This window comes from Aquimarina sp., from assembly GCF_977115655.1.
Window position 1 is genome coordinate 1 of record NZ_CDSBKO010000019.1, and the last position, 57,671, is coordinate 57,671.

A 57,671-nucleotide genomic window follows, 5' to 3' on the forward strand; every position below is an offset into this window, starting at 1 on the left:
TATAGAAAATTATCAACCAAATATTTGTTTTTAAGCACAGTTCATCCCGTTAGAACGGGACTGGAATACACCATTAACAAGCTTTAAATCCATAGTTTAAATTCTTAGCTTAATGACATTACCCGGATTATACAATAGAATTTCATGATGATACTTTGAGATACTATAAATACAATGATTTTCTTAGTTTTAGCATAGCAGTTTACCCTGAGTTTATCGAAGGGCTATGGACAAATTTTAAAATCAAATGTAACGGCTGTATTTGCAGTAGATCAAGAGTATAATAGATTTTCTATTATATAATCCGGGTTTAAGTATTCATAATACCCCTATCGCATACCCGCATCACCCCGGTAAATACTTAAATATAGAAAGTTTGTCTCACTATAAAATACTTCCATGACTTACCAGGGATAAAGTTACTTTTAAACTATAATGCTGGTAACACCATTAATAATAACATCCTTAGCTTCTTTAATATAATTTCTTCCCATAGGAAGCAAATTATTATTTATCTCAATACTATTTTTCTCTATAGCTTCTACTTTATCGATAGCAATAGTATAAGATCTGTGGATTCTTATAAAAAGATGACCGGGTAACAATTTGGTTATTGCCGCAAGATTATAGTGTGTAACATAATCCTTGTACAAAGTTTTTATAATTACATAATCTTTTAAGCTCTCAATATAAAGAATATCATCATAATAGATTTTGATCATTTTTTTGTTCACCTTTATAAAAATATGATCTTCAGGTTCTATTTGATCCTTGGAGATGTTAGAGGAGTTTTTAGAAATATTAAATATTCGGGATACTTTATGCAAGGATTTTACTAATCGTTTTATGCAAATCGGTTTTACCAGGTAATCCAATACACCAAGTTCAAAACCTTCGACAGCGTAATCTTTGCATGAAGAAGTTATAATAATAAATGGAGGGGATGTCTGTAATCCTTTTATAAAGTCTATACCATTAACAATAGGCATTCGAATATCTACAAAAACCAAATCAATAGTGTTTTTTCTAATAAAATTGAACGCATCTACGGCATTATTACAAATAGAAATAATTTCAAAGCCTTCAAAATGATCTAATTGTTTTTTTAAAATAAGGATAGATAAAGGGTCATCATCAACTAGTAAACATTTTATTTTCATTATATAGCAATTTAAGAAGATGGCATGTAAGGATTAAGATTCCTTATATACCATTAATGTGTAGGTTAATTTTTGTTGTCGTTAATGTAACCTTTTTTTTGCTCTTTTATTGCCTTTTTTTTGAAAGACTATTTTCTTTTTTTACTTCCCTATAGAAATAATAGACTATTTGTAAGTGCTTTTTATTACAGTTTCTTGTCCGAAAATCTATAGTTTTAAGTCATTCAGCTAATTAGTTTTATATAAAGACTTATTATATATACTTTCACATTGAAGACTATATCGTTTTCGTAAAATATTAACACAAACCCATTTAAACTTAAGGTAGAAAATTATGAAAAAATTAACTCAAAATTTTGAAGTCTGGTGTTTTCAAAAACCACATTTGAAAACACTGTTACTTTTAACTTTAATGTGCATTTCAAGTATCTCTTTTGCACAGGTAAACACAGGAGGAAAAGCTACGACAGCCGATCATCAAAAACAGATTATAGGGTATATCACCAATTGGGATGCCTGGAAAGACAGTAAGGCGGGAGTGCCTGGAGCAGGAGCTTTGACTCATTTGAATATTGATTACTCAAAATATACCATATTAAATTATTCCTTTTTTGGAGTAGCCAATGATGGTTCCCTACATAGTGGCGATCACAGGAATAAGAAAATTCATGAGCAAGGAGTGACTCAAGCACCTGCAGATTTATTTTATACAGATATTTATAGTAGTTGGGATCTACATCTTTTATTTGGAGAGTTAGAATATGTAAACTATGTAAATGAAGATATAAAAACCCGTGCAGAAGCACAGGGGTTTCAAGTAGAAGTAGGTGCCAGCACCTGGACACACCCGGTTTGGGGATTGAGTGGTGGATTGCCTTTGCCTCTTAAAGTAGAAAACGGAGCGCCGGGATTATTAGAGCTTGCTCATCAAAAAGGAGTAAAAGTAATGGCGTCGATTGGTGGATGGAGTATGTGTAAGCATTTTCCTGAAATGGCAGCCGATCCAGTTAAGAAAGCAAAATTCATAGAAGATTGTAAGAAGTTAATTAATATTGGTTTTGACGGTATCGATTTGGATTGGGAATATCCGGGACCATATTCAGGAATGAATTTTACAGGAACACAGGCAGATTTCGTTAATTTTGAAAATTTGGTAGCAGAAATTCGTGCAGCAATAGGACCGGATAAGTTAATTACCTCTGCAATGTCTGCAGATCCAAGAAAACTAGAAGGATTTAACTGGTCAAAGTTAGCCAGTAATATGGATTACTTTAATATGATGACCTATGACTTTAACGGTGGTTGGTCTAATAAAGCAGGTCATAATGCACCTGTTTATCCATATACAGGAGCTGAAGTTGATTTCTTCAACTGGCAAACTACATTAAATAAATTAGTAGAATTAGGAGTTCCTAAAAAACAAATATGTTTTGGAGCACCATTTTACGGACGAGGAGTTATAACAGAAGGTACTGCTGATCTTAATGCAAAAACAGTAAAAAGAGCAGAAACTGTACAACCCGACGGACCTATACAAACAGCAGCAGATTATACAAACTGGCCAAAAGAAGTATATGATGGAACACCTAACTATTTTTTTATTAAACAAAAAGCATTATCTCCAAACAGTGGATGGACGAGAAAATGGGATGACGAAGCCAAAGTTCCTTATCTGGTAAATGGTAAATATTTTTTAAGTTATGATGATGAAGAGTCTATAGGGGTAAAAGCACAGTTTATTAATGATAATGGATTAGGGGGAACTATAGTTTGGACCGTATACGGAGATCTTGAATTTGGAGGTACAGCTACTTCTTTTGGTAGAAAACTAAAAAGATGGTCAGACGTAAAATCTCCTTTAATAAATAAAATCAATGAGGTATTTGCAAATGGTGGAAGCGGTGGAAATATACCACCAGTAGTTAGTATTACAGCACCGGCAAATAATGCTACTTTTGCAGAGGGAGCTACAATTGCTATTACTGCAAATGCATCAGATCCTGATGTTGATGGAAGTATCATTAAAGTTGAATTTTATAATGGTTCTACAAAATTAGGAGAGGATACCACAAAACCTTATGAATATTCTTGGGCAAATGTTGCAGCAGGAAGCTATAAATTAACAGCAAAAGCTACAGATAATAAAAATGGTTCTACCACTTCAGCAGCAGTTTCTATAACTGTTAAAGGAGACTCTAATATACCACCAGTAGTTAATATTACTGCACCGGCAAACAATGCTACTTTTGAGGCAGGAGCATCAGTTGTTATAACCGCAAACGCATCAGATGAAGATGGTACAATTGCCAAAGTCGAATTTTATAATGGTTCTACAAAATTAGGAGAAGATACCACAAAACCTTATGAATATTCTTGGGCAAATGTTGCTAAAGGAAATTATAAATTAACAGCAAAGGCTACAGATGATAAAGGTGTGGCAACGACTTCTGCAGAAATAGCCATTACTGTAGGAGGTACTGTTGTTGATAACTGTAGTGCTTTCCCAACCTGGTCTGCTACAGAAGTATATACAGGTGGTAAAGATGTAAAATATAACAATGTACATTATAGAGCTAAATGGTGGACACAAAACGAAAACCCTGAAAAAGGCGGAGTATGGGAAAAAATAGGACCTTGTGGTGGAACAGGAGGCGGAGACAGTACTCCTCCAACAGTTAGTATTACTGCACCAGCAAATAATGCTACTTTTACTGAAGGAACTACAGTAACTATCAAAGCAAATGCATCTCCTGGTAAAGACAGAAGTATTGCTAAAGTTGAATTTTACAATGGTACAGCATTATTAGGAGAAGATACTACAGCACCTTACGAATATTCTTGGGCAAATGTAGTGGTAGGAAACTATACAATTACTGCTAAAGCTACAGATAATCAAGCAGCAAGTGCAACTTCTGCAGCAATTACAGTTAAAATCACTAAAAAAGATGGTGGCGGAGACGGAAATGGAAACTGTAATGGAATACCACAGTATGTTGCAGGAACTTCTTATGGGTTAAATGCAGAAGTACAAAACGAAGGAGATAAGTTTAAATGTAATGTTCCGGGATGGTGTTCGTCTAATGCCGCATGGGCTTACGCACCAGGTACAGGAGCTCATTGGCAAGATGCATGGTCAAAAACAGGAAAATGTGGTAGTGGAACAGGAGGAACCTCTCCAAAAGTTTCTATAACTTCTCCTTCAAACGGATCTACATATACAGCAGGAAGCTCGATTGTAATAAATGCAACAGCTACAGATGATGGAACGGTTTCTAAAGTTGAATTTTATAATGGAAGTTCAAAGCTAGGAGAAGATACAACAAGCCCATATTCATACACTATCTCTAACGCACAATCAGCAAGCTATTCTTTAACAGCAGTAGCTACAGATAATGATAACAATCAAACTACTTCTGAAGTTGTTACTGTAAGAAAGAAAGTAGATGGAGGAAACAATAACTTACCAAGTAAAATACTGGTAGGGTACTGGCATAATTTTGATAATGGTTCTACCACACCAAAACTTAGCGAAGTATCCAGAGATTGGGATGTTATTTGTATTGCCTTTGCAGAACCTAAAGGAGGAAGTTCATCAGACATGCAATTTAGCCCTTATGAAATCTACGGAGGAAATACTCAGGCATTTATTGATGATGTTGCAACCGTAAGAAGCAGAGGACAAAAAGTATTGATCTCTATAGGAGGTGCCAATGCAAAAGTAGAATTGACTAATGAAAGTGAAAAGAATGAATTTATTAGTTCTATGACCAATATTATTAATACGTATGGTTTTGATGGATTGGATATAGATTTAGAAGGTAACTCTCTTGCTTTGTCAAGTGGGGATACAGATTTTAGAAATCCAACAACACCAAAAATCAAAAACCTTATTGCAGCAACAAAATCTATCAGAGCAAATGTAGGTGCAGATCGTTTTATCCTAAGTATGGCACCAGAAACTGCTTATGTACAAGGAGCTTATGGAAATTACTCTGGAATTTTTGGAGCATATTTACCAGTAGTTCATGCATTACGTGAAGAAATGAACTATATACATGTACAGCACTATAATACTGGATCTATGAATGGAAGTGATGGAAAAATCTACCAACCTGCAACAGCAGATTTTCATGTGGCAATGGCAGAAATGTTGATTACAGGTTTCCCTGTAGCACAAACAGGACATACATTCCCGGGGCTTAGAGCAGATCAGGTAGCTATAGGTTTACCAGCAAGTACAAAAGCAGCAGGTAGTGGATATACTTCTGAAGCAGTAGTACAACAAGCATTAGATTACCTAATGAAAGGTATTTCATATCCTAATAGAAAATATACAACCAGTGCAACGTATCCTAATTTTAGAGGATTAATGACTTGGTCTATCAATTGGGATTTGGACAGAAACTCTGGATTCTCTTCAAGCCACAGAGCATATTTGGATGGGGTTTCTAGCAGATCAGCATTAGCAGATAACTCTGATAGTGTAGCAAAAGTGTTTCCTAACCCACTTTCTGGAAATGTAATCAATGTTGCATATAATAATACGAATACCGCCTCTAAATCTGCAAGTTCTGATTATTTCAGATTCCAGATATTTAATACTAGCGGAGTAGAAGTTTATAACTTTCAGTCAGACAGTCTTCCAAAAGGAGACAATGCTCAAAGTTTTGATATAGGAGATTTACAATCAGGAATGTATTTCTATACTATTTCGGTTTCTAAAAACAAAACAACTGGTAAGTTTATTAAAAATTAGAGCATATTAAATACGTTAAATTTGATTTTAAAAGGTCGCATATCTTATATATGCGGCCTTTTTTTGTTCCTCTCTGTTAATAGAACCAGAAGTACAGAAAAATATCTTCAGAGTGTCGAGAAATATCCTCGGAGAAACAGGAAATATCCTCGGAGTGTTGAGAAATATTGTCAAGGTGTTGAGAAATATCCTCGTAGAAACAGGAAATATCCTCGGAGTGCTGGTAAACAAAAACGGAGTACTAAGAAATAACATATACATACTATAATAACTTATAGTAAAGCTTTGGATTTTGCCTTTGTGTATATCAATCCTAATAACCTTGAATTTCTATGTAAGAAAACCTTACTTCAGGCTGAGAGTGGTTTTTGATAAAAAATAGTGCTTCGACTGCCTTCTTCAGGACTATCAAAGACAAGTAAACTTTCATTCAAAAGCCTTGCTATCTTCAGCTCGGCCAAAAGGCGGTACAATTTTTTTCATGCCATTTTGAACAAAGCCGGGAGATCACTATAAAAAATCACCCCCTTTGACAGCTTTTTTAAACCAATTCCTTGCACCAAACAGAGATTTAAAAGGTAAGAACCTTTTGTTAAAATGGTATTATACTATTAAAAAAGGCTCTTCTTTACGAAGAACCTTAATTTTGCCGCTGAACTATTTGTTTTTTAACTTAGAGTTCAGCCTCTTTTTGTATATAATATATAGATGTATTATCCTTTAGAACCGTTTTTCATACTTTCTTTTACCAGCCCATAAAACTCATCAAATTTAGGGTCTATTATGATTCTGGTCGAAGTTTCAATACTTTCAGATCCGTATTCACTTTTACCAACAACGTCCATTCTTTTTGGCTCTACTTTGTACTCATTTTGCAATATTCTTACCACTGCTGCTGCTTGTCGGGCACTCAGATCCCAATTATCTACTATAGATTTGTCCTTAAAGTTAAGAGCATTGCTGTTTCCTTCAACAATAATTCTTAAATCTGATTTAGAGTTTAACGCATTAGCTAGTTTTCCTAAAAAACCTTTTGCTTTATCTTCAATAGTAACACTTTTGTCATTGTCTCCAAATAACAGGGTATTAGCTACAGTAATGATTACAGCTCCATTTTTTACAGCAATTTTACCTTCGCCGCCAACCACATTTTTAAAAACAGTTAAAGTAGCTAGTTTAACAGAATCACTTTTGCTTATAGCATCGTTTATGGTATTGATCTGTTTATCTTTTTCCTGAAGGCTTTTTAAAGACGTTTCCAGGTTTTTAGCCTTTTGATTAGATAGTTCTGTAAAACTGCTCATGTTGGTTAAAAGAGACGCGTTGGTTTCTTTTAAATCTTTGACTTGCATTTGCATAGTCTCTACCTGAGTTAGTGTAGCTTTTTCTTTTTTTCTGGAATCGTTAAGCTCACCTTTGGTAGTTGTTAATTCCTGACGTAGTTTATCTATCTCTTCGAGAAGATCCTTTTTTTTCTGCGCATGTATAGATGTAGTAGAAATAAAAAGAACAGAAGCTAATAAAATTATTTTTTTCATCGATTTTTAATATGATTTGTTGCAATTGCTAAAGTAAAACAATTTTATAAATAACAAAGCAACTGTATATTACGACTTTTGTAATAGTTGTCTTGCATTTTCAATACTAGAATTGATATGGTCTTTTAAAGTATTAACTTTATCTTTTTCTTTTTTAAGTAATTCTATTTGTTTGGCTATTTCTTTAGAGTCTTTTATAGCGTCTTTTTTTACAGAAGAAAAGGCATCACTAAAATTACTCATCCAGGTCATCATGTAGTCATGCGCATCTTTAATATCTTGCTGTGCTTTTGCATACGATTGTCCTTGGGCGGTAGTATCTGTTTTAGTTTCTAATTCTTTAATAAGACTACTCATTTCGCTCATTTTGGGCATAACTTCATCATGTACATCAATAATGTTTTGCATTAACAGATCAAATTCTTGTTCCTCTTTGGAGAGTTGGTTACAAGAAATAAACAATAATAAAAGGCAGGCAGATGATAAAAAATATAATTTCATTGTTTTGATATTTTAAAGTTTTTTTATTAATAATTTTTAATAGCTGTACACAATACCAGATAAACCCTAAAACCAGGCTAAAATGCTCGTTTGTTTTCTCTCATTTTTATTATAAAAAACTTTCTGCGGCTATACTTTGGTATAGCTCAGTACAAGTGCTTTATATAAGTTTTACTGTTTCAAATGAAAAAAAAGCAACTTCACTTTATAGCATACTTGTAGAGCTTATTTGTTGTCGGCTCTATTTCAAAGATATTGCTTTTCCTTTTTTTTTTCTTGTAGCAATTTGGTTTCTTTGTAATACTCTCCTATTTTATACATTTTGCGCATTTCTATTAGTATATAAACAAGGCAAAATGAAATTGCTGTAATTAAAATATACATTAACAACATAAGGGCTATATTTGATTAGGTTTGTTTTTTTTAACTAGATATTCAATTCCAATAATAAGCAGGAGGCTTGCTCCAAATAAAGGAAATATCAGGGCAAGAATTATAAGTGCAATAACAACCCCATATCCCACCGTAAAGGATGCAGGAACTATAGGGATTCCCCAATCTCCTTTACGTTTTCTCATTGTGTACGAGAGCAGGGCAGAAACAGACATTGCGGTTAATACAATTGCAGTACACAGCATTAACCACCAGCTCCATGCTCCAAATTCACCTTGATGAAATGCCATAACCCACATTCGCCCCCGCATTAATATTCCTACATCAGACCAGTCATTAGACAGGATTTGTTTGCCAGTATAAGCATCAAAATGAATCTTTTTTTGAGTATATAAATTTGATGGATTAGTATTGGAAACACTAAACACTCCTTCCGGGTCTTTTGGAAAATCAATGGTTACTACCCCGGGAAGTTGAAGAGCTTCGGCTTTGGTTATTATTTGATCTAATGTTAGGGCGTTTCCTGCTACTTGTGACTTCAAATGATGCCCTTGCCAGGTATCCGGATAACCGGTATTTGTGATTTTTTGAAGCTGTTTAAAACTCTCTCCAAAAACATCTGTCCAGGGTAGTCCGCCCGCAAGGATAAGAATCAAAAGCCCCGAAAACCAAAAGCCACTAATAGCATGTATATCCCTAAAAAATATTCTTTTCCCTTCTTTTTTCCTGGGTATAAAAAAACCATTTATTTTCCAGGTCCTAGCAGGCCACCATACATATAATCCGGTAAGGATAAGCACTACCATCCAACTGGCAATAAGTTCTATTATTTTTGTTCCAAACCTGCCGGTTAATAACTCCCCGTGTAGTTTTCGAATTTTAAACATATTGGTGTTTTTTGTAATAATCTCTCCAGAAACTTTGCCGGTATAAGGATTTACAAACAGACTGCTTTTATTTTCAAATCTGCCAGAGATAAACTCGGTAGCTTGATTGTCTGAAACAGGTATTACCATGGCAACAGGTTTTTTGATAGCATTTGCATTGGCAATTTCCCATTGTTTTTGAAAAGATACTTTAGTATCCTGTATAGCTACCTCTTTAATATGTTTTTGTCTGGGGTTTTCATAATCCTCTTTAAAAAGGTACACACCTCCTGATATAGAAAGTATAAGTATGAAAGGAAGGGAAATAAGCCCTGCAATAAAATGCCATTTCCATAGCCATGTGTTTAATTTTTCATTTTTTTTCATGATTCTATAAAATTAGCCTCACAGATAATACGCCTAATCAAGTATGGCAAAAGCCTGCGAGGGGCTGATTACTAAAAATTATATTTTACTCCAAGATGAAAAGCTCTTGGATTACCAATAGTAAAACTGTTTTCTCCTCTAAATGAATTGAAAGAGGCATTTGTGGCATACAATGTGTCAAAAATATTAAGCAGATGTCCCCAAATTTCAAAACCTTTTAGGGCAATAGCAGATCTTAGGTTAAAAACAGAGTACCCCCCATAAGTAGCAGTATCAAAAGTGCCATCTGTATTGTCTATTTGTTTTTCAAAACTGGTATTGTATTTTCCAACCAACTCATGTTCTGCCGTGATACTAAAACCAAAACTGTTTCTAAAATCCTTTTTATAGGCGATCAAAGATGTGCCAATTAAGTTAGGAGCGGTTTCTCTATCGGTATTGGAATAATCTGTTCCTTTATCAAAAAAATCAATATACCGGTGTAGTGCATAGCTGCCGTTATGCGTTATGGATATTTCTTTTATGATATACCAGGTTATCCCGTATTCTATACCATAAGATCTGGTTTTACCGGCATTGGTGCTAAAAAAATTATCATCATTATCTCTCATGGTTATTAACGTATTTTGCCCCTCTAAAAAATAAACAGCAGCATCTGCTTTTAATTTGGATGGTATAGTGAAATATCCCCCAATCTCGTAATTATGGTATCTGCTGGGTTTAATGCCTTGTAATCCGTTTTTATTTTGGTACAAAGTAGATACTTGTGGAGGTGTAAATCCTTGAGAATAATTTGTATATATTCCTGTTTTTGAATTAAAATTATAGTTAAACCCTAGTTTTGGGGCTAGGTTATTAAAATTATCTAAAGAGTCGCCCACTCCTGTAATACCATCACTTTGGTTATCATAATTATATTCAAAACCATCGTAGCGTAATGCTGCAGTAATTTTTAAGGGTTCTATCGGGGATATTTCATATTGAAAAAAACCAGCGTAATTAAATATATCCGCCTTATAATTAAGGATAAAATCGCCATTGTTTATCCTAAAATTTTGATTTCTGCCTGTTTTGAGGTCTACAAAAACATCTATGGTTTCTGCAACATAATCTTGTGGAGAATAATCTGCGGTAGCACCAAATATTAAAGAAGACTTAGCAAAATTAAAATCAAGCTTGTGTTGTAGCAACCCAACGAAACTTTTGAATCGGTTAGAGTTGATTTCTCCAGACCCAAAACCGGTTAATTGCCCTTGTTTTCTATATTGTTTTATTCGATACGATGGGATTTGATCCATTCGGTTATTTCTGAAAAGGATATGAAACGAAGTTTTATTTTGATCGTCCCAATAGGTATCCAGAGTAGTTCTAATTCTAAAATTAACCGCTTCTCTTTGGGTAAAAGTTTGTTCACTTTTATAGTTGCCACTATTAAAATCACGATCACTTAGGGAGCCGGTCATATCAGATCTATAATCGATAAGATCTAATACTGTTGTCCATTTTGTGGAGGGATCAAGGTCATAAACGGTTTTAAAAGTGATTGCCATTTTTTCATAATCACTATGTTCTATAGGTCCGTTAGATCGCTCCGCATAGTGGCTGCCCAAATAAAAACCAAAGTTTTTACTGGTTTGATCTGATACTTCAAAATCATAGCGCTGCAACCCTAAATCATTAACTTGAAAACCAATACTACCACCTAATTTTTTATAAGGATTTTTGGTAATAAAATTAAAACTTCCGCCAATAGCTTCGCTGCCATAAATGCTTGAAGCAGGGCCTTTTAATACTTCAATCCGGGCAAAAGATGTATTGTTCATTTCTAATAAGGCATTATGGTTAAATACCGATGTAGGTCTGATTTGTAATCCATCTTCAAGATATAAGAATAATGCTTTTGTAGATATAGGGGATCGTACTGCCATAAAATGTTGTTCATTACTGGCAGCTCTGGAGGTAGACATAAATACTCCGGGCACTTGATTTACTAATTGGTCTATTCCAAAAGCTTTTGTTTCTTGAATTGTTTTTGCGCTTATAGATGCAACAGATCCCGGTACTTCAGATCGTTTTTGCATTTCTCTGTTGGCAGAGGTAACTATAACTTCTTCTAAGTCCACATTATCTGTGGCCAACCGTATGGTGTTAAACGTGGTTGTTAAAGATAGTTTTTTGGTAATATACCCTAAAAAACTAATAGTTACTTCTGCAGGGTTTTTTAAGCTAATAGTAAAAAAACCATCTTTGTTGCTCATAACCCCATTTGTACTATCCCAAGAAGAAACAATAGTTGCGCCAGACAAAGGGTTGTTGGACTCGTCTATTATTTTTCCTTCATAAGATCCTTGTGCATAACTGTATGTGTCAATACATAGCGCAATAACTAAAATTATTATTTTTTTCATTTGCAGATATTCTATAAGTGCATTGCTTATACTATTTCAAAGTTAAAATGGTATTATACCAGTTACGCTTTTAATTTACTGTTTAAAAAAAGGAACTATTTTTTTGTTTATACGAAGAAAAAAAAATAAACACAGCACTTGTACAGAGTTAAACTGAAGTATTGTTACGGTTCATTTTTATTCTGAAGTAGAAATAAAAAAGAGTATTTTTATTATGATAAATTCAAAGTATAAAAGGTGTTATTTATTAATGCACCCTATCATTCGTTATTATTATTTACAAAGTGTATTGTAGCCCCGGATTTGGGGATTCTTTATTTTTTTAACTGAACGCTATATGCTGAAACAAAGGATACTATAACTTTGGTATCTTGCCGAAGGTTTTTTGGACTTCTTTAAAAAAGCAAACAGATTACAGCCAGTACCTGCGTTTGCATACGTCGTTCCAGAATTAGCAGTGACTACCATATATTAGTAGTAGGATTCCATTTTATAAGCTATCACGTCCTTTTGATATATTAAGGACAAAAGGGTATTGAAATACTTTTAAATTTACGTTTTCAAATATTTTTATAAACGCTGCTACAAGTATGTCAAACTATACGCTGCCAAAGGATAGAATTAACTAATGGTATTGCCAGTTCAGATAAAAAGATATGTAAGTGGTTAGGAGTTTTTATACTGGGGGGGGTGATCAATGTCTTTAGAAATTATTTGCGATAGGAGGTGTTTTAATTGCCAGTTTTTAGTGGTTTCTGTTACCAAGGGTTGGTTGTTCTCTATCTTTAGATTATTTTCTTGAAAAAAAAGAGGGATAAATGCTTCTGTTATTACAACAGAATTAGGGATATTAGACGAAGACTGTGTTTTAGCCTTCATTTGGTTCATTAAATAACATTTTCCATTACAATTAAGATTGGGACGCTCTTTATTGACACAATATTTTTCTACAATAGTATCGATATTAAGTTGATAGTATAACACTGTACTAATTTGCATTGCCGGGCGTATTGCAAAAGAGATAAATAGTAGTATAGAGAAGGATACTCTCATCGGGGTGTTTACTAAGTTTTGTACAAAAATACGAATAAGAATTATTTTGTTTAATAAATGCATACAATATTTGATGCTATAACGGTAATAAAACACTATAAATTCTACTTAAACCATTTTCATAAGAATTGATAGTTTGCAAAAGTTGTTTTAAATCCCGTGAGGATTTTGTGGTTTCTTGTATGCTGTTTCTTTTACTGGTATAATAAAGTGTTTGGTTTTGAGTGTTATAAAACGGGCAATAATCCATCTTGTCAGAGTTTATTTTGTTGCCTAAGTTTTTTGCTAGAGACCAATTTCCTTGGTTGTCTTTATAAGATATATACAGGTCACCACTACCTAATCCGTCTTTTCGCTTATACGCCCCAAAAATTAAAAAAGACTCATCTGGTGCTATATAAGAATTATATTCATATCCATCAGAGTTGATAGCCGTACTTAAAGATTGAGGATCCGTATATTGGTTGTTATTAAATTCACTTACAAAAATATCATCTTTACCTTTGGTTTTGGTAGCTGTAGTACTGGTAAAATACAGGTTGCCGTTTTTTGCTACAGATGGATAAAACTCATCATCACCTGTATTTATTGGACTCCCTATATTTTTTGGAGCAGACCAATCGGTAGTAGTACCAGATCTTTCTATATACCATATATCATAATCTTTTATTATAGTATCGGTATCTTTAAGAGGTCTGTTAGAAACAAAAAATAATTTTAATCCATCGGGAGAAAACATTGCTTCAAGATCTCTGAATTGGCCAGAAAAAGGAGCGACTTTTGGTGCAGACCACGCTCCGTTGTTTTTTACCACTTTTACTATAGTAGAAAGTTCTTCAAAGTGCCCTTGTACAGTAAAATATGCTTCATCTTGTACAGGTGATATTGTAAAATCCCTAACCATAGGAAATTGCTTAATAATATCCTGTAGTACAGGTTCTGCTTTAGTTTTTTCCTGACTGTAATTTGATAACGTTATAAATAACAACAAGAATGGAGTAATTTTTTTCATAACAGTTTAATAGATAACAACCGAAATGTAGATATTATTATTCAAATGAAATATTAATGTTTTGATAAAAGGTACGGTTGATGGATTTTTATAACCACATTTTGTTTCAAATAGACAACTATTATGAATTTAGAATTTGTTTTTTATTGAACCTGATGATTTTATCTTCTTCTTGTTATATTTTAAATCAAAAAGTTAATATAACAGCAGGTACATTGCAGCATAAATATAAGGGTTATGTACTATAACATATTTTTACCAAACATTTTACTCATTTTACTTTATTTGTGGTAGTAAACAAAGGTAAAGCAACTTTATATTTTACGACCAGTAATCGAATTATAATGATTAACAAAGCAGTAGAGATATAAGTAATATTTTGGTCTATATTGTATGAATACAGGATCATAAAACAAATCCCGCCAGCTATAGATGCTGTAGCATATATTTCTTTTCTGAAGAGAACAGGGATTTCATTACACAAAATATCGCGTATAACCCCTCCAAAACACCCGGTTGTGGCTCCCAATGCAACCGAAACAATAGGTTTTAACCCGGCATTTATTCCGGTTTCTACTCCTATAATAGTAAATACCCCTAAGCCAATAGTATCAAATAAGAAAATGGAACCTTTAAGATAATCCAGTTTGTTTCTAAAAATAACAGAAAATATAGTAACCCCACCTATTAAGTATATAGTGGTTGTGTTTTGCATCCAGGAAACCGGGGTATTGCCAATAAGAATATCCCGAATAGTACCTCCGCCAATAGAAGTAACAAATGCAATGATAAAAATACCGAAAAGATCCAATTTTCGGTTCATTGCACTTAGCGAACCCGATATTACAAAAGCAATGGTTCCCAGAATATCTAAGATATTAAAAATGTTCATTTTATTTATTTTGAGGTTTAACCCGGATTATCCGGGTTAAATGTAACATATCTAATTTGATTTTGAAATATTCAAACATTGTGTTCTGTATGTAAAGAAAAAATAAATATTTTTTAAGAAGTAATTAATTGCCCGAACTTATTCACAAACTCAAATTACTATTCACAAATCCTTTTCTTGTTCTGAAATCTTAACTATTACTTTTAGTAAATAATACATTAATATACACTAAAAATGAAAGAAAAATTACTTATTCTAGGCCTGTTTTTTATGGTTATAAATAGTTATGGTCAAACTTTCCATTTTCCTGACACTAATTTTAAAAATCATTGGATATATTATTCTCCTTTAAATGATGTAATTGTATATCCAAACTCATCAAATAACTTTGTTAATATTCGATCTGAAGAAAAAGTAAAGAAGCTCACTTTGTATACATTCGTTGGAGAAAATGTAGTAGGGAAACAGAATACTAATGAATTAAATATTTCAGAAATAAAGAGAGGGGTATATTGGCTTGTGATAGAGGCAAAAAGTAAAATAATAAGAAAAAAGATCTTAAAAAAACAACATATTTCGTAACCTGTCTAAATTGTATATTATCATGAAAAACTACTTACACATATTGGTTTTAATACTCAGCCTTTCTTTTTTTAACCAGCTCTGTGCACAAGATCAAATGGTTCATTTATTAGAACCTTCACGAGACGGAAAAAAACAACAAATTTTACAAATTGGAGAAAACAATGGTGTAAAATTATTAGCTATGGCCTCTTGTAAACAATGTATGCCAGCGGTATACACCTATAATCCAGATGCAAGTAAAGCATCAGGAAAATCAATTTATGGTACTTCGGGTATTTATGTGATTCCTTATGATGAAAACAGTTATGTATCTGTAGCTCCAAAAACACCGGCAGTAGCTATAGGAGAAGGGATTTGGGAGACTTTTTTATATGCTAACTTTTTTAGTGCAGATAAAGCCAAGATTGCTGGTATGAATAAAAAGAAAGTAGAAGATTGGGCGATAGACTTTTCAAAACAGATTATGACAGGAGGGGTTGGTGCACAGGCTGTTAATGTAGAAAGTAATCTTTATTATCCAGCAGCAAAAGAATTACATAATGGAGAGTCATTTAATTCTGTTACTATAGATATTATAAAAGGAAAAGAGATACATCTTAATTTTCCTAATGGGCATGGTGAACGCTATAGTTTTATGGCAGAATTGAGTAAAGTTTTAGAAATCGATGTTTATGATGTTGGAGGCAATAGACGAGAGTATATGTTTGTAGAAAGTCCGCTATCGATTATTTGGGCAAAATATAGTTCGGGAAATGATTTGGGAAAATCTACATGGGGAACTTATGAGACCTTTAACTATTTTCATAAAGATCAAAAAGTAATACGAAATTTACTGGTAAGTAAAGAAACTCAAAATAAAATAGAAGCAAAATTGACAGAATGGTCATTAAAAGCCAAAGAATATACAGAAAAAACCTATGCAGCCAAAGAAGCAGAAGGTATAAAAAACAGAAGATTGCCAGCAAAAGGATTTAGTAGTTCTGAATTAGAAAAACAAGCTACACTGGCAGCAAAATCCTGGGCAAGCCAATATCGTTGGGAAGAAACGATTACCAAAGCCTATTTTACAGGTAATGATTGGAGTATTTATAGAAATACACTAACAGGGGTACAGCTGGGCAGACGAATTTCTGGTGTTATTGTCATGAAACGCAAGGATGGTAAATGTAGTTTTCATGTAGCTACGTTTGCGCAACAATACAATGGTAGTAGTTATCAAAAGGTTTTTACAGAAGGTATTGTTCCGGGTCAGAATATTTTAGAATGCAAGTATGTTAACTAAATCACATAAGATTTATAAACTCAAATTACAATCCACAAACTGCATTATAATCCCTAATTTTAAACTCCCTATTTTTGTAGTATGAGCATAATCAAAGCAATATTGGTAGATGATGAGCAAAGGGCAAGAAATGTTTTGTCTAATTTAATAAAACGTTGTGATCTCAATATAGATATTCTTGCACAATGCAGTTGCCTGGAAGATGCTGTCGAAGAAATTAAAAAACTACAACCCGATGTTGTTTTTCTAGATGTACAAATGCCAAATTATGCGGGGTATGAGATCGCAAACTTTTTTGAAGAAATGAATTTTGATATCATTTTTGTAACCGCTTTTGATGAGTATGCCATAAAAGCTTTTGAGTTGTCTGCCATAGATTATCTGGTAAAACCTATTGATAGACAGCGATTGATAGAAGCCGTAGAAAAACTACAAAACAAAATAGAAAAGCAAAAAAAGATCGAAGATTATCAGGTTTTGCTAAATACCATAAAAGAAAAAGAATTAAAACAAATTATACTTCCAGAACTGGGCAATAGACGTATTATCGATATTAACAGCATTATAGCAATAGAAGCAGACGGATCGTATAGCAAGATGTATACAACAGAAAGTAAACCTGTAACGACAAGCAAAAACCTAAAATACTTTGAAAACTTATTGCCCGAAGAATCCACCTTTTTTCGCTCTCACAGAACCTGGATCATAAATTTAAAGTATATTGAAGTTATAAACAAAACCAGCCTAACCATACAGCTGGCACAAAATATAACCGCCAAAATATCAAGAACACGTTTTAGTGCTTTTGAGAATGTTATTGGGTAGATATTATATATTAGTCGCCCTAAGTTTATTAGTGCCAAAAGCAGTTATAAATACAAACCGATGACCATAATGAAAATAAAAAAACTCTATAAAAAAATTATAGATACAGGTATTTATTCGGATAATAAAATAGAACATAAAAGAATACGTTTATTAAATGCCTTTTGTTTAACATGGCTTTTATCTATTCTGGTATTTATTGCTACAGATACTTTTTTTTCTAGTATTTTGTTAAATGTGAGCTTGCCAATGCATGGCATAACAATTTTAGTAATTTTAGGGATATTTTTTCTTCAATACCATAAGCAATATTTGATTGCTCGTGTCGTATTTATTTTATCGATTATTATAGTGACATATATTTTTGCAAATTTTCTAGGGCCATCTGGTTTAATGGAAAATTACTACTTTATATATCCCTTGGTTGCACTTGTGTTAATTGATAAAAAATGGGTAACATTATCAACAATGGTCTTGTGCTGGTTATTGTATTGTATTCCTTTTGTAATACAAGGTAATTTATATGCAGGTATGCAGGTAAACCCAATATTGATCTTATCAATTTTTGTAGGTACCTATGTTATATTAAATTACTCACAATCATTAAACAGGAAAAAGGAAATCGAATTAAAAAAGAACAAACAAGATCTTGAAGCAGCCTATAAAGAATTAGAAGTAAGTAAAAAGAATGAATTAGCATTTTTACAATTAAAGTCGCTTAAGTCGCAAATGAACCCTCATTTTATATTCAATTCCCTTAACTCTATTCAGGATTTAATTCTTCAGCAAAATACCGACGCCTCTTATGATTATATTGTATTATTTGCCCAATTGGTTAGAAATACCCTAAACTACTCGAATAAAAACTTTATTGCTATAGAAAAAGAATTAGAGTTTTTAGAAATATATCTTCAGTTAGAAAAGTTGAGATTCGAAGATGATTTTATATATACTATCCAACATACCAATACAGAAGGTTTGTCTGTTCCTTCACTAATCGTACAACCTTTTATAGAAAATGCGCTGATTCATGGTTTACTGCATAAAGCAGGTAAAAAAGAACTTACTATAGATTTTACTTTTACAGATCATTTATTATGTACTATTACCGATAATGGTATTGGCAGAAAAAAAGCAAAAAAAATCCGGGAGCGACAAGGAGGGCACCATGAATCTTTTGCCTTAGAAGCCATACAACAACGATTAGAAATCTTAAAAGAACAATATGGTACAACGGTAGGTTACCATGTATTTGATTTATATGATGATAAAACTCCTGTAGGAACCAAAGTAGAAATCAGGATGCCTTTTCAGAAAAAATACTAAGAAGTTAGGAATATAGATTTTATAAGAGATTAAACATGAAAAAAAAATAGCAGCATGGTATAAAAAAATAGTGGCTACAGGTACCGGTAATCAACATTCTGATACACAAAATAAACACACAAAACTGGTTAATATTTATGTGCTTATCTCTTTACATACCGCATTGATATTTTATGTAGGAGACCTGTTTGTAATTCAAAAACATTGGATCTATCATTGCATTACCTACTTCTCTTTTGTGTATATGGCAGGTATATTTATCCTAAATAAAAAAAAAGAGTTTAGTTTCGCAAAAATAGCATGGATCGCCTATCTATTTATCTTTATCAATCTATCGGCATTACAAGCCAATCCAGGAATTTATACCGAATATTATTTTCTTTTGGTACCAGGAATTTGTTTATCGGTGCATCAAAAAAACATTATTCCGGTTATAGCTACTATATTAGGCTTCATCTGCTTTTTTATCCCCTATTATTTCTTTGCAATTTATCCCGAAGATCACCCCAATAGAGAACAGTTTATTGTTGTAGGAGCTTTGTTTTATAGTGTATATGCCATAGTTAACTATTTTAAAAAACTGAACATAAAAAATGAACTCTCTTTAAAAGAAAACAACAAAGAGCTTCAAAAGCAGAATAGTATTATAGAAACTCAAAAATTATTACTAGAAAAAGCATATGCAGAATTAGAAGTAAGTAAAAAGAACGAACTGGCATTTTTACAACTTAAGTCACTTAAGTCTCAGATGAATCCTCATTTTATATTCAACTCCCTTAACTCTATTCAGGATTTAATACTTCAGCAGAATACAGATGCCTCTTATGATTATATTGTATTATTTGCCCGATTGGTTCGAAATACATTAAACTACTCTAATAAAGATTTTATTGCTATTCATAAAGAATTGGAGTTTTTAGAGATATATCTTCAATTAGAAAAATTAAGATTTGAAGATGATTTTACATACACTATCCAACACACCAATACAGAAGAGCTATTTGTTCCTTCACTAATCGTACAACCTTTTATAGAAAATGCGCTGATCCATGGCTTAATGCATAAAGCAGGTAAAAAACAACTCACTATAGATTTTACCTTTACAGATTATTTATTATGTACTATTACCGATAATGGTATAGGCAGAAAAGAAGCAAAAAAAATTAGGGAACGACAAGGAGGACATCATGAATCTTTTGCTCTTGAAGCCATACAACAACGATTAGAAATCTTAAAAGAGCAATATGGTACAGCAGTAGGATACCAGGTATATGACCTATATGATGATAAGCTGGCTATAGGAACAAAAGTAGAAATCACAATGCCTTTTCAGAAAAAATACTAGTCTGCACTGTTGCAGTTTCTGTATTCTAAATTAATCCCAAGTCCTGTCAGGTATTCTATCCGTAAAAAAAATAATGAACCTCTCGCGGTTGGGAGGAGCATATAATTTTAAAATACTTACCTCTCGCGGCTGGCAGGAGCATATATTTTTAAAATGTTTATCTCTCGCGGCTGGCAGGAGCATATAATTTTAAAATATTTACCTCTCGCGGTTGGCAGGAGCGTATAATTTTAAAATATTTACCTCTCGCGGCTGGCAGGAGTATATAATTTTAAAATATTTATCTCTCGCGGTTGGCAGGAGCATATAATTTTAAAATATTTATCTCTCGCGGTTGGGAGGAGCATATAATTTTAAAATATTTATCTCTCGCGGTTGGCAGAAGCATATAATTTTAAAATGTTTATCTCTCGTGGTTGGGAGGAGCATATAATTTTAAAATATTTACCTCTCGCAGCTGGCAGGAGCATGTATTTTTAATAAAGAATTCAAATACGGGATAGTCAAACAAGAAAAATTAAAAAAAGAAGCATTACTGGGGTAATGTTTTATACAATAGAGACATATACTATAAATAACCATTGAAATTTGGACTATATGTTTACAGTGACCAATCTAAAAATGCTTCGCAAAGAAGAAATGGTAGAACTATTAAGAAGCACCGTTGATATTTGTGATAAAAAGGATACCAATACATTACACATAACCAGTCAGGTAGAGGCATTAAGAAGCATTGTGGAGCAACTGGATGATGCCCTTGTATATAAGCGGGAAGAGGAATTCACCAAAAAACTAAAACTATTGGATAGAGAAAGAGATGAAGCAATTACAGGTCTTAGGCATGGCTTTGTAATGAACACCTATCACTCACATCCTGAAACAAAAAAAGCAGCACAAAAACTGTTAGACCGGGTAGATAGTTATGGTAACAGAATTGCGCGTATGAATTATGAATCTGAAAGTGCAGTATTGCATAACCTTGTTAATGATCTGGAAACAGAACCGGATTTGCAATTGGCACTACAACTGGTTGGCTTGCAAGATTGGGTTAATCGTCTTAAAGTAGCCAATAAAAAATTCAGGAAGCTGTATTCCCGGCGTATTGCAGAAGAAAGCAAACAAGACAAAACCTCGTTTATAGCCATAAAACCCGAAGCCATAACAGTGTATATGCACTTGATAAACAGGATAAATGCATATATCGAACTGGATGAAGCAAAGCAATATCAATCCATAAAAGATGAGATAAATACTTTGGCAGAACGCTACAAGCAGATTATAGCCAATCGCAAAAAAAATACTGCACAAAACTAGATACACTATCTAGCTAAGCGGTATCGCTGCAATTTTTATAAAGCAAAGAAAGAGGGGGGATTTTTAAACCTTCAAGGTTTTTCGAAAACCTTGAAGGTTTAAATTGGTGCAATTCGTTAAATAGGTTAAATTCTAAAAGAACAATATATATTTTCGTAAGCATACCTCATCAGCTTGCTCCCAGGTTATTGATTCTTCAAATATAGTAAGCAGCCACTCTATTTAGATAAGGTATACTTCCTGTTATCAGTAGTATACCCTCCTTTTTATAACAGTTTTTTTCCATTCACAAACTCAAATAGCATTTCACAAACTCATTTGTGCTCTTCTACCGGGTTGTCTGTATTATTGTCGTCAATTATAAACTTTTAAAAGAAAACTATGGTGCAAAAAACTACGCTAATAAATATTTCAACTTGGGTATACACTGCATTTTTTATACCCGAAACAGAGACGACTCTTCTTTAGTAAATAATCATAAGAGAGAAGAATACATAAAAAAACAATAATCAGGGGTAACTTTTTACTTCGTTATTACTCCCTGTTACAAATCAAACCCAAAAATAAAAAAAGTAAATTATGAAGAGCAATTGTATTTGGAATGTAAGTAAACTATGTATGCTATGCATGACTATAGTAATCCTATCTTGTAGTAAAGATGATGATGCACCGGCACCTAATAATGCCCCGGTGATCAAAGACCAATCTTTTAATGCGTCTGAAGCTATAAAAGACGATGCGATATTTGGCACCGTTACAGCTACCGATGCCGATAAAGACGAGTTAAACTATAGCATAACTGCCAATAGTAATGACTTGTTCGAGATTGCCAAAACAGGAGATTTAAGCCTTGTCGCAGGCAAAACATTGGATTTTGAAACCAAAACCACACATGAAATTACTGTAGAGGTAACCGACGGTAAAGCCAAAGCGGCTGCAAAAATTACCATTACGGTTATTGATGCAGATGAGAATATGCCCCCTGTTATTGCTGCACAAAGTTTTAACATTGCAGAGAATAGCTCTTTAAACACTATTGTAGGAAAAGTAGTGGCTACCGATCCAGATAATGATAATCTTACCTATACCATTACAAATCTTGCCGGTGCTTTAGCCGAATTTGAGATAACAGGCAATGAAATCAAACTAAAATCCGGGTTTTTAGATTACGAAGTCCTTACTAATCATACGGTAACAGTTACTGTAAATGATGGTACACATACGGCATCAGCACAGGTTACTATTAATGTTACCAATGTTAATGAAGCACCAACATTCCCTGATCGTAATTATACCTTTAGTCAACCAGAAGATATCGGTGACACGGTTATTATTGCTACGGTAACGGCTACAGATCCTGATGGGGATAATCTAATTTATACGCTTAATAATAATCCTGGTAATCTTTTTGAAATCAACAGTGCCGGTGAAATTAGTTTATCAACAGGGAAATTTTTAGATTATGAAAACCAAACAAGTCATACTGTTACAGTACAAGCAAACGATGGAGACCTTATAGCCTTGCAACACGGAGTACGTATTAATGTAACCGATGTAAATGTACCAGCAGTAGATGCATCAGGAAACGTATATGTAGCCGATGAGCGCAATAAGCGTATCCGTAAGATCATCATTCAATAAATATAGTTATGCAACCCTCATCTCAGGTTTTAGGACTTGAGATGAGGTTGTTGTTTAATGAACAAGTGTATATGCAAAAATGTAAACAATGAACAAAATGAAAAAAACATCAAAAACCTTACTATTATTTGTAGTTGGTGCTGTTTTAGTTTTTACTAATTGTAGTAAAGATGATGATGCAACGACGACTCTACCGGTTAATAAAGCACCAGAGATTGCTGCACAATCCTTTAACGTATCAGAAACTGCAGCAGATACAGATGTATTTGGTACTGTAAAAGCTACCGATGCAGATAAAGACGAGTTAAACTATAGCATTACGGCAAACAGTGATGATTTGTTTGAGATCACCAAAGCAGGGGCACTAAGCCTGGTAGCAGGAAAAACATTGGATTTTGAAACCAAAACCACACATGAAATCACTGTTGAAGTAACCGATGGTAAAGCCAAAGCGGCTGCAAAAATTACCATTACAGTAACCGATGGTAATGATGCACCTGTAATAAACGCACAATCTTTTACCGCTATAGAAACTATAGACGATATTACAATAATTGGTTCTGTAATCGCAACAGACGAAAATGGAGACCCAATTACGTATAGCATTTCAACCAATAGTGATGCTTTATTCGAAATTACAACTACAGGCGAATTAAGTTTGGCTACAGGCAAAACATTGGATTTTGAAACCAAAGGTGTTCACGAGATCACTATAGAGGTTACAGACGGAAACTATAGTGTTTCAGAAGTTATTACAATTAATGTAACAGATATTACCACAGTAAGTACGTTGGCAGGAGATGGTTCTCTTACCGTGTTTCATGCTCCTCAAGGGTTAGTAGTAGACGCTTCTGGTAATGTATATATTGCAGATACTTATAATCACCGTATTAGTAAAGTTACACCTGCCGGGGTGGTTAGTACGTTTGCCGGGGGTGTTCTTGGTAACGTAAACGGAACTGGTACCGCAGCGCGATTTTATTTTCCTATGGAACTGGCAATGGATGACTCGGGTAATATATATGTAACAGATCAAGGGAATCATTGTATCCGAAAAATTACGCCAGCCGGAGTAGTTAGCACATATGCAGGGAGTGAATTTGGATTATCGGGTAATACAGATGGTATTGGTGGTGCAGCTAGATTTACTAGCCCAGTAGGAATAACAATAGATGCAAACAATATTATATATGTGACAGATGAAAGTAGTCATCGCATACGCAAAATAACACCAGCAAAAGAGGTAACAACTTTTGCAGGATCTAATTCTGGATATGCAGACGGTACAGGAACAGCAGCAATGTTTAGAGCTCCTACAGGAGTAGTAACAGATAGTTCTGGAAATATTTATGTAACCGATAATGGAAATCACCGTATTCGAAAAATTACCTCTTCTGGAGTAGTAACTACTCTTGCAGGAAGTAGCCGCGGTTATGCAGACGGTACAGGTAGTGCAGCTCAATTTAACTATCCTTCTTGTATTACTATAGATCCTTCTGGAAACTTGTATGTTACAGATACTAGGAATCACCGTATTCGTAAAATTACTTCTACAGCTGTGGTAAGTACTTTGGCAGGAATAAATAGTGGACATGTAGATGGGGATGCCAGTATAGCAAAGTTCAAAAGTCCACGAGGTATTGCAATAGATGTATCCTTAAATCTGTATGTTACCACCTCAGGTAATCTAGTTCGAAAAATCACACAATAATAATCCTAATCTTATAAACCATGAAGATAATAAAACGACTGTTGCTATGTACAACATAATTTTTAATACAGTAATTACTATAAAAAAAACTAAAATGAAAAAAATAGCACTCTTGGGATTATGCATATTATTTTTTGCTAATAACCTAAAAGCACAAAATGAAATAAAACATCAAACACAAGAACTAGAATCTATACAAGTAGGTAATTATACAGGCTATTTAACACACCAAAGTAGCGATGGTACTTATGAAGGAGGTTTGGATGTATTGGTGTATAAAATCACTCAATTTAAGGAGTATACCATTCAGCCAGGAGCACATAAAGAGGTTTATATGCTATTTGGAGAAGATCCTGATCGTCCTGATAATCATGAAGAAACTATGTTTTTGCCAGATAATGAAGCGTTTCCGATAACCTATGTTCAAAAAGTTTACGAAGGAAACCCGGCAATGCAAAAAGAGATTGGATATTCCCCCAGAATTAATAGACTGTCTGATGGAAATCGAATAGTTTTTATTGATGGTAAAATTTATATGATTAAAGATTGGGTGGATAAGGATAATTACAAATTGGAAGCTGTATTAGAATTTCAAGCTAAAAAAATGGGAGGTTTAAAAAAGATGAAAGAAGTGATGAAATCTCCTAAAAAAATGAAAGAGATGCAACCTCATAAAACCCTTCAGGAATATTTAGATAACGCGTATAGTAAACAGCAAGAGGTATATGCAAAATGGATAAAGAATCCCAAAAATGCAGCACTTATTGAAAATATAGATCAGATTAGAGAATTTATAATAGGAGCTATTAATAAGCAAAGAGATGACTGGTATAATTCTGCAGAGTATAAGCGTATTAAAGAAAGAAATGCAGATGCCAAGCAAAGCAGTCTCGAAAACGAAGTGACTATTAGAAATAATACAGGAAAAGATATTTATATATACCAAGAAGGCTCTAGCAATGGATCCAGGGTTTCTGCGAATGGAAGAGGTACTTTTAATTGTAAAAAAAACCTGTACTATAGCTTTAGCGGAAATTCATCTGCGAGTAAAGGAACTCTGGCTAATAGTGCAAATCAAAGCTGTGGTACAACCGTAAATGTAAATTAAAAGTATTTGTAGTTGACTTTACAAGTAATCCTACCTTGATTTGAATTTGTTTTTAGAAAATTAAAACTTTTTCTGGAACGATTGAAATGGATAACCAGAGGCAGACAATTATTACGTCTGCCTCTTTGTTATTTATAATATTTATACTTTTTATGTTGATTTACTATTGCGTAAGTAGTTGTTGTAATTGGTAGCTATAGTAAATTCAATATATATTGCTTAGATATAAGATATCTATATTGATATAACAATTCTTAATAACTTTACTGTAAGGTTTATGACCAAATTGCTACTTTTACACTATATAAAATGAAACAATCATGTCTGATACAATAGAAAGAATAAAATGTCTTATTATAGGTTCTGGGCCAGCAGGATATACAGCAGCAATATATGCAGCAAGAGCAGATCTTAAGCCAGTTATGTATACAGGAATGGAGCCGGGAGGACAACTAACAACGACTACAGAGGTAGATAATTTTCCCGGGTATCCAGAAGGAATAGATGGACCAACAATGATGGTACAATTACAACAACAAGCAGAACGTTTTGGTACAGAAGTACGTATTGGGATGGTAACTGCAGTTGATTTTAGTAAAAAAGTTGGAGGAATTCATAAAGTTACTGTGGATAATACAACACAGATTGAAGCAGAAACGGTTATTATTTCTACAGGAGCTACCGCAAAATATCTGGGATTACCCAGCGAACAAAAATTACGAGGGGGAGGTGTTTCTGCATGTGCCGTTTGTGATGGGTTTTTCTATAAAAATCAAGATGTAGCAATTGTTGGAGCAGGGGATACCGCGGCAGAAGAGGCTACATATCTTGCAAATATATGTTCTAGTGTAACCATGCTGGTACGTAAAGATCACATGAGAGCATCAAAAGCTATGCAGCACAGGGTAAACAATACCCCAAACCTTAAAGTATTATATAATACAGAGGTAGATGAGGTTTTAGGAGACCAGGTAGTAGAAGGATTGCGAATGGTAAATAACCAAACAGGCGATAAGACCGAAATAGAAATTACAGGGTTATTTATTGCTATTGGTCACAAACCTAATACCGATATCTTTAAAGGGCAATTAGATATGGATGAAACCGGATATCTGATTACCGAAGGTAAATCAACAAAAACCAATTTACCAGGAGTATTTGCCTCGGGAGATGTACAGGATAAAGAATACAGACAAGCAGTTACTGCTGCAGGAACAGGATGTATGGCTGCTCTGGATGCAGAACGATATCTGGCAACTGTAGAAACAGGAGAAGAAGTTTCGGCTTAAGAAAAATATCTGTTAAAAAAAATCCTGCTTGTTTAGCAGGATTTTTTTAGTTTAATTTAAACCGACTGGGAGAGTAGTCTATATCTTTTTTATATAAAATAGCTTCATTAGTAAAGCTTTTTATATGTATTTGAGGTTCGCCAAGTAAGTATATTTCGGTTTTATCTTTTGCCTCTATATTAATTTCTTTATTGGTAAGGATATAGCAATCACTATCTCCTTCTGCTAGTAAAGACGTAGTAGCAGCATTTAATTTTTCGCCATAAAAATCAGTATCACTATCTGTTCTTACTACCATTGATTTTACTTCTCCTTCTAATTTTGCAGAGGCTTTTTGATATAAGTCTACTTTAAGCGTATCTGCAGTGATTATTCCTTTTAGCTCTGCATTTTCATTAATTTGATAAATTGCTTCGTTTGCAGTTGCGTGTAATCCTATAGCAGATTTACCATTAGCAATGCAGCTAATTTTATCTGCATCTACAGTTAAAAAAACTTCGGTATTATTATTTGCATTAATTATAAGTTCTGAAGTGTTTATAGGGGATAATGACTTTATATTTACCTTGTCATATAATTCTATTTTTTTTAGTTTGGAAGCGTAATAAATATCAATATTCAAGGCTTTTGCCCGTCGCATATCCTTAGTAGATGTAATAGTTAATACACTATCGATAACTTCTACTTGTATTACCTCTTGTAGATTGCTGTCTGCTTCAATTTTAACTTGATTGTCATTACTTTCATCTAATGTTACTTCAAAACCTTCATGAATTTCGATAGTATGAAAACTCTCTAAGTCTATACGTTCTGTACTTACTATTTTATTGCCTTTAATCTTTTCTTTTTGTCCGTATACATTTCCTAATATCAGAAGTGTAAAAAGTAATCCCAGTAATGTTCTCATATTTGTGCGACATTTATTATTATAAAACAGAATTTTTTACGTTTAAGTATAGTTTTACTTAAAACTTACTGCAAATATAAACAGACTTATATATAAAGTTTACGTGACAAGGATAGATATTAAATTGCATGAGAGTACAACAAACTTCCTTTTTTTAGGGTTGTTTGGGCATGACCGCAAGGGCCAGCCTGTCAAACCTTCAAGGTTTGTGTAAAACCTTGAAGGTTTCTAGAACTTAGCCCAATCTAATCAATAATAGCGGGTAAAAGATATTCTTTCATTATTTTTTCTACCTCATTAGGTTTATTATATGCTATTGCAGTAATAACGATAACTAAAGGAAGGTCTTTGAAAATAAAAATTTTGTTTCCGCCGTTTCCACTACAATACGAAACTTCATAAGAGATATTGTTTATGGTATATTTTTTATTCCAAAATAAATACCCGTAAAATTCATCTTTTGTATGCGGTAATTCTATTTGTGGGGCAAGACTGGTTTGTGTCCATTCTTTAGTAAGTATTTTATTTTTATTCCATACCCCGTTATTTTTATATAGCTGCCCGTATTTGGCATAGTCTAAGGAAGACATTCGTAAACCACCTGCAGTATTAGCTATTTTTTGAGGAGTGTATTCCCATTGATAATTTTGAATCCCTAAAGGTGCAAACAATTTTTTATGCGCATATTTTTCGAGTCCATCAGGAACTTTTTTGTTTAAAATATCTCCTAAGATTATTGTGCCGGCGGTATAATAGGACCATTTTTTATCATTTGTACTTTCCTTGTACATAGGCTGGTCTAATGCAAATTGTAACCAATTGGGAGTAGGGTACATGTTTTCTTCATTTCCGGGAGAATCAGGATTACTATCGTCACCATCTATTCCCGAACGCATCATCAACAAATCTTTTATAGTTACAGTTTCCTTTTCTGGGCTATAATTTTTGAAGCTTTTAAGGGTGTAGAAGGTATGTAATGTTTGATTTTCGTCTTTAATATATTTGTCTTCTATGGCGATCCCAAGTAGTGTCGAAGCAAAAGATTTGCCCACAGATCTGGTATCATGTAGCGTTGTTCTATCTGCTCCGTTAAAATATTCTTCCAACAACAATTTATGATTTTTGATTACAACAATACTGGTAATATCTTTAAAATCTTCTTGTAATATTTTTTTGTTCAACTCTTTTATTTTTTGTGTATCGTACTTGTCTTCAGAAATATCCCATCCGCTATCTGGTGCTATAGATTGTACTTTTATTTGCTCTTCGGTTACTTTTGGTTTTATCACATTTACCGTTATTTCTCCTTTTGCAATTATGTTTCCTGTTATGATATCTTTTGTTTCTAGATATGGACGGATCTCAATTTTCAGAGAATGACTACCTTCGGTTAAAGACTCTTCTCCACCACCTCTTTTCATAAATCGCATCCATAAAAATCTACCCCAGGAGTCTTCGTTGGCAGAACTTATAAAAGGTTTTCTAAATACAGTAGCGGTACTTTTTTCAGCAGTAGTTCCTGCTCCTTTGTTTAAATTTTCTTTATATATAAGAGTATTATCTACATAAAATGAGAACTGAAAATTACCTTTTGCTAAAAGCTCTTCTGTAGATAAGTTAGTGTCTAGTTTTTGAAAATAATGTAATAAAGGTTTATCTAAAAAAAAGCGAATATTAAGGTCTTTGCAATCTTTTAGATCAAAAGAGGACAAAATATCTTTTTTGGAATAATCTTTTGGTGGGAGAACATTTTTTACAAAAGTAATTTCGCCAATTGTATTGTTTTCAATTTCTTGAAGTATACTTTTGTGTGCTGCTATACACGAATTGATAAAACAAATAGATAATAGAAGGATGTATGTTTTTTGTAGTTTCATATATATAATTTTAAGGTAAAGATGCACTCTTTGTTTTTCTTAAAATTGTATAGAATTAACATTAGATATTTGTTTTTTAAATTTTGAAGGAGTGCAATTATACATTCTTTTAAAGCTGGCTATAAAATGACTTTGATCGTAAAAACCACAGGCATAACCGATCTCTGTCATAGATAGGTTTTTATCTGTCATTAATAAAATAGCGTTATTAACTTTTACTTTTCTTATATAATCTCCCAAAGTGGTATGAAAGTATTTAGGGAACTCTCTTGATAAATGCATAGGATGAATATTCAGGATTTTACTTATATTGGATAGAGAAGAACATAGCTCGGGTTCTTTTTTTAGAATCTCTGTTAGTTTTTTTACCCATGTTGGGTTCTTGGATTGTTTTGTGTTTTCTACTTGGTCGATTCTATTAAAAACATCCAGTAGTAACGCATCTATACTTAATTGACTGTCGGGATCGTTTATTTTTGTTTCGAAGAAAATTTTATTCATGATTTCTTTGATAATCGGGCTTTGTAAGTTGATGCTTCCTTCAAAATGTAAGGAGTTTATATCGTATTTATCAAACCATTTTTTATTTAATTCTATATGAAACCCTCTGGTATATTCCGGGGGTTTAATATTGTAATGTGCATCCTGCCAATTATGAAATACTAGACTCCCTGGAGTTAAATACTGGCTTTCTTTTTTGTTTTCTTCATATAATTTACCTTCCAGGAGATAAGTGAAATATGGATTTTCATGGTAATGCCAATCTACTTTTTTATGGGTATATTCTGTATCTGTGGTTATAAAACCGTTGTATTGTGTTTTTTGTTTATGACTTCCAAAATACTCACCATTGCTTAATTTTTTCATAGGTGTAAAGGGGTATATGGTTTCTTTTAAATAAAACTGCCCGATAAACAAAAGGTTGGTTAGTTTTGTTTATCAAGCAGCTATTTTTGATTGATGAATTTTAAAATTTTTAATGTCTTCTCACATTTCCGCCAGAATTATCAGCTTCAGACACTTTTTCTGGGTCACCATAATATACGATATCTGCGCCGCTGGTAGCTTTACCTGTAAATTCGTTTTTTGCATAGATTCGTATCGAGGCGCCACTAGTAGCTTTTGCTTCAGAAACAAGACTTAACAGTTCTTCTGCACGAATATCTGCGCCACTGGTAGCATTTGCATTATGTTTGTTTACTTTTCCTTTTATTTTTATCATTGCTCCACTGGTAACAGAAGAAGTTACTGTTTCGGCTTTTATATCTAATCTAACATCTGCACCACTGGTAGCACTTAAGTCTAGGTTTTTTTGCACTATAGCCTCGTTAGAAGATATACTGGCACCACTATTTACAGACACTTTTTGAAGTTTATCGTAAGATACAAATACACTTTTTTCGTCTGCAGAAAATATATTGTCATCAGATGTAACGTATAGGGTTGTACCTTCTACATATACTTGTATGTGATCGTGCAGATTTTTGTTGGCATTTACAATTATCTTTTTATCAGAGCTGTTTACAAGGATTACATCTATGCCTTTACTAGCTTTTACAGCATCAAATTTTTGACTAATGGTTCTTTCTTTTTTGATTACTTCTCCCTGGCCTTTAATTCCATTAAAAACAAGATTGCAAGAGCAGCATAATAAGGTTAAGAATAAGGTTACTAAAATTTTGGCTAGTGTGGTCATGATTGTTTGTTTTTATGATTGAACTGTTGTTTTCTTCTCTCCTTTTTTTTGTAAGATATAAAAGGAGAGAAGAGTTTTTTGATGGATTTAATTTTCGGTTTTTATTTTTATTCCGTTCTCGTCTATTTTTAATTTTACGGGTTCGTTATTAAGTTCAACACCGTTTTCATCGATTTTTAGTTTAAAATCTTCCCCGTCAGAATTTATATTAATATTTACTCCACCTTCATTATCTTCAGATTCGTGATATTCCCATTCATTTTCATCATCAGAACAGGTATTACATTCCAGTTTTCCTTGTATTAATTTTGTGTATTCACCTTCTTTACCATCTATAGTTATATAATCATCAAATTTCCAGGAGTTATTGAATTTAGAGGTGTTATCATCTGCAAATATGGTTATCCCTTCTGGTAATGTTAGTGTAATTTTTACTTCTTGACCTCTGTATTTATTTACAAAATCGGTTATGGCGTAACTATCAAGTAAGAGGGTATTATTGTCCACCTCATAGTTATATTTAAGGTTTTCGGCTCTTTTAGAAGCTTCTTCGTATGATCTTCCTTCAGCTTTCTTTTCTATACTAATGCCTACCAATGAATCCCTTTTGGATGGTTTTAAAAATATTTCAATATCCTGAAATACTAATACTTTGTTTCCTTGAGGATCTCTCTTAATTTTATAATCATTTTTGTGTTGCAAATATTTAACATATCTATTGTTTCCTGTCATTTTTATGGTTAGAGTATCTTTTTTAGAAATTGGAAGCATTTTTTTCTCGGTAATTACTTCGGCATCGTAAGCTTCGAGAGTTGCTTGCCTGAAACCAACGATTGCCAATCCTATTATCGAGAGAATCCAAATTCCTAACAAGCCTAATTTAGCAGGGGTTCCTATAGATCTTAGATTTTTTATTAAAATTTTTAATCCTACAATAAATAAAAAGAAAAACGGTATTCCAACAACAAAAAAGGACAGTAAGGATATTAACCATAAAGGTACATCGGGATGGCTGCTTACTTCAAAGTATTCTACCCATGGCATGTCCATAAAACCAAATGTCCCCAGGGTAAACAGACCAATAAACAGACTAATTAAAGTAACTCCTGCTATTATAATAAGAAGCACTCCTGTAAATTTCATAAAAATCTTTAACAAAAATAGTAACACATCTCCCAGAGCTTCAAAAAAAGTAGTGGAACTGCTTTTTACTTTATTGCTATATTTTTGATAGTCTACATTTTTTACAGTATCAGCTACACCTTCAAAACCTTCTTTAATTTTTTTTTCTATATTGCTAATATTAACAGCTTCACCTTTCATTGCCAAAAAATCGGCTGTTGTTTTTGCTTCGGGAGCAAAAATCCAAAAGGCAATATAGATAAGTACAAATGCACCACTAGAAAAAATGGTGAATAACACCCATGCCAGTCTAACCCAAATTACTTCTATTCCTAAATAGTGCCCTAATCCGGAGCTTACCCCACCTATATAAGAGTTTGTGGTATCCCTAAACAATTGTCTGGATGTTTTTGGGGTATGGTAAGATGTTTTAGGTTCATCTTCAAAGATTTCTTCATCTAATCTGTAATCTTCAGGTTGTCCCATTATATCGATAATTTCTTCTACCTCTTTGGTACCAATAACCTGTCGTTCGTCTTTTATTTTTTCACTAAACAACTCTGCAATACGGGCTTCGATATCTGCTATGATTTCGTCTCTGCCTTGTGAGTCGGTAAAGGAACGTTTTATAGCACTTAGATAACGTTGCAGTTTTAGATAAGCGTTTTCGTCGATGTGAAAAAATATGCCTGCCAAATTTATATTAACTGTCTTGTTCATTTTACTTCTTTTTTTGTTTGGTTACCAGGTTTACAGCATCCTGTAATTCGTCCCAAGTGGTGTTTAATTCTTTAAGAAACAGTTTTCCTGTTTCTGTAAGTCCATAATATTTACGTGGTGGTCCAGATGTAGATTCTTCCCAACGATAGTTAAGTAATCCAGCATTCTTTAATCTGGTCAATAAAGGATATATAGTACCTTCTACCACAAGCATTTTGGCATCTTTAAGGGTTTCCAAAATTTCAGCTACATAAGCATCATCGTCCTTTAGGATAGAAAGTATGCAATATTCTAGAACACCTTTGCGCATTTGCGCTTTTGTGTTTTCTATCTTCATAAAACTAATTTTTAATTGTTAAACTGTTCATTTTTTGATTGATGTTTGATGGTTGTTTTAAAATATAGGTTAAAGAGTTTTTATAGGTTTTATATCTAAAAAAACATAATTGATAAGGTTATATTTTAATATAGTCCCCCTCTTTTTATTATTAGGCTACTTTATAAATCGTATAGTTAATGGATATTTATAGTTTTCTCCCTTATTAGCTTTTAAAGCTGCCGAAATCACAAAAATTATTTCAAGAAAAAATCCAATTAGTGCTATGATACCAATAAATGAGGCTCCTATAAGAGTTCTAAAACCTCCTGCGTCAGAAAAATTAATAGAGATGTCATTAAAATGAAATAAATCAGAAACACTGGCATCTCCAAGTACATTGAAAATAAAAAATGGAAACGAAAATATTCCTAAAATAACAGTATATAATAAAATACTTAATTGAAAATTAATAGCTTCTTTACCATGATCGTCTATAAAATTGGATTTATCTTTATTAGAAGACCATAAAAGTATGGGAACAATATAATTGCCAAAAGGAATAAAGTATTTTGAAAAAGCTCCTAAGTGCATGAATGTTGCGATATTTTTTTGATTTTTGATTGACATTTTTAAAAGTATATAATAGTTTCTTATGCAAATATATATCTAAAAAAAGGTATTATGCAAAACATAGTACCATAATTTAACATATTTTTAAGATTTAGAATTGTTTTATTGGCAATTTCTTTTACCTATATTGTGAGAATTAAAAATAGAACCGATGAATATTACTCCAGGAAAATTGAATGCATTTTTACTATTTAAACTACCTTCTGCATGGTTATGCGGGGTACGGGTAAAAAATATAAACAGCACCAGTTGTACTGTTGGTGTAAAACACCGATGGATAAATCAAAACCCTTTTAATTCTATGTTTTGGGCGGTACAAGGAATGGCTGCCGAATTGACTACAGGAGCATTAGTGACTGGATATATAAAAAACAGTGGAAAAAATATTTCTATGTTGGTAGCAAATAATAATGCGACTTTTACCAAAAAAGCTACTGGCAGGATCACTTTTGTTTGTAATGATGGTAATTTGGTAGAAAATGCAATTAAAAAAGCAATTGAAACAGGAGAAGGGCAAACAATATGGATGAAAGCGGTAGGAACTAATAAAGAAGGTATAGAAGTTTCTACATTTAATTTTGAGTGGGCAGTTAAAATAAAGAATAAGAAATAATTTTTTGTTTGATCTCTTGTCAAAGATATTTATTATCAGATACTTGCTTAAAAGCAATATATGCTTTTGTAAACATATCCACGAGTTTGTCCCCGGGGTTGTTAATTAAAAATAAACACCCAATATGTAACACTTTGTTAAAAGTGTTTACTTATTAATAGACTATTCATTACCCTATCATAAATGATACAGGTAAATAATTTTAAACATTAAAAAAATGACAGCACACGAAATTGACTATGAGATAATAGGAGAAGAAATGCAATATGTAGAAATAGAACTGGATCCGCAAGAAGGAGTAATTGCAGAGGCGGGAAGTTTTATGATGATGGAAGATGGTATAAAAATGGACACAATTTTTGGAGATGGCTCAGATAAGAATAAAGGGGTCATGGGCAAAATCTTTGGAGCGGGTAAACGATTATTAACAGGAGAGAGTTTGTTTATGACAGCTTTTTATAATCAAGTAAACGGTAAAAAGAAAGTAAGTTTTGCTTCTCCTTATCCGGGTAAAATTATTCCTATAGATTTAACTAATTATGGAGAGAAATTTATTTGTCAAAAAGATGCATTTTTATGTGCAGCCAAAGGGGTGTCCATCGGAATAGAGTTTTCCAGAAAGTTGGGCAGAGGGTTATTTGGAGGAGAAGGGTTTATTATGCAAAAGCTAGAAGGGGATGGTATGGCCTTTGTTCATGCCGGGGGTACTACCTGTAGAAAAGAACTACAACCAGGCGAGAAATTAAAAGTTGATACAGGTTGTATTATTGGTTTTTCTCAAGGTGTAAATTATGATATTGAGTTTGTAGGAGGTATAAAAAATACTATTTTTGGAGGAGAAGGTTTGTTTTTTGCAACCTTAACAGGCCCGGGAGTAGTATATATTCAATCCTTGCCCTTTAGCAGGTTAGCTAACAGGGTTTTGGCTTTAGCTCCAAGATCAGGAGGTAAAAGTAAAGGAGAAGGAAGTATTCTGGGAGGTATAGGAGATCTTTTGGATGGCGACAACAATTTTTAACAATGTTAAATAATCGCTAAAATACTATCTAATGGTTTTATTTGCATATATTAGCTATAGTAATTTTAAAAACTATAGGATTATTCCTACATTTTTTATTTAAACATAATGTTTTTTAACCCCTGTTAATTTATGGCTAGAGCAATGTTTGATTACACTAAAACTGTACTAAATAAAGTGAGTTTTGATGTTAATCTTTTTACAAAGGAAGTTCTAAAAGCACTAAACAGACTGCTTCCACACGAAATTGAAGAATTGAAAATCTGGATTAAATCTCTAACAGTAAAACAACCAGAATTAGAATCTTGTTTAATCTATCTAAAAACATAAAATAAAAAGCGGCTATTTAGTCGCTTTTTATTTTTGCTAAAGGGCTTATAATTTGCACATTTTGAAAAGTAATAGCCCCTTTTACAACTCCGGCTATAGTAGAATGCAAAGCTTCTATAATCTGCATTTTTAGCTCACTTTTATTAAAAATAAGGCTAACTTCTCTTGCAGGGGATGGATCATTAAAATAGTGCAGGTTATTTTTCTCGCTCTCTTTTATATCCAAAGTGTGTAAATATGGTAGAAGTGTCATACCCAACCCTTCGTTTGCTAATTTTATAAGGGTTTCAAAACTTCCACTCTCTAATTGAAAATGATCGTCTTCATAACTTTTTTTTGTTTTACACAAATTTATTACCCCATCTTTAAAGCAATGACCGTCTTCAAGTAGTAGCATGTCATCGATATCCAGATCTGAGGCATCAATTTTTTTGTTTTTATTAAGTCTGTGATTATAAGGAATATACCCCACAAAAGGTTCGTAATATAAAACCCTTTCTTTTATAAACTCGTTTTCTAGTGGAGTAGCTGCAATTGCAGCATCCAGATGACCATCCTTTAATCGTTCTATAATTACTTCGGTATTTAACTCTTCAATTTTTAATTTTACTTTTGGGTATTTTTTTATGAAATTATTTAAAAACATAGGCAGTAATGTTGGCATTACCGTAGGGATTACCCCCAATTTGAACTCTCCACCTATAAACCCTTTTTGTTGATCCACAATGTCCTGGATACGCTCACTTTCATTTACAATATTTCGCGCTTGTTGCACAAGTTTATTGCCAATTTCAGTTAGTTCAATTGGCTTTTTACTACGATCAAAAATGAGAATATCCAGTTCTTCCTCTAGTTTTTGAATTTGCATACTTAAGGTAGGTTGCGTAACAAAAGTTTTTTCTGCAGCTTTAGTAAAATTTTGATGCTCTGCTACTGCTAAAACATATTTTAATTGAGTAATAGTCATAGTTCATATTATTGGAGAACAAAAGTATAAAAGGTATTGATGTTATTTATTAAATAATTATTAAAAATTTGTTTTATCTATTGTAAAATTTCTTCACATTAATATTAATTGTTCAAGTGGCTTAAAAAAAACTACATAAATTTTTTTTATAAGAAGATAAATTATAAGAATCACACAAAAAAACAGATAGTATGTATTATTGATACATTAGCATTGCAAAACCAACAATAAATATACTATACTATGATAAAAATTAAAACTTAGTTACTTCAAGACTAATCACCTCTGCTTTTTAAAAACAGGATATAAGTGGATTAAAACTTTTAAAGTCATTACGATTTTAATCTATAATAACCCTGTCATCATATTATGTTTTCGACAAATTCAAATGATATTATGTTTATAATTCCATTTGTCTTTACTTGAAAATTTCCTCAAAGGCCAGAATAACACTATCGGTTGGATTTTGTTTTAATGGTTATAGTAGTAAACAAAAAATATCTTTTAATATAACCCCACATTATATATGATAAAAATATTTGATTTCATTAATAGTATAAAAAAGGAGTACGATATAACTCAGCTACCTTTTTTGAAAAAACAACTAGAAAGAGTTAGGGCAACACAACCTTATAAAGGTGTCAAAATCCTTCATAATATACCATTTACCAAAGAAACTGTTCTGAAACTGGAAATTTTATATGCAGGAGGAGCAGAGTTAACAATAACTTCTCCAAGTTTTATGCAAGTAGATCCTGATTTGCTTAATCAGTTTATAATATCCGGAGGGAATTGGGTAGAAAAAGTTATACCACAAAACCTCTCTTATGATATTTGTATGGATTGCGCAGGGGAACTTTTAGGACTGGCCACCCCTAAAATAGGAACAGTAGAAATTACAGGTACAGGCACAAATAAATATAGAGAAGCAAAAACCAATTACCCTGTTATTTCTGTAGATCAAAGTAAGATCAAAAACTTAGAAGCTGTATTGGGAACAGGTGAAGCGTTTGTAAGAGCTTTTATAGAATTATCTAATGAAAATATAAAGGATAAAAAGTTTATGGTTTTTGGATATGGAAAAGTAGGAAAAGGGATAGTACATTATTTAAAAAAATACACCAAGGATATTGTCGTTATAGACATATTAGAAGATAATCTAAAAAAAGCATTAGAAGAAGGACTTACTCCTGTATCTGCTAATAATAAAGAATATATAGAAAAGCTGGCATCAGAAACATTTGCAGTTGTTACAGCTACAGGGATAAAAAATGTAGTTTCCAAAAGCTATGACCCAAAAGCTTTTGCTTCATGTTATTTGGCAAATATGGGAGGTGAGGATGAATTTGGGGATGGTTTTGAAAATAAAGATGTTATGTGTGATAAAAAACCAATTAACTTCTTTATCGACCATCCAACTCTAATTCGATATTTAGACCCTGTATTTTATGCTCATAACATGGGGATAGATCTTTTATTATATGCAAATCTACAAAATGGGTTACATCCGTTTCCCGAATTTTTGTCAGAAGAAATAGTTACTGAATGGGAACATATTTTTAACGAAAAATTAAAATAGTAATGAAAAAATTAAAAAAAATAGTAAAATATTGCTATTTAAAAACACTGAAGGGAGGAAAATGTCCAATCTTTACAGCAATAGAAGCAGAGTATAAAAACGAATTTAAAATTCCGCATTACGGATTTCAATATACTCATAAAATGAATGAAGTTGTAGGAATGATGATTGCAGATTTATATGAATCTATAAACGCCAAACCAAATGATATTTTTGTAAGAGCAGCATACGAACAGTTGGCAAAGGAAGTTATATGGCAATTTGAGTTTCTGCAAAATAGTGATATGAAAATATACTTTGAACCTTATGAAGGAGAAGGAGAGCCTTATAAAAATAGCTTTGAAATGCTTAATGATTTGCATAACTATCACATGTATTTTTTTAAAACCGAATGTGGTTTTGGAGAGGAAGAATGTGATGAAAAAGATAACATTATGCTTAACAAAACAGGAATCGTAATCAATGGTTATGAATTATTGATTAATGATGTATTTAGAATTATCCACGATATTTTTGGGCATGCAGCTTATGGATATAGCTTTGGACCAATCGGAGAAGACTATGCATGGATAACGCACAGTCAGATGTTTACCCCTTTGGCCAGAGCAGCAATAACTACAGAAACCAGAGGGCAAAATTGTTGGGTAAATTATGGTCCGCACATGCGAAAAAGCAATTCAGAATTATATAATAAAAATGAAGAAGGGTGGTTGCACCCAGTTGAAAGACCATTTGCAAAACAAAAAATGATTCTGTTACCAGAAGCAGTTAGTGGTATTAGATTATTAGAACAAAACAATATTGTATATGGTACTTTATTAAAACACTGGAACCCCTTTTTAAATTTAATACATACACATGGGTATAGAAAAGCATCTCGAAGAAGCATATTTACAAACGACATATATAGTTTATACTAAAAACAAAGAATATAGTTTACATATTTCTGAGTTTAATGAAGAGTTTATGGATTTTTGTTCGATCAAAAAAATTACAAAATGGGCTATTATAACAGCATACAATCCATACTCTGAACTTTGTTCCTTAAACGATAATGAGGATAACAATAAAAAATTAAAGAAAATAATAGAAATAAAGAACTTTCTTTTTTTTGATGCCGAAGGGGTTCCTGAAGATGATAGTTGGAGTTCTGAAAAAAGTTTTTTTGTCTACAACATTAATAAAGAACAGGCTATAGAGATAGGTAACCTTTTTAAACAAAATGCAATAGTATATGGTAGTGCCAATTCAACTCCAGAGCTGCTTTTTTTGGTATAAAATATTAAGAAGCAATTTTGTTTGTTGCTCAATGCGTATAAAAACCGTTATACCCTTGTTTAGATATAGATACCTTTAAGACGCCTACTTAAAATTAAGGGTTATCCGGGATTGGTTGGCTATAGCTTAAATTTATACTATGTTATAGTCCAAAAATCATTTTGGTTATTTGGGTTTTGCTATAAAACAAGAGATAACACAAGTGTCTTTCGGGACCATTGATAAATAGTATTTTGTAGTTTTACTTTTTATAATAATCTGTTTTTATTACAGTATTTTCGTTGTACAACCCAAAAATAATTTCACTAGCAGAACTTGTTATATTTAGAAAAGTTACATTGGTCGTGATTTCCTCTTTTCTTTCTTGTGTTTGTATGAAAATAGAGAGTATTAAAAGTGTGGCTAAAGAAACCAGGGTTTTCATAAGATAAAAATTTTGGTTATTTGTTTTTGATGATTCAAAGATCTGTAAAGTTTTATAGGTATACGAATAATAATAACCGGGTTGTTGTTTTTTAAGGACGAAATGTACGTCTGTTTTTTATACCAATTATATTTTTTCCTCATTAAGCGTTTTATTCCCAAAAGCTCGTCAAAATGTATTAAAAATGTTGATTTTAATGGTTTTCGACCTCAGGCATAATACTATAAAAAATCTTAACTTAACGACATTGATAATTCGGGTTAAAAATATCTATCTCTTGGGCTTCTTGAAAAGATTTAAGGTTTTACAGGACTCTTTATTAAACAGAAAAAAGCATTTCGGTTATTTTGGAGAAACAATTTTTAACATGAAATTTACTCAATAATAAACTTTTCTTAACCAAATGGTATTTCGTCTGTTTTTACTTCAATGTAGATTTGTGATGGCAAAAGATCAATGCTTTAATCCCTTATTAAGGGTTTAATTTACCGGGGCTAGCCTCGAAAATGAAATATATTTTTTGGAAACATAATTTATGGTCATGTTTTAAGGTTGTTGATTTATTTGGATATACCATCTTGGTTTGGTTGTTAAAATAAATGAATGAAGATTTTTTTAACGATAGTACTAATATTAAGTAATTTTTATTAACACGATCAGGATGTGGTTTCCGAAAAATATATAAAAAAGATAATAAGAAAACCATGATTATAGTTATACACGATATTTTTAAAGATTTATCCTGTACATCCGGTACTTCTTTTATGAATAAGATTTTTTGATATATAATACAAGTTGAATAATTTTTAAAAAAATCTGTTTAGTAGTAAAAGAAATTTTTTATTTGATTTTAATGACATGATATTATAAGTAAAGATTTTTAATTCAGAAAAATTGATTCGTGATCAAACTGCTTTTATGCAGATAATAAGGTTTTTATGAAATTAGGTATATCAATTGAAACCTTATTAGAAATCAAGAACATTTCTGTTTTTTTTTACAGGATCAATTTTTTATAAAACCGGTTACGTGTTTTTCTGTTTTTGTTCGTCATAGAAGTGATTTGTGTTTTTTTTTGAATCCCACATTAAAGGGTTCATTATTCTGAGCTTGCCTCAAAAATAAAATATCCTTTTTAGAGGGCATACTTTTTGAGCTTATCGAGTGTTGATTGAAAACAAAAGTGTTTAAAATATTTATGCAATCAGGTAATGCAATAATATAACCAGTTTGAGCTTAATGTTGGATTGATTTTTTTTAAATAGTAAAAACAACATTAAGCAATTTTAGATAATTTTGATTCGCATTGTGGAGTTTAATTTTCTGGGGTTTGCCTCGGGGTAATTGACTTATGAATAAAAAAAATGCAGGGTGTAATAAATTTAACACTTTTGGGATAGGGTAATACATATATTAAATGTTGTGCATACAACATGCCAAAAAAAGAGATGGATATTTTATATATAAAGAAGAAACTTTTAAATAAATAATGGGTTTTAAAAATAAGAAGGTTTTGATAACTGGCGGACTTGGTTTTATAGGTTCTAATTTATCCATAAAACTAGTTGAGCTAGGGGCAAAAATTACAATTATCGATAGTCTGATTCCCGAATATGGCGGGAATTTGAAAAATATCGAATCAATTAAAGATAAGGTTGCTGTTAATTTCTCAGATGTTAGGGACGAATTTTCAATAAAATGGTTGATTAAAGATCAGGATTATCTTTTTAATCTGGCGGGGCAAACCAGCCATATAGATTCTATGACCAATCCTTTTCAGGATCTTGAAATAAATACAAAAGCACAATTATCTATTTTAGAAGCTTGCAGGAAACATAATCCGAATATAAAGATTGTATTTGCAAGTACCAGACAGTTATATGGCAAACCTCAATATTTACCTGTAGATGAAAACCATCCTATAATTCCGGTAGATATAAACGGAATTAATAAAATGTCCGGAGAAAGTTATCATATACTTTATAATAATGTATACGGAATTAATTCGAGCGTCCTTCGGTTAACAAATACTTATGGGCCAAGATTGAGAATTAAAGATGCACGACAGACTTTTTTGGGGATATGGATTCGAAATCTTTTAGAAGATAAACCCTTTTTGATTTTTGGTGACGGTAAACAGATCAGGGACTATAATTATGTAGATGATGTTGTAGATGCTTTTCTTCTGGTAGCTTTATCGGATAAAACAAGCGGAAAAATTTATAATCTAGGAAACGAAGCTCCGATTTCTTTAAATACTACCGCAGCTCTTATGGTAGAAGCCTATAAAAAAGGAGCTTATAAAAATATCCCTTTTCCTGAGGATAGAAAAAATATTGATATAGGTGATTTTTACGGGGATTATAATAAGATAAAAAAAGATTTGGGATGGTCTCCAAAAATTACATTTGAAGAAGGTATTGAAAGAACTTTAAAATATTATGAAAATAACTTAAACGATTATATTTAGATGATGATCCCTTTTAATGATTTCAAGAAACATTATCAAAACATGAAACCGCTTATAGACGAGGCAATTTCTAAAGTAATGAATAGTGGTTGGTATGTTTTGGGAGAAGAAGTTGCAAATTTTGAACGAGAATTTGCACACTACTTAAATGCAAATTTTTGTGTAGGAGTAGCATCTGGTACAGAAGCCCTGACCCTTTGTTTAATGGCAAACGAAATAGGGGCAGAGGATGAAGTAATTACTACAAGTGTTACCGCTTTTCCTACAATTACAGGAATTATACAATCTGGTGCAAAACCAGTTGTTGTAGATGTTTTTGAAAAAGATGGATTGATAGATTATACCAAGGTTACAGAAAAAATCAATGCAAAAACAAAAGCAATTATTCCAGTACATTTATATGGGCAAAGTTGCGATATGGATCCCATTATAAAAATTGCTAAAGATCATAACCTGATTGTTATAGAAGATTGTGCCCAGGCTGTGGGGGCTACTTATAAAAATAAAAAATGCGGGACAATAGGAAGTTGCGGGGCTTTTTCTTTTTACCCAACAAAAAATTTGGGGGCATACGGGGATGCAGGTGCGGTTATAACCAATGATGAAATAATCTATAAAAAATTATTGTCATTAAGAAATTATGGGCAAACAAAGAGGTATCATCATGAATACAACGGGATTAATAGCCGCCTAGACGAAATCCAGGCTGCCGTTTTAAGGGTAAAACTCTCTTTTTTGGATGAATGGAATGATAAAAGGGCAAATATTGCTGCTTATTATAAAAAATACATTAAAGGAGTCGAATTTTTGGAAGAACACAATTATGGGAGTTCTGCCAATCATTTATTTGTGATTAAAGTACCAGACAGAGATAAGTTGATCGGTTATTTGAACTCTAATGAAATTGAAGTATGGATACATTATCCAATACCAATCCATAAACAAAAAGCTTTTTTGGATCAAAAAGAAGAGAAATTAAAATATGCAGAGGATTTTACAAGCAAAATCCTGAGTTTGCCTATTTATCCGGAATTATCAGAAGAAAAATTGCATAAAATTGTTACGGTAATAAATAATTATGGCAGATAAAAATTTAGTATCCATTGTAATACCTGTTTATAACGGAGCAAAATCTATTGCAAATCTGGTATCCCTTCTTATAGACACATTACAGATAAAATATAAGTTGGAAATTGTATTAGTAAATGATTGTTCACCAGATAACTCTGAAGAAATTTGCATTGCAGTTTTTGAAAAATATAAAGAGATTGTAAAGTTTTTCAGCCTTTCCAAAAATGTAGGAGAACATAATGCTGTTATGGCGGGACTTAATCAAGTTACAGGAGATTATACTGTAATCATGGACGATGATTTTCAAAACCCCGTATCTGAGGTTATAAAATTAATTGAATATGCAATTGAAACCAATAATGATGTTGTGTATACTTTTTATGATAAAAAAGAACATTCGTATTTTAGAAACTTAGGGAGCAAGTTTAATGATATAGTGGCTAATGTATTACTTAAAAAGCCTAAAAAATTATATTTATCCAGTTTTAAAATTATAAATAAATTTTTGGTAGAAGAGATTATCAAATACAATTTACCATTTCCATATATAGATGGGCTAATTTTAAGAACAACAAATAATATTGGTAAAATTAGAGTAGAACATAGCAAAAGAGCAGAAGGTAAATCAAATTATACCTTAAAAAAACTAGTTTCTCTTTGGATGAATATGTTTACTAATTTTTCCATCTTACCATTGCGTTTTTCTTTGGGGATTGGTTTTTTCTTTTCATTATTTGGTTTTGGGTATGGTATTTTTGCAATTATCGAAAAATTTTTAAACCCTAATTTGCCCATGGGATATACTACCATAATTATTTTGGTGTCTTTATTTTCTGGGATACAATTAATGGCTTTAGGAATGGTTGGGGAGTATTTGGGAAGAATGTTTATGTCTCAAAATAAAAAGCCCCAGTATTCTATTCGAAAATCATTTGTAAAATAATCCTAATTAATGGAAAAGAAAGAATATAAAAACATGTTTCTGCATGAAAATGAATTTTGGTGGTATAAAACTTTGCACCGTTTAATTATTTCAATTATATCCGGAAAAAAAAATAAAGACCTTACCATTTTTGATGCTGGCTGCGGAACGGGAAGAATGATGGAGCTATTACAAGAGTTTGGTGATGTTTCTGGCATTGATTACTCTGAAGATGCAGTATATTATTCAAAAAGCAGAGGGCTTAAAAAAGTATATCAGGACAATTTGAATACATGGGGGGATTCTAAAAATGAAGGTTACGATATAATAACATCTATTGATGTTTTGTACCATAAAGCAATCAAAAATGAAGATGAGGTCTTACAAAAATTTTACAGAAACCTAAAAAAAGACGGGTTGTTAATTATCAATTTACCAGCTTTCAACCTTTTAAAAAGAGAACACGATGAAGTAGTGTTTACAAAACGAAGATTTTTAAAAAAATCTTTTGTGGCACAGATAAAAAAAGCTGGTTTTTCTGTTGAAAAAGCTACCTATAGAATGCCTCACCTGTTTTTTATTATTATTTTACAAAAAGGACTACGCAAGATATTAGGAGATAAACAAACAAACTCTGATGTTCAAAAAATACCAAAATATGTAAATGCTTTTTTTAGTCTTTTAGGAAGGATTGAAAATTATTATATATTAAATGTTGGGAATATTCCTTTAGGGAGTTCTTTGTTTATTGTTGCTAAAAAAAGATAAATGGCGAATACGATTTTTTCTTCTTCAAAGAACACAACTTTTTACTTATCCTGTATAAGTATGTTCTCTATATTAATTTTAGGATATTTATTTATAACTTTTAAGTACCCATCCATTGGAGATGATTCTGGCTATTATTTAAAAATAGCCTATGATTTGGCCGGGGGGATGTCTTTTTTTAAGGATCTTAATTGCAGTTACTCTCCTTTGGTAATGTATATATATTCTATACCTTTTTATTTCAATAAAGATACAGGGTTAAGTATGTTATTTGTATATGCTTATGTCATATACCCTTTGATTGGTTTTTTCTTTTATAAAGTATTGGCATATTTTGATGTAAAGAAGAATAGGCGTTTGTTTTTTACACTAGTACTCATAACCGCAAATTTTACTTTAGAAGGGTTCCATATTTTATTAGAACCTTATGTACTATTATTTCAGTTAATTGCTCTAAGCATACTACTTGTATATAAAACAAATAGATGGATGCTTTTACTAAGTGGGATATTTGTGTTTCTTGCCTTTTTTTCAAAACAATATGGTATTTTTATATTACCTGCATTTTTATATTTTTTGTATAACGAAGCAAATAACAGAAGAAACTTCCTTTTTTGTGCCCTTTTTCTTTGTATTGGTTTTTTGATCCCTTTGTTTTTATTGGGAATATATTTTGTAGCCTTTGAAGGACTTACTGCACAAAACTTTATCTGTCGGTTATTTGGCATATCTGCATTAAAGGGAGACGAATATATCACAGGAATTGGATATTCATTAAAAGGTTTGATGGAACGATTATGGCAATTTGTTTTAAAGTTTCCTTTTATCATCATGATCCCATTAGTATTTATCCGTAAAAAGGGGAAAATACCTTCCAAAAAGACCAGGTTTTCATTACTGTTGCTATTAGGCTCATTAAGCCAATTATATTTTGCCTATTACGATCATTATTTTCAATTGATAACTCCTTATGCTATTATTGTTGTAGTAAGGCTATATAAACGGAGGCACAAAAGCCAGTACAGGATTTTGCAAGTATTTAGCCTTTTTTTTATAGTAGTATCCTTTTTTAAATTATATAATAATTATAAATATAAAAAAGTAATACATGAAGAACAAAGCATAAACATACCAGTTCTTAAATCTGTTTTGCCAGAAAACGAAAAAGTTTATTTGTACTCAATATCTACGTCATATTATTTTTTGTGCAAATACGATTCACCAAATTTTGAAACTTTGGGATATAAATTTCCAAGTGAACTAACAATAAATAAAATACAGGAAAGCTTAAAAAAAGGAAGCTACATTGTTATAGGACCAAAATTTGCCCATCTTAAAGAGTTTAAAGATTATCAGGTAATATCGGGGCTTACTTTAAAAAGAGAAGTAAAGAGAGATTTAACAGACACATATATTAGTGTCCTGAAAAAATAAAAGCGTAATCATTGAGGTAATTATTGTTTTGTTTTAATAATAAATCATACGTTATAGTTAGTCAAGATAAATTATAGAAGCCCTCTTGCTTTAATTTCCAGATATTTGTTTAAGGTGTTTATGGTAAGGTTTTCCGGAGCAGTAAGGATAGAGTGTATACCATGCTTGTTTAGCTCGTTAACAATCATTTTCTTTTCATAAACGAATTTTTCGGCAATGGTTTTTTCAAAAATTTGTTGTGTAGAGCTAGCAGGAATCCCCAAAATAGATTTTAACTCAGTATTCTCAAAGAAAATCACTACCAGTAGATGTGTTTTGGCAATTGCTTGCAAATAGGGTAGTTGTCTGTGCAGTGCATCTAAAGTTTCAAAATTGGTGTATAGCAATAACAGGCTACGATGGGTGATATTCCTTTTTATATCGATATATAGCCTGGCAAAGTCAGATTCTGCAAAATCGGTAGTAATGTTATATAAAGTTTCCAGAACCAATTTCATTTGGCTTTTTCGTCGTTGTGCTACCACGGTATTTTCTACTTTGCGCGAAAAAGTAAACATACCTGCTTTATCTTGTTTTTTGATTGCAATATTAGAAATCACAAGTGTAGCATTAATAGCATAATCCAGTAAACTTAATTCATTAAAAGGCATTTTCATAACACGACCCGTATCGATAACAGAGTAGATAGGTTGTGATTTTTCGTCCTGATATTGATTCACCATTAAATGGTTCCTCTTTGCAGTAGCTTTCCAGTTAATGTTACGAATATCATCGCCAGATACGTATTCTTTAATTTGTTCAAACTCCAGAGTATTTCCTATCTTTCTTATTTTCTTAAGTCCGTATAATTTTAATCTATTGGTAAAAGCTACAAATTCATATTTTTTAAGTTGTAGAAACGAAGGGTAGTTAGGTACCATAGCTTCTGTAGAAAACTGTTGTTTTCTGGATACAAAACCAATAGGAGAGGAGGTAAAAATATTAAGGTTTCCAAAATGATATTCTCCTCGCTGTGTTGGTCGAACAGTATATGTAAATTTTCTTTCTTGAGAAGGTTTTAAGGAGGATGTTATATGAAAACTTCTATGTTGAAACTGTACTGGTAACTCATCAATAATAGTAATAGTACTTTTAAACTGATATCGATTGGTTATAGTAATCTCAATATCGTTTGAGTCTCCGTTAGATAACTTTTCGGGTAAAACCCTGTTGGCTTGGGTTCCTAATTTATTTTTATATAGCAGTAATATATCAAATACCAATGCTATGATAAGTATAAAAAAGAATAATCGGGCAATGCTAAATATATTCTCGAAAAAGTAAGAAATAATAAACAGTACCGCAATGCCAAAGAATGCGATAAAGAATAATTTTTTAAGATATATACTTTTTAAAAAAGTTCTCACTATCTGGGGATTTCTATAGTTTCTATAATTTGTAATACTGCTTTTTCTGTAGTAAAACCTTCCATTTCTCGTTCTGGAGTTAATATAATACGATGTCTAAGCACGGCAGGAGTTACTTTTTTAATATCGTCTGGGGTTACAAAATCCCGTCCGTTAATTGCAGCAAGTGCTTTAGAAGCGTTCATTATTGCTATAGAGGCTCTGGGAGAAGCACCAAGGTATAAATTACCATTGTTACGGGTATTATTTACAATCGATGCTATATATTTTAACAGATTATCTTCGATAATAATACTTTTAATAGTTTCTTGATATTCTGCAATCTGTGCAGCATCCAGAACAGGTTGAATTGCATCGGTAGCAACTACATTTTTTCTTTGGTGATGCCCTTCAAGAATTTTAACTTCTTCTTCCAGAGATGGGTATCCAACATTTATTTTAAATAAAAAACGGTCTAATTGTGCTTCTGGTAAGGCATACGTGCCTTCTTGCTCGATTGGATTTTGTGTGGCAAATACCAAAAATGGTGCTTGCATTTTATTTTCAATACCGTCGATTGTAATTTGGCGTTCTGCCATAACCTCAAACATTGCGGCTTGTGTTTTTGCAGGCGCACGGTTAATTTCATCGATTAATATGATATTAGAAAAAATAGGACCTTTTTTAAATTCAAATTCTGAGGTTTTTATATTAAATACAGAGGTTCCTAAAATATCACTAGGCATTAAATCCGGAGTAAACTGGATTCTGCTAAAACCTACATTCATTGTTTTGGCAAGTAGCTTTGCGGTTACTGTCTTAGCTACTCCTGGAACACCTTCAATAAGCGAATGGCCATCGGCTAGTATCGATAAGATTAATAATTCGATCATATCCTGCTGCCCAACAATAATTTTACCTAACTCATTTTTAATTTGCTGTACTGCTTCTTGTAAATTTTTTAGATCTATTCTGGTATTAAATTCTATAGGGTTTTCATTTGTTTCTTCCATAATCTATATCTATAGTGTAAATTTTTCTATTTTTTTATTTAGTGCAATTAGATCAGCTTCGGTATGTGCAATTCTTCCTTTTAGAGCATGAATATGATCTACCAATTCTTTGGTGTCGGTAACAGAATGACCGCTTTTTACTGCTAATTTATTGATGAACTTTGCGTCTAATTCGTTGGTGTTTAGATAGTATTGGCTTCTTAGTTTTTCTAGAAAGTATGTGATCTTTTTAGAAATAATATCGCTATAATCTTTATGCTGAAAGTAAAGATCCCCTATGGTTTTAGCAAATTCGATAGAGGTGTTTTGTAGTGGTTCTACAACAGGAATAATTCGTTGCTCTCTTTTTCCTTTAAAAAGGATAAAAATCAATAATCCGGTAATTAAAAGGTAATATGCCCATCGCAGGGGGACTTGGTTTAATACAAATCGCATAGGCGAATCTATAATTTTACGACCAGATTTTAGATAATCATCCCAATACAAAGTAGGATTGTTTTGTAAAAAGGATAGAGTGTTAGCAGCATATTTGCCATTATCTTTTAGCATATAATAATTAGAAAAAGCTTCGGGGATGGTGTTTAAATAGATCTCTCCTTTGCCTTCGGTAATTTTTATAAAATTTATCTGACTTAGTTTTTCTTCTTCATTTTTTAGATACCCAAGCACTTTAGTTTTAGTAGTATCAAAACTCTTAAAAACAGATTTGTAAACCCCTTTTTTAAACTTAGGTAAGGAGTCTTGTTGTAGATAGGACGAAAAAAATGTGGGTGTAATTTCTTCTTCGGTTATTTGATAATCAATATCGGTTTCGATACGTAATGAATCTTTTAGCACTTCTCCAAAATATCTTCCTGCCAGAAATACAGAGTTACCTTGCCTTACAAATGCTATTAATTTTTCGTAAGATCGTTTATCAAAATCAAGATTTGTATTGATAAACAGGTATGCAGAATTGGTATTGTATGTAGAATCGCTTAAGAACTCATAAGGGTTCTTAGAAACTAAGGTTACATTTTTGTCTTTATTAGTTTCGGTAAGCTCTTTATAAAGAATGTAGCTGCCAAACGGAATTTTATCTACAGAGGTATAACTAGGTTTCCAATTAACAGGTTTTGGTCTGGTTACCTCAATTATAATGATAGCAAGTAATGCAGCTCCAAACAGAATAAGTATGTTTCTAGATTTTTTATCCAAGGTTATTCATTTTTGTGTGTAACAGATCAAATGATTTTTTGGCATTTTGATACCCTTCTTCGTCTAAATCAAATTCACCATACCAGATATAGTCATATAAGTAGGATATTCTGTTAAAATTAGTTTTTAGCGAGGAGTCTGTTATTTCTTTATAATAATCGGTATTTGTTTTTTCAAAATGATACTGAATAATATTTTTTATGGATAAATCTTGTAGTGCCTTTAAATACATATATCGTATTGCGAGACGATAATTTTTTGTGGTAATCGCATTGGTAATTAATTCATTGAGATCTATATTTTCTATATGTTCTTCGGTTATTTGTATAGGGGCTACCAGATTATTTTTGTTCTTAAAAAAGGAGACAGCATCTTTACCGGTAAGTATTCGAATTACAAAATAAATGGCTACAATTATTAATAGTATATAAATAATATTTTCTATTAATTTAGCAAGCTCCGGGGGTATGTCAATCCCAAAAACATCTTTTAATCCACCAAAAAGCCAATCGATTGCACGTGCTAAAAGATTTTGTGTTTCTCCCTCAAGAGTATCATATTCAAATTCTTTACCATTATATTTTTGGCTAAGGTTTTCTGAAAAACCTTGGTGTATAATCTTACTGCTATCTATTTTGATAGTTATGTTTAACGAGTCTTTTTGTGCAGCCATAGGCAAGCTTAAAAAAGCAATAGACAAGTAGCAAAATATGTAGAAAATATTTTTATTCACTTGCTCCAATTTGATTGATTTTTTCGCGGGTATGTGTGTTATATTTTTCTTCGTGAAGAGAGAAATACAAAATACCATTCACAAATTGGGATAAGGATTGTGAATAGGCAGAAACTATAAGCAAGATACAAAGCCCAAGCGTATAAATAATTTTTGCTACTATAGAGTCCCCAACATTAAAACCACTATCCACGACATGAAATGTATAAATCCCAACAATAACCCCTGGTATCATTAAAAGAAGCAATAGAAGTATGCCAATAAGCATTCCTAAAATAAAATTGGTTCCTACACATTTCCAGAAATTATTTTTTACCAGATCCCAGCCTTCGCCTAATGCTTCTGTAGGGCTTTTGTTTTCATGAAACATAACCATAAATGAAACACCAAACCATGAAGAAACACCAAAACTCATTATTATACTGGCAAATAACCCCAGTATAGGTATAATACTTACTATAAAGTTTACAATGCTATACGCTATATATATAACTACTAATAAAAGGATAAATACAATTATATTACTAGAGTTATTTTTTACTATAGCCCATACCTCTTTTCTGTTTTTTATAATTTGTTGTTTTTTATCATATTGGATCATATAGGCAGATGCCAAGCTGTAGTTTAAGGCAGCTATAGTGATAAAAACACCAAAAAACAGAATTACCCCAAGACCAATATAGATAGTAGCTTCGCTCATATTAGAATTTTCAAAACCGGATTCGGCATTAAATATTCCTATAAAACCTGTAACCAGTAAATAACTTGCCCCAAGTAATAAGAATATAAAAATACCATTGTAGGATATAAAAATGTTGGTAATGCTTTTTATATTTTGTTTTAAAAAATCAAAATAAGTAGAGACTATTTCTCCTACATCTCTGCGTTGTTTGAGTTCAATGTAATTTTCGTTCATAATTTTTATTTAAAATAATGGGGTATATTATATAATAAAATATAATCAGAGCCAAAGAGCTAAAAATTATAGTCATTGCAAGCCATACGGGCATATTAGAATATCGCGTTATAAAACCTTCGATAAAACCAGCAATAATAAAGAAAGGGATGGTACTTACCACAATTTTTAACCCATTTTTAGCACCTTTCATAAAAGATACCCGTCTTGAAAATGTTTTTGGAAATAAAATACTATTACCCATAACCAATCCTGCGCATCCGGCAATAACAATTACAGAAATTTCTATAGTGCCATGTAGCCAAACAGATTTTGAAGCTTCAAACAATAATCCTTCGGTATAAAAAAACGTCATAAACGCTCCTAACATAACCCCATTGCTAAATAAAATGTATGCTGTTCCTACCGAAGTAATAACGCCAAAAGCATAAGCAATAAAGGCTACTCTAATATTGTTTATGGTAATCCCTAAAAAGGAACCTGCCATACTGCCACTTTTGTAAATGGCAGTAGGATCTCCTTTTTCGATGTTGTTCAAGGTTTCGTTTACATAGGCATCCCCAAGTATTAATCGTAAAAAAGAAGCATCATTAATTGCAGATAGTATTCCTATACAGCAAGCAACGCCAAATAGGATAAACGTATACAACAGCGTTTTTTGATGTGCATAAAAAAATAAAGGAAACTCTGTTTTCCAAAAAGATATAATCCTGTTTTTATTTTCTTTTTTGTTTCTGTATATTTTTTGATGAGCCTGTGAGGCAAGAGAGTTTAGATATAAAAGTGTCTTACTATCAGGGTAATAGGTTTGTGCATAGGACAGATCATTGGTTAATTGTATATAATAATCTGCAAGCTGATCTGGGCTGATCTTAAAATTTTCTGTGATAGCTTTTTCAAAAGCTATCCATTTTTCCTTATTTTGCTTCACAAAAGCTGCTTCCCGCATCTATCAATTTTTGAGATAAAGATAATCACTTACTTATAAATGGCAAATTTAGCAATTAATACTACACAAAACGTAAATCTGGCGTATAAGACCGTTGGCATTGGAGAACGAATACTGGCTTTTTTAATAGATGCTTTTATATTATGGCTGTATTTATTTATAGTTAATTTTATCACAGCTTTATTAGGAACTGCGTTTATAGATAACTGGACCGTTTTTGGTATACAATCCCTTTTGTTTTTACCAATATCTTTTTACTCTTTATTTATGCATATTGTTTTTAATGGAAGAACTGTAGGTAAAATGGTTTTAAAAACCAGGGTAGTACGGGTAGATGGGTTACCTGCTAATTGGAGTAATTATATGATACGTTGGTTGTTACGATTGGTAGATATCTGGATATTTTTAGGCTCTATAGGGATTTTAAGTATTTTGTTTTCTAATAAACACCAACGAATAGGGGATGCTGCTGCTGGCACAGTGGTTATTACTACAAAACAGAAAGTGAAAATTTCGCATACGATTCTTGAAGAAGTAGAAGAAGAGTATCAACCTAAATTTTTGAACGTTACCAAACTGTCTGATAAAGATGTTCGATTAATTAAAGAAACATATCATATTGCTTTAAGATCCAATGATTTTAAAACAATGACAGAGTTACGCAATCGGGTAGAGGAGGTTTTAGAAATTAAGTCTGATTTGTATGACAGACAGTTTTTGGACATTATTTTGAAGGATTATAATTATTATACGCAAAAGCTGTAAAATAGATTTTGGGTATTGCAGATGCATATTTGTTTAATGCAGATATGTATTTGGTTATTGTAGCGATGCAGATGTGTATCGCAGTGGTGTAGATGGAGCTTCGAGAGCCTCAGCCCCCAGAATCAGGACTTTAATCTTTAAGGATTCATATTGTAGACTAAAACACTCAAGAACTCACAAACTCAAATACTACTCCATTACTTCGGCTTTTATAAAAATATTTTCTTTAGGCCATTCGCTGGCATCTACAGGTACATTAGAGATTTTATCCACTACTTCCATACCTTTTACGACTTTTCCAAAAATAGTATGTTCTCCATCCAGATGGGCAGCTCCTTTTTTTGCAATTACAATAAAAAACTCAAATGGGGTAGAACGATTAGATGGGTTATCCACCCATTGTTTGGATAAAGCAACCGCACCTCTTACGTGTTTTAGTCCATTAACGGGCTCTTGTGGTATAGTATAATCCCCTATTTCAAAACGTTTATTTGCCATTTGCTGCCGGTCACTGTTACCGCCTTGTATAACAAACCCTTTTGCAACACGGTAAAAGAATGTTTCATCAAAATATTTTTGTTTTACCAAATAAATAAAATTAGCTCTGTGTACAGGTGTTTCTGTGTATAACTTGATATGTATATCCCCATAACGGGTATTTATTTTAACCAAGGTCTCTGGATTATCTTTTCCGTATTGTGTCATAAACTCTCTTAAATTATCATTGGTCAATTTAAAAGGCTCTTCTTCCAAAATTTTATCCTTTTGGATAGTACTACTCCCTTTAGTTTCTTTTTTATTTACAAAAACAGAGTCTATATTTGTCTTTGCATTCTGTTTATTTTTTTTAGAATGTGTATCTTCACAATTAGAGAATATGATAATAGCTATACAAAAACATAAAATAGATTTGGTCAATGACATTTGAAACGTTTAAAGATTTAATACCAAAAATAGAAAAAATGTCAGTACCAGGAGAATCCTCTCATTATATTATGGCTCCAGAGGTTCGTTTAAACGAATTAAACCGTTTAAAGATAGAGGAAAAAAATCCTCGTAATGCGGCAGTAATGATGCTTTTTTACCCCAAAAAGGCCATTTCTCATTTCGCATTGATTTTACGTCCGGAGTATGAAGGAGTGCATTCTGGGCAAGTAGCATTACCAGGAGGTAAAGTAGAAGCTTTTGATTTGAATTATACAGAGACTGCATTGCGCGAGACACAGGAAGAGGTGGGGGTTCCTACAGATGCCGTTACGGTTCTTAAATCGCTAACCAGAGTATATATACCTCCTTCTAATTTTTGGGTACATCCATTTTTGGGGTTTGCAGAACAAAGGCCCAATTTTATTATTCAAGAAGAAGAAGTTGCCAAAGTTATCGAGGTTCCTTTGTTTGAATTACTTAATGAGGCTAATGTGATTACTAAAAAAATGACTACTTCGTATGCTAAAAATATAGAGGTACCTTCCTTTGAATTAAATGGTTATGTTGTTTGGGGTGCAACAGCAATGATGCTTAGTGAGCTTAAAATGCTTTTAAAGACGTCTATGGAATTATGATTTTGTATATTTGGCGTTACTAAACACAACTGCTTTTTTACACATGGGATTATTTAAAAGAAATCCATTTGGACATATATTATTTTTAAAAAAATGGCTTATCCGTATTATGGGTGGGTTAACGCATAGCCGATACAGAGGTTTTAATGAATTACAGATAGAAGGAAGTGAAATATTTAAAGACCTTCCTGATAATGGTGTATTGTTTGTATCGAATCATCAAACTTATTTTGCGGATGTTGTTGCTATGTTTCATGTATTTAATGCTAGTTTAAGCGGACGTACAGATTCTATAAAAAATGTAGGGTATTTATGGCAACCTAAACTTAATTTATATTATGTAGCGGCAAAAGAAACCATGAGGGCTGGTCTTTTAGCAAGGATTTTGGCTTATGCAGGAGCAATAACTGTAGAGCGTACCTGGAGAGACAAGGGTAAAGATATTAATCGCCAGGTTAAGATGAGCGATATAACAAATATCTCCAGAGCTTTAGAGGACGGATGGGTAATTACGTTTCCGCAAGGAACCACAAAACCATTTAATCCTATTCGAAAAGGAACGGCTCATATTATACGAAAATACAGGCCAATCGTTATTCCTATTGTAATAGATGGTTTTAGAAGATCTTTTGATAAAAAAGGGATTCGAATAAAAAAACGAGGAATATTGCAATCTATGGTAATAAAAGAACCATTAGATATAGACTATGATAATGACTCTATTGATGATATTGTAAGTAAATTAGAGTTTGCTATTGAGCAACATCCTTCTTTTTTAAAAGTTATTCCTCAAGAAGAGTTAGATGCCGAACGAGAACTGGACAAGAAAAGAAAGTGGGAATATTAAAGATTCTCTCTTTATAGTTGAACTCATCTTGACTTTTTGTTTTTAACCGAAAATGAGTTGAAATTTGACCAGATGAGGCACTTTTTGAAAGCCATAGCAGCGCTACGGGTAAGAAAAGTAACGAAATATGGGTAAATTTCAGCCATTTTTTTAGGAAATAGAAAAAGTCAAGATGAGTTCGTTTATAAAAAAAAGCTATCTATATATTTTTTAGATAGCTTCTTTTTTTTTAGATTCTACTCTTTCTTGGATATAAACAGGGATATTTTTTTTATAACAAACAAATAAAAAACTATTCTAACCACATTTTAAAATCTTTTACCCGTTCTCTTGCTACGATGATTTCTTGATCCTTAAAATGATTAAGTTTTACTTGTAGTCTGGAGTTGGTATAAGAAATGATATCACTTATCGCATTTATATTGATATAAAATTTTCTACTGGTTCTAAAAAACTGTTGTGGGTTTAATTCTTCTTCCAAAGATTCTAATGTGGTGTCTATTAAGTAATTTCTGTTATCTGTAGTGTGTAGATAGGTGCCTTTGTTTTCAGAATAAAAACATTCGATTTCTTCTACAGAAAATATTTTTAAATGTTGACCAACTCTGGCAGTAAATCTTTTTTTGTAGATCCTGTCTATTGGATTTATTAATAGCTTTTTTATGTCTTCAAAATCTACTTGCAGGTGTTTTTTTTGAGGTACTTGTTCTTTGTATTTGGCTATAGCTGCTTCTAGCTCTTCGTCATCTATTGGTTTAAGAAGGTAA

50 protein-coding genes (1 of these 50 running past the window's edge) are annotated in these 57,671 nt (G+C 32.3%); 25 read left to right on the plus strand and 25 right to left on the minus strand.

The features are described 5' to 3' along the window. Window positions 1-425: 425 nt before the first annotated feature. A complete protein-coding gene (locus ACZIYX_RS09845) occupies window positions 426-1,160 on the minus strand; it encodes a LytR/AlgR family response regulator transcription factor (protein WP_462682057.1) in 735 nt (244 codons plus the stop codon). 334 nt (window positions 1,161-1,494) lie between these two features. On the opposite strand from ACZIYX_RS09845, the gene ACZIYX_RS09850 reads away from it, so the two are divergent. Further along, window positions 1,495-5,916, plus strand: a complete 4,422-nt coding sequence (locus ACZIYX_RS09850) for an Ig-like domain-containing protein (RefSeq protein WP_462682058.1) — start codon at window positions 1,495-1,497, stop codon at window positions 5,914-5,916. 713 nt (window positions 5,917-6,629) lie between these two features. On the opposite strand, the gene ACZIYX_RS09855 is transcribed toward ACZIYX_RS09850, so the two are convergent. From ACZIYX_RS09855 to ACZIYX_RS09885, 7 genes are all read right to left on the minus strand, one after another. After that, a complete protein-coding gene (locus ACZIYX_RS09855; protein WP_462682059.1) occupies window positions 6,630-7,454 on the minus strand; it encodes an OmpA/MotB family protein in 825 nt (274 codons plus the stop codon). Between the two features lie 69 nt (window positions 7,455-7,523). Beyond that, window positions 7,524-7,955 carry a hypothetical protein gene (locus tag ACZIYX_RS09860; RefSeq protein WP_462682060.1) on the minus strand — a complete coding sequence of 144 codons (432 nt, stop codon included), beginning with the start codon at window positions 7,953-7,955 and terminating at the stop codon, window positions 7,524-7,526. A gap of 398 nt (window positions 7,956-8,353) precedes the next feature. Then, window positions 8,354-9,601, minus strand: coding sequence for a PepSY-associated TM helix domain-containing protein (locus ACZIYX_RS09865; protein WP_462682061.1), 1,248 nt, complete (start codon window positions 9,599-9,601; stop codon window positions 8,354-8,356). A 71-nt stretch (window positions 9,602-9,672) separates the two neighbouring features. Further along, the gene (locus ACZIYX_RS09870; protein WP_462682062.1) at window positions 9,673-12,009 is read right to left on the minus strand and encodes a TonB-dependent receptor domain-containing protein; all 2,337 of its coding nucleotides are present in this window, start codon (window positions 12,007-12,009) and stop codon (window positions 9,673-9,675) included. A gap of 666 nt (window positions 12,010-12,675) precedes the next feature. Next, window positions 12,676-13,062, minus strand: a complete 387-nt coding sequence (locus ACZIYX_RS09875) for a hypothetical protein (protein WP_462682063.1) — start codon at window positions 13,060-13,062, stop codon at window positions 12,676-12,678. A 76-nt stretch (window positions 13,063-13,138) separates the two neighbouring features. Then, complete coding sequence (locus tag ACZIYX_RS09880) at window positions 13,139-14,074, minus strand: TolB-like translocation protein (protein WP_462682064.1); 936 nt, start codon at window positions 14,072-14,074, stop codon at window positions 13,139-13,141. Window positions 14,075-14,345: 271 nt separating this feature from the next. Further along, window positions 14,346-14,966: a trimeric intracellular cation channel family protein gene (locus ACZIYX_RS09885; protein WP_462682065.1), complete on the minus strand. Its 621-nt coding sequence runs from the start codon at window positions 14,964-14,966 to the stop codon at window positions 14,346-14,348. A 234-nt stretch (window positions 14,967-15,200) separates the two neighbouring features. Here ACZIYX_RS09885 and ACZIYX_RS09890 point away from each other — a divergent pair, with 234 nt between their 5' ends. The 10 genes from ACZIYX_RS09890 to trxB all read left to right on the plus strand — a co-directional run bounded on the left by ACZIYX_RS09890 (window position 15,201) and on the right by trxB (window position 27,392). Next, window positions 15,201-15,548: a T9SS type A sorting domain-containing protein gene (locus tag ACZIYX_RS09890; RefSeq protein WP_462682066.1), complete on the plus strand. Its 348-nt coding sequence runs from the start codon at window positions 15,201-15,203 to the stop codon at window positions 15,546-15,548. Between the two features lie 22 nt (window positions 15,549-15,570). After that, window positions 15,571-16,833: a hypothetical protein gene (locus tag ACZIYX_RS09895; RefSeq protein WP_462682067.1), complete on the plus strand. Its 1,263-nt coding sequence runs from the start codon at window positions 15,571-15,573 to the stop codon at window positions 16,831-16,833. Window positions 16,834-16,914: 81 nt separating this feature from the next. Continuing rightward, complete coding sequence (locus tag ACZIYX_RS09900) at window positions 16,915-17,658, plus strand: LytR/AlgR family response regulator transcription factor (protein WP_462682068.1); 744 nt, start codon at window positions 16,915-16,917, stop codon at window positions 17,656-17,658. A gap of 69 nt (window positions 17,659-17,727) precedes the next feature. Further along, window positions 17,728-18,984, plus strand: a complete 1,257-nt coding sequence (locus ACZIYX_RS09905; protein WP_462682069.1) for a sensor histidine kinase — start codon at window positions 17,728-17,730, stop codon at window positions 18,982-18,984. A gap of 70 nt (window positions 18,985-19,054) precedes the next feature. Beyond that, complete coding sequence (locus ACZIYX_RS09910) at window positions 19,055-20,329, plus strand: sensor histidine kinase (protein WP_462682070.1); 1,275 nt, start codon at window positions 19,055-19,057, stop codon at window positions 20,327-20,329. Window positions 20,330-20,926: 597 nt separating this feature from the next. After that, window positions 20,927-21,643, plus strand: coding sequence for a DUF6261 family protein (locus ACZIYX_RS09915; protein ID WP_462682071.1), 717 nt, complete (start codon window positions 20,927-20,929; stop codon window positions 21,641-21,643). A 579-nt stretch (window positions 21,644-22,222) separates the two neighbouring features. Further along, window positions 22,223-23,284 carry a cadherin repeat domain-containing protein gene (locus tag ACZIYX_RS09920; protein ID WP_462682072.1) on the plus strand — a complete coding sequence of 354 codons (1,062 nt, stop codon included), beginning with the start codon at window positions 22,223-22,225 and terminating at the stop codon, window positions 23,282-23,284. A gap of 97 nt (window positions 23,285-23,381) precedes the next feature. Continuing rightward, complete coding sequence (locus ACZIYX_RS09925; RefSeq protein ID WP_462682073.1) at window positions 23,382-24,995, plus strand: cadherin domain-containing protein; 1,614 nt, start codon at window positions 23,382-23,384, stop codon at window positions 24,993-24,995. A gap of 94 nt (window positions 24,996-25,089) precedes the next feature. Next, a complete protein-coding gene (locus ACZIYX_RS09930; RefSeq protein WP_462682074.1) occupies window positions 25,090-26,103 on the plus strand; it encodes a hypothetical protein in 1,014 nt (337 codons plus the stop codon). 320 nt (window positions 26,104-26,423) lie between these two features. Further along, entirely contained in the window at window positions 26,424-27,392 is a 969-nt protein-coding gene (gene trxB / locus ACZIYX_RS09935) for a thioredoxin-disulfide reductase (RefSeq protein WP_462682075.1), read from the plus strand. Between the two features lie 46 nt (window positions 27,393-27,438). On the opposite strand, the gene ACZIYX_RS09940 is transcribed toward trxB, so the two are convergent. The 7 genes from ACZIYX_RS09940 to ACZIYX_RS09970 all read right to left on the minus strand — a co-directional run bounded on the left by ACZIYX_RS09940 (window position 27,439) and on the right by ACZIYX_RS09970 (window position 34,660). Continuing rightward, window positions 27,439-28,299, minus strand: a complete 861-nt coding sequence (locus tag ACZIYX_RS09940) for a GIN domain-containing protein (protein ID WP_462682076.1) — start codon at window positions 28,297-28,299, stop codon at window positions 27,439-27,441. Window positions 28,300-28,544: 245 nt separating this feature from the next. Beyond that, window positions 28,545-30,176, minus strand: coding sequence for a serine hydrolase domain-containing protein (locus ACZIYX_RS09945; protein WP_462682077.1), 1,632 nt, complete (start codon window positions 30,174-30,176; stop codon window positions 28,545-28,547). A gap of 39 nt (window positions 30,177-30,215) precedes the next feature. Next, window positions 30,216-31,043: a helix-turn-helix domain-containing protein gene (locus tag ACZIYX_RS09950; RefSeq protein ID WP_462682078.1), complete on the minus strand. Its 828-nt coding sequence runs from the start codon at window positions 31,041-31,043 to the stop codon at window positions 30,216-30,218. Window positions 31,044-31,152: 109 nt separating this feature from the next. Further along, window positions 31,153-31,872 (minus strand): head GIN domain-containing protein, encoded by a 720-nt coding sequence (locus tag ACZIYX_RS09955; protein WP_462682079.1) that lies wholly within the window; start codon window positions 31,870-31,872, stop codon window positions 31,153-31,155. Window positions 31,873-31,959: 87 nt separating this feature from the next. Beyond that, window positions 31,960-33,714 carry a PspC domain-containing protein gene (locus ACZIYX_RS09960; RefSeq protein ID WP_462682080.1) on the minus strand — a complete coding sequence of 585 codons (1,755 nt, stop codon included), beginning with the start codon at window positions 33,712-33,714 and terminating at the stop codon, window positions 31,960-31,962. A 1-nt stretch (window position 33,715) separates the two neighbouring features. Then, entirely contained in the window at window positions 33,716-34,051 is a 336-nt protein-coding gene (locus ACZIYX_RS09965) for a PadR family transcriptional regulator (RefSeq protein ID WP_462682081.1), read from the minus strand. Between the two features lie 156 nt (window positions 34,052-34,207). Beyond that, a complete protein-coding gene (locus ACZIYX_RS09970) occupies window positions 34,208-34,660 on the minus strand; it encodes a DUF4870 domain-containing protein (protein WP_462682082.1) in 453 nt (150 codons plus the stop codon). A 154-nt stretch (window positions 34,661-34,814) separates the two neighbouring features. Between ACZIYX_RS09970 and ACZIYX_RS09975 the strand changes: the two genes are divergently transcribed. From ACZIYX_RS09975 to ACZIYX_RS09985, 3 genes are all read left to right on the plus strand, one after another. Next, entirely contained in the window at window positions 34,815-35,276 is a 462-nt protein-coding gene (locus tag ACZIYX_RS09975) for a DUF4442 domain-containing protein (RefSeq protein ID WP_462682083.1), read from the plus strand. A 217-nt stretch (window positions 35,277-35,493) separates the two neighbouring features. Beyond that, window positions 35,494-36,294 carry a TIGR00266 family protein gene (locus ACZIYX_RS09980; protein WP_462682084.1) on the plus strand — a complete coding sequence of 267 codons (801 nt, stop codon included), beginning with the start codon at window positions 35,494-35,496 and terminating at the stop codon, window positions 36,292-36,294. A gap of 132 nt (window positions 36,295-36,426) precedes the next feature. After that, complete coding sequence (locus ACZIYX_RS09985; protein ID WP_462682085.1) at window positions 36,427-36,624, plus strand: hypothetical protein; 198 nt, start codon at window positions 36,427-36,429, stop codon at window positions 36,622-36,624. Between the two features lie 16 nt (window positions 36,625-36,640). Here ACZIYX_RS09985 and ACZIYX_RS09990 read toward each other — a convergent pair whose 3' ends face one another. Further along, window positions 36,641-37,591: a LysR substrate-binding domain-containing protein gene (locus tag ACZIYX_RS09990; protein WP_462682086.1), complete on the minus strand. Its 951-nt coding sequence runs from the start codon at window positions 37,589-37,591 to the stop codon at window positions 36,641-36,643. 526 nt (window positions 37,592-38,117) lie between these two features. On the opposite strand from ACZIYX_RS09990, the gene ACZIYX_RS09995 reads away from it, so the two are divergent. Genes ACZIYX_RS09995 through ACZIYX_RS10005 form a run of 3 tightly spaced genes read left to right on the plus strand, consistent with a single transcriptional unit; the run spans window position 38,118 to window position 40,448 of the window. Next, on the plus strand, window positions 38,118-39,170 hold the full coding sequence (locus ACZIYX_RS09995) for an NAD-binding protein (protein ID WP_462682087.1): 1,053 nt from the start codon (window positions 38,118-38,120) through the stop codon (window positions 39,168-39,170). A 2-nt stretch (window positions 39,171-39,172) separates the two neighbouring features. After that, on the plus strand, window positions 39,173-40,090 hold the full coding sequence (locus ACZIYX_RS10000) for a hypothetical protein (protein ID WP_462682088.1): 918 nt from the start codon (window positions 39,173-39,175) through the stop codon (window positions 40,088-40,090). Next, window positions 40,029-40,448, plus strand: coding sequence for a DUF3293 domain-containing protein (locus ACZIYX_RS10005; protein ID WP_462682089.1), 420 nt, complete (start codon window positions 40,029-40,031; stop codon window positions 40,446-40,448). Before ACZIYX_RS10000 ends, ACZIYX_RS10005 begins: the two co-directional genes overlap by 62 nt. A gap of 241 nt (window positions 40,449-40,689) precedes the next feature. Here the strand turns inward: ACZIYX_RS10005 and ACZIYX_RS10010 are convergent, their stop codons facing one another. Then, a complete protein-coding gene (locus ACZIYX_RS10010; RefSeq protein ID WP_462682090.1) occupies window positions 40,690-40,872 on the minus strand; it encodes a hypothetical protein in 183 nt (60 codons plus the stop codon). A 1,489-nt stretch (window positions 40,873-42,361) separates the two neighbouring features. On the opposite strand from ACZIYX_RS10010, the gene ACZIYX_RS10015 reads away from it, so the two are divergent. The 5 genes from ACZIYX_RS10015 to ACZIYX_RS10035 are packed head-to-tail and all read left to right on the plus strand — an operon-like array spanning window position 42,362 to window position 47,537. Continuing rightward, the gene (locus tag ACZIYX_RS10015; protein WP_462682091.1) at window positions 42,362-43,342 is read left to right on the plus strand and encodes a GDP-mannose 4,6-dehydratase; all 981 of its coding nucleotides are present in this window, start codon (window positions 42,362-42,364) and stop codon (window positions 43,340-43,342) included. A 42-nt stretch (window positions 43,343-43,384) separates the two neighbouring features. Continuing rightward, the gene (locus ACZIYX_RS10020; RefSeq protein ID WP_462682092.1) at window positions 43,385-44,431 is read left to right on the plus strand and encodes a DegT/DnrJ/EryC1/StrS family aminotransferase; all 1,047 of its coding nucleotides are present in this window, start codon (window positions 43,385-43,387) and stop codon (window positions 44,429-44,431) included. Beyond that, complete coding sequence (locus ACZIYX_RS10025; RefSeq protein ID WP_462682093.1) at window positions 44,421-45,356, plus strand: glycosyltransferase family 2 protein; 936 nt, start codon at window positions 44,421-44,423, stop codon at window positions 45,354-45,356. The genes ACZIYX_RS10020 and ACZIYX_RS10025 overlap by 11 nt, the downstream gene beginning before the upstream one ends. A gap of 9 nt (window positions 45,357-45,365) precedes the next feature. Beyond that, the gene (locus ACZIYX_RS10030; protein ID WP_462682094.1) at window positions 45,366-46,103 is read left to right on the plus strand and encodes a class I SAM-dependent methyltransferase; all 738 of its coding nucleotides are present in this window, start codon (window positions 45,366-45,368) and stop codon (window positions 46,101-46,103) included. Beyond that, window positions 46,104-47,537, plus strand: a complete 1,434-nt coding sequence (locus tag ACZIYX_RS10035; RefSeq protein ID WP_462682095.1) for a hypothetical protein — start codon at window positions 46,104-46,106, stop codon at window positions 47,535-47,537. Window positions 47,538-47,608: 71 nt separating this feature from the next. On the opposite strand, the gene ACZIYX_RS10040 is transcribed toward ACZIYX_RS10035, so the two are convergent. Genes ACZIYX_RS10040 through ACZIYX_RS10065 form a run of 6 tightly spaced genes read right to left on the minus strand, consistent with a single transcriptional unit; the run spans window position 47,609 to window position 53,730 of the window. Beyond that, the gene (locus ACZIYX_RS10040) at window positions 47,609-48,943 is read right to left on the minus strand and encodes a DUF58 domain-containing protein (RefSeq protein WP_462682096.1); all 1,335 of its coding nucleotides are present in this window, start codon (window positions 48,941-48,943) and stop codon (window positions 47,609-47,611) included. After that, entirely contained in the window at window positions 48,943-49,935 is a 993-nt protein-coding gene (locus ACZIYX_RS10045) for an AAA family ATPase (RefSeq protein WP_462682097.1), read from the minus strand. Before ACZIYX_RS10045 ends, ACZIYX_RS10040 begins: the two co-directional genes overlap by 1 nt. Window positions 49,936-49,944: 9 nt before the next feature. Continuing rightward, window positions 49,945-51,132, minus strand: a complete 1,188-nt coding sequence (locus tag ACZIYX_RS10050; protein ID WP_462682098.1) for a DUF4350 domain-containing protein — start codon at window positions 51,130-51,132, stop codon at window positions 49,945-49,947. Then, window positions 51,125-51,805 carry a hypothetical protein gene (locus ACZIYX_RS10055; protein ID WP_462682099.1) on the minus strand — a complete coding sequence of 227 codons (681 nt, stop codon included), beginning with the start codon at window positions 51,803-51,805 and terminating at the stop codon, window positions 51,125-51,127. Before ACZIYX_RS10055 ends, ACZIYX_RS10050 begins: the two co-directional genes overlap by 8 nt. 52 nt (window positions 51,806-51,857) lie before the next feature. Beyond that, window positions 51,858-52,781: a hypothetical protein gene (locus ACZIYX_RS10060; protein ID WP_462682100.1), complete on the minus strand. Its 924-nt coding sequence runs from the start codon at window positions 52,779-52,781 to the stop codon at window positions 51,858-51,860. Continuing rightward, entirely contained in the window at window positions 52,762-53,730 is a 969-nt protein-coding gene (locus tag ACZIYX_RS10065) for a stage II sporulation protein M (protein WP_462682101.1), read from the minus strand. Before ACZIYX_RS10065 ends, ACZIYX_RS10060 begins: the two co-directional genes overlap by 20 nt. Before the next feature lie 39 nt (window positions 53,731-53,769). Here ACZIYX_RS10065 and ACZIYX_RS10070 point away from each other — a divergent pair, with 39 nt between their 5' ends. Continuing rightward, window positions 53,770-54,495 (plus strand): RDD family protein, encoded by a 726-nt coding sequence (locus ACZIYX_RS10070; protein ID WP_462682102.1) that lies wholly within the window; start codon window positions 53,770-53,772, stop codon window positions 54,493-54,495. A gap of 189 nt (window positions 54,496-54,684) precedes the next feature. Here ACZIYX_RS10070 and ACZIYX_RS10075 read toward each other — a convergent pair whose 3' ends face one another. Then, on the minus strand, window positions 54,685-55,419 hold the full coding sequence (locus tag ACZIYX_RS10075) for a peptidylprolyl isomerase (protein WP_462682103.1): 735 nt from the start codon (window positions 55,417-55,419) through the stop codon (window positions 54,685-54,687). Here ACZIYX_RS10075 and ACZIYX_RS10080 point away from each other — a divergent pair. Next, entirely contained in the window at window positions 55,413-56,057 is a 645-nt protein-coding gene (locus tag ACZIYX_RS10080; protein ID WP_462682104.1) for an NUDIX hydrolase, read from the plus strand. The genes ACZIYX_RS10075 and ACZIYX_RS10080 overlap by 7 nt on opposite strands. Window positions 56,058-56,100: 43 nt before the next feature. Next, window positions 56,101-56,904 (plus strand): lysophospholipid acyltransferase family protein, encoded by an 804-nt coding sequence (locus ACZIYX_RS10085; protein WP_462682105.1) that lies wholly within the window; start codon window positions 56,101-56,103, stop codon window positions 56,902-56,904. Between the two features lie 292 nt (window positions 56,905-57,196). On the opposite strand, the gene ACZIYX_RS10090 is transcribed toward ACZIYX_RS10085, so the two are convergent. Further along, window positions 57,197-57,671, minus strand: the 3' portion of a protein-coding gene (locus ACZIYX_RS10090; protein WP_462682106.1) for a LytR/AlgR family response regulator transcription factor. Its footprint extends 281 nt past the window's final position; only the last 475 of its 756 coding nucleotides appear in the window; its start codon lies beyond the right edge, outside the window; it ends in the stop codon at window positions 57,197-57,199.

Bases quoted from the DNA above. Each gene is read 5' to 3' on its own strand.
- ACZIYX_RS09845 (WP_462682057.1), bottom strand. From the start codon at position 1,160: ATGAAAATAAAATGTTTACTAGTTGATGATGACCCTTTATCTATCCTT.
- ACZIYX_RS09850 (WP_462682058.1), top strand. From the start codon at position 1,495: ATGAAAAAATTAACTCAAAATTTTGAAGTCTGGTGTTTTCAAAAACCA.
- ACZIYX_RS09855 (WP_462682059.1), bottom strand. From the start codon at position 7,454: ATGAAAAAAATAATTTTATTAGCTTCTGTTCTTTTTATTTCTACTACA.
- ACZIYX_RS09860 (WP_462682060.1), bottom strand. From the start codon at position 7,955: ATGAAATTATATTTTTTATCATCTGCCTGCCTTTTATTATTGTTTATT.
- ACZIYX_RS09865 (WP_462682061.1), bottom strand. From the start codon at position 9,601: ATGAAAAAAAATGAAAAATTAAACACATGGCTATGGAAATGGCATTTT.
- ACZIYX_RS09870 (WP_462682062.1), bottom strand. From the start codon at position 12,009: ATGAAAAAAATAATAATTTTAGTTATTGCGCTATGTATTGACACATAC.
- ACZIYX_RS09875 (WP_462682063.1), bottom strand. From the start codon at position 13,062: ATGAGAGTATCCTTCTCTATACTACTATTTATCTCTTTTGCAATACGC.
- ACZIYX_RS09880 (WP_462682064.1), bottom strand. From the start codon at position 14,074: ATGAAAAAAATTACTCCATTCTTGTTGTTATTTATAACGTTATCAAAT.
- ACZIYX_RS09885 (WP_462682065.1), bottom strand. From the start codon at position 14,966: ATGAACATTTTTAATATCTTAGATATTCTGGGAACCATTGCTTTTGTA.
- ACZIYX_RS09890 (WP_462682066.1), top strand. From the start codon at position 15,201: ATGAAAGAAAAATTACTTATTCTAGGCCTGTTTTTTATGGTTATAAAT.
- ACZIYX_RS09895 (WP_462682067.1), top strand. From the start codon at position 15,571: ATGAAAAACTACTTACACATATTGGTTTTAATACTCAGCCTTTCTTTT.
- ACZIYX_RS09900 (WP_462682068.1), top strand. From the start codon at position 16,915: ATGAGCATAATCAAAGCAATATTGGTAGATGATGAGCAAAGGGCAAGA.
- ACZIYX_RS09905 (WP_462682069.1), top strand. From the start codon at position 17,728: ATGAAAATAAAAAAACTCTATAAAAAAATTATAGATACAGGTATTTAT.
- ACZIYX_RS09915 (WP_462682071.1), top strand. From the start codon at position 20,927: ATGTTTACAGTGACCAATCTAAAAATGCTTCGCAAAGAAGAAATGGTA.
- ACZIYX_RS09920 (WP_462682072.1), top strand. From the start codon at position 22,223: ATGAAGAGCAATTGTATTTGGAATGTAAGTAAACTATGTATGCTATGC.
- ACZIYX_RS09925 (WP_462682073.1), top strand. From the start codon at position 23,382: ATGAAAAAAACATCAAAAACCTTACTATTATTTGTAGTTGGTGCTGTT.
- ACZIYX_RS09930 (WP_462682074.1), top strand. From the start codon at position 25,090: ATGAAAAAAATAGCACTCTTGGGATTATGCATATTATTTTTTGCTAAT.
- trxB (WP_462682075.1), top strand. From the start codon at position 26,424: ATGTCTGATACAATAGAAAGAATAAAATGTCTTATTATAGGTTCTGGG.
- ACZIYX_RS09940 (WP_462682076.1), bottom strand. From the start codon at position 28,299: ATGAGAACATTACTGGGATTACTTTTTACACTTCTGATATTAGGAAAT.
- ACZIYX_RS09945 (WP_462682077.1), bottom strand. From the start codon at position 30,176: ATGAAACTACAAAAAACATACATCCTTCTATTATCTATTTGTTTTATC.
- ACZIYX_RS09950 (WP_462682078.1), bottom strand. From the start codon at position 31,043: ATGAAAAAATTAAGCAATGGTGAGTATTTTGGAAGTCATAAACAAAAA.
- ACZIYX_RS09955 (WP_462682079.1), bottom strand. From the start codon at position 31,872: ATGACCACACTAGCCAAAATTTTAGTAACCTTATTCTTAACCTTATTA.
- ACZIYX_RS09960 (WP_462682080.1), bottom strand. From the start codon at position 33,714: ATGAACAAGACAGTTAATATAAATTTGGCAGGCATATTTTTTCACATC.
- ACZIYX_RS09965 (WP_462682081.1), bottom strand. From the start codon at position 34,051: ATGAAGATAGAAAACACAAAAGCGCAAATGCGCAAAGGTGTTCTAGAA.
- ACZIYX_RS09970 (WP_462682082.1), bottom strand. From the start codon at position 34,660: ATGTCAATCAAAAATCAAAAAAATATCGCAACATTCATGCACTTAGGA.
- ACZIYX_RS09975 (WP_462682083.1), top strand. From the start codon at position 34,815: ATGAATATTACTCCAGGAAAATTGAATGCATTTTTACTATTTAAACTA.
- ACZIYX_RS09980 (WP_462682084.1), top strand. From the start codon at position 35,494: ATGACAGCACACGAAATTGACTATGAGATAATAGGAGAAGAAATGCAA.
- ACZIYX_RS09985 (WP_462682085.1), top strand. From the start codon at position 36,427: ATGGCTAGAGCAATGTTTGATTACACTAAAACTGTACTAAATAAAGTG.
- ACZIYX_RS09990 (WP_462682086.1), bottom strand. From the start codon at position 37,591: ATGACTATTACTCAATTAAAATATGTTTTAGCAGTAGCAGAGCATCAA.
- ACZIYX_RS09995 (WP_462682087.1), top strand. From the start codon at position 38,118: ATGATAAAAATATTTGATTTCATTAATAGTATAAAAAAGGAGTACGAT.
- ACZIYX_RS10000 (WP_462682088.1), top strand. From the start codon at position 39,173: ATGAAAAAATTAAAAAAAATAGTAAAATATTGCTATTTAAAAACACTG.
- ACZIYX_RS10005 (WP_462682089.1), top strand. From the start codon at position 40,029: ATGGGTATAGAAAAGCATCTCGAAGAAGCATATTTACAAACGACATAT.
- ACZIYX_RS10010 (WP_462682090.1), bottom strand. From the start codon at position 40,872: ATGAAAACCCTGGTTTCTTTAGCCACACTTTTAATACTCTCTATTTTC.
- ACZIYX_RS10015 (WP_462682091.1), top strand. From the start codon at position 42,362: ATGGGTTTTAAAAATAAGAAGGTTTTGATAACTGGCGGACTTGGTTTT.
- ACZIYX_RS10020 (WP_462682092.1), top strand. From the start codon at position 43,385: ATGAAACCGCTTATAGACGAGGCAATTTCTAAAGTAATGAATAGTGGT.
- ACZIYX_RS10025 (WP_462682093.1), top strand. From the start codon at position 44,421: ATGGCAGATAAAAATTTAGTATCCATTGTAATACCTGTTTATAACGGA.
- ACZIYX_RS10030 (WP_462682094.1), top strand. From the start codon at position 45,366: ATGGAAAAGAAAGAATATAAAAACATGTTTCTGCATGAAAATGAATTT.
- ACZIYX_RS10035 (WP_462682095.1), top strand. From the start codon at position 46,104: ATGGCGAATACGATTTTTTCTTCTTCAAAGAACACAACTTTTTACTTA.
- ACZIYX_RS10045 (WP_462682097.1), bottom strand. From the start codon at position 49,935: ATGGAAGAAACAAATGAAAACCCTATAGAATTTAATACCAGAATAGAT.
- ACZIYX_RS10055 (WP_462682099.1), bottom strand. From the start codon at position 51,805: ATGGCTGCACAAAAAGACTCGTTAAACATAACTATCAAAATAGATAGC.
- ACZIYX_RS10060 (WP_462682100.1), bottom strand. From the start codon at position 52,781: ATGAACGAAAATTACATTGAACTCAAACAACGCAGAGATGTAGGAGAA.
- ACZIYX_RS10065 (WP_462682101.1), bottom strand. From the start codon at position 53,730: ATGCGGGAAGCAGCTTTTGTGAAGCAAAATAAGGAAAAATGGATAGCT.
- ACZIYX_RS10070 (WP_462682102.1), top strand. From the start codon at position 53,770: ATGGCAAATTTAGCAATTAATACTACACAAAACGTAAATCTGGCGTAT.
- ACZIYX_RS10080 (WP_462682104.1), top strand. From the start codon at position 55,413: ATGACATTTGAAACGTTTAAAGATTTAATACCAAAAATAGAAAAAATG.
- ACZIYX_RS10075 (WP_462682103.1), bottom strand. From the start codon at position 55,419: ATGTCATTGACCAAATCTATTTTATGTTTTTGTATAGCTATTATCATA.
- ACZIYX_RS10085 (WP_462682105.1), top strand. From the start codon at position 56,101: ATGGGATTATTTAAAAGAAATCCATTTGGACATATATTATTTTTAAAA.